This is a genomic window from Streptomyces sp. WAC 04229, from assembly GCF_003947455.1.
In the GTDB taxonomy this organism is placed as follows: Bacteria; Actinomycetota; Actinomycetes; order Streptomycetales; family Streptomycetaceae; genus Streptomyces.
Genome location: NZ_QHJH01000037.1, coordinates 1 through 51,429 on the forward strand (window position 1 = coordinate 1; position 51,429 = coordinate 51,429).

At 71.8% G+C, this 51,429-nt stretch carries 45 protein-coding genes, 1 tRNA gene and 2 rRNA genes; 17 read left to right on the forward strand and 31 right to left on the reverse strand.

Translation table 11 applies throughout. The features are described 5' to 3' along the window. Nucleotides 1–25 precede the first annotated feature (25 nt). Entirely contained in the window at nucleotides 26–526 is a 501-nt protein-coding gene (locus tag DMH12_RS13390) for a hypothetical protein (RefSeq protein WP_185832303.1), read from the reverse strand. Between the two features lie 107 nt (nucleotides 527–633). Further along, nucleotides 634–1,572 carry a tRNA (adenosine(37)-N6)-dimethylallyltransferase MiaA gene (miaA, locus tag DMH12_RS13395; protein WP_125491796.1) on the reverse strand — a complete coding sequence of 313 codons (939 nt, stop codon included), beginning with the start codon at nucleotides 1,570–1,572 and terminating at the stop codon, nucleotides 634–636. Between the two features lie 183 nt (nucleotides 1,573–1,755). Between miaA and DMH12_RS13400 the strand changes: the two genes are divergently transcribed. Together DMH12_RS13400 and DMH12_RS13405 are read left to right on the forward strand one after the other, a co-directional pair. Beyond that, entirely contained in the window at nucleotides 1,756–2,031 is a 276-nt protein-coding gene (locus DMH12_RS13400) for a hypothetical protein (RefSeq protein WP_125491797.1), read from the forward strand. A gap of 24 nt (nucleotides 2,032–2,055) precedes the next feature. Beyond that, nucleotides 2,056–2,346 carry an antitoxin gene (locus DMH12_RS13405; protein WP_125491798.1) on the forward strand — a complete coding sequence of 97 codons (291 nt, stop codon included), beginning with the start codon at nucleotides 2,056–2,058 and terminating at the stop codon, nucleotides 2,344–2,346. A 109-nt stretch (nucleotides 2,347–2,455) separates the two neighbouring features. On the opposite strand, the gene DMH12_RS13410 is transcribed toward DMH12_RS13405, so the two are convergent. The 4 genes from DMH12_RS13410 to DMH12_RS13425 all read right to left on the reverse strand — a co-directional run bounded on the left by DMH12_RS13410 (nucleotide 2,456) and on the right by DMH12_RS13425 (nucleotide 6,542). Next, entirely contained in the window at nucleotides 2,456–3,178 is a 723-nt protein-coding gene (locus tag DMH12_RS13410) for a class III extradiol dioxygenase subunit B-like domain-containing protein (RefSeq protein WP_125491799.1), read from the reverse strand. 49 nt (nucleotides 3,179–3,227) lie between these two features. Beyond that, a complete protein-coding gene (miaB, locus tag DMH12_RS13415) occupies nucleotides 3,228–4,745 on the reverse strand; it encodes a tRNA (N6-isopentenyl adenosine(37)-C2)-methylthiotransferase MiaB (RefSeq protein ID WP_122618519.1) in 1,518 nt (505 codons plus the stop codon). Between the two features lie 67 nt (nucleotides 4,746–4,812). Continuing rightward, a complete protein-coding gene (locus DMH12_RS13420; RefSeq protein ID WP_114529561.1) occupies nucleotides 4,813–5,472 on the reverse strand; it encodes a response regulator transcription factor in 660 nt (219 codons plus the stop codon). After that, nucleotides 5,472–6,542, reverse strand: coding sequence for a sensor histidine kinase (locus tag DMH12_RS13425; RefSeq protein ID WP_125491800.1), 1,071 nt, complete (start codon nucleotides 6,540–6,542; stop codon nucleotides 5,472–5,474). Before DMH12_RS13425 ends, DMH12_RS13420 begins: the two co-directional genes overlap by 1 nt. A gap of 102 nt (nucleotides 6,543–6,644) precedes the next feature. Here DMH12_RS13425 and DMH12_RS13430 point away from each other — a divergent pair, with 102 nt between their 5' ends. Both DMH12_RS13430 and DMH12_RS13435 read left to right on the forward strand, forming a co-directional pair. Next, on the forward strand, nucleotides 6,645–7,130 hold the full coding sequence (locus DMH12_RS13430; protein ID WP_125491801.1) for a cation:proton antiporter regulatory subunit: 486 nt from the start codon (nucleotides 6,645–6,647) through the stop codon (nucleotides 7,128–7,130). A 4-nt stretch (nucleotides 7,131–7,134) separates the two neighbouring features. After that, on the forward strand, nucleotides 7,135–8,373 hold the full coding sequence (locus DMH12_RS13435) for a cation:proton antiporter (protein ID WP_125491802.1): 1,239 nt from the start codon (nucleotides 7,135–7,137) through the stop codon (nucleotides 8,371–8,373). A 35-nt stretch (nucleotides 8,374–8,408) separates the two neighbouring features. On the opposite strand, the gene DMH12_RS13440 is transcribed toward DMH12_RS13435, so the two are convergent. Further along, the gene (locus DMH12_RS13440; RefSeq protein WP_125491803.1) at nucleotides 8,409–8,903 is read right to left on the reverse strand and encodes a MazG nucleotide pyrophosphohydrolase domain-containing protein; all 495 of its coding nucleotides are present in this window, start codon (nucleotides 8,901–8,903) and stop codon (nucleotides 8,409–8,411) included. Nucleotides 8,904–9,008: 105 nt separating this feature from the next. On the opposite strand from DMH12_RS13440, the gene DMH12_RS13445 reads away from it, so the two are divergent. Continuing rightward, on the forward strand, nucleotides 9,009–10,004 hold the full coding sequence (locus DMH12_RS13445; RefSeq protein WP_125491804.1) for a TAXI family TRAP transporter solute-binding subunit: 996 nt from the start codon (nucleotides 9,009–9,011) through the stop codon (nucleotides 10,002–10,004). A 12-nt stretch (nucleotides 10,005–10,016) separates the two neighbouring features. On the opposite strand, the gene DMH12_RS13450 is transcribed toward DMH12_RS13445, so the two are convergent. Then, the gene (locus tag DMH12_RS13450) at nucleotides 10,017–11,462 is read right to left on the reverse strand and encodes a HAMP domain-containing sensor histidine kinase (RefSeq protein WP_125491805.1); all 1,446 of its coding nucleotides are present in this window, start codon (nucleotides 11,460–11,462) and stop codon (nucleotides 10,017–10,019) included. Between the two features lie 9 nt (nucleotides 11,463–11,471). Then, on the reverse strand, nucleotides 11,472–12,158 hold the full coding sequence (locus DMH12_RS13455; RefSeq protein ID WP_125491806.1) for a response regulator transcription factor: 687 nt from the start codon (nucleotides 12,156–12,158) through the stop codon (nucleotides 11,472–11,474). Between the two features lie 296 nt (nucleotides 12,159–12,454). Here DMH12_RS13455 and DMH12_RS13460 point away from each other — a divergent pair, with 296 nt between their 5' ends. The 8 genes from DMH12_RS13460 (at nucleotide 12,455) to DMH12_RS13490 (ending at nucleotide 18,751) form a co-directional block, all read left to right on the forward strand. Beyond that, complete coding sequence (locus DMH12_RS13460) at nucleotides 12,455–13,231, forward strand: amino acid ABC transporter ATP-binding protein (RefSeq protein ID WP_125491807.1); 777 nt, start codon at nucleotides 12,455–12,457, stop codon at nucleotides 13,229–13,231. Nucleotides 13,232–13,290: 59 nt separating this feature from the next. Next, nucleotides 13,291–14,127, forward strand: coding sequence for a glutamate ABC transporter substrate-binding protein (locus DMH12_RS13465; RefSeq protein WP_122618526.1), 837 nt, complete (start codon nucleotides 13,291–13,293; stop codon nucleotides 14,125–14,127). A gap of 85 nt (nucleotides 14,128–14,212) precedes the next feature. Beyond that, entirely contained in the window at nucleotides 14,213–14,878 is a 666-nt protein-coding gene (locus tag DMH12_RS13470; RefSeq protein WP_125491808.1) for an amino acid ABC transporter permease, read from the forward strand. Continuing rightward, nucleotides 14,875–15,762, forward strand: coding sequence for an amino acid ABC transporter permease (locus DMH12_RS13475; protein WP_125491809.1), 888 nt, complete (start codon nucleotides 14,875–14,877; stop codon nucleotides 15,760–15,762). Before DMH12_RS13470 ends, DMH12_RS13475 begins: the two co-directional genes overlap by 4 nt. A gap of 184 nt (nucleotides 15,763–15,946) precedes the next feature. Beyond that, nucleotides 15,947–17,572, forward strand: coding sequence for an FAD-dependent monooxygenase (locus tag DMH12_RS13480; protein WP_125491833.1), 1,626 nt, complete (start codon nucleotides 15,947–15,949; stop codon nucleotides 17,570–17,572). An 85-nt stretch (nucleotides 17,573–17,657) separates the two neighbouring features. Next, nucleotides 17,658–17,729: a putative leader peptide gene (locus DMH12_RS40240; protein WP_309544753.1), complete on the forward strand. Its 72-nt coding sequence runs from the start codon at nucleotides 17,658–17,660 to the stop codon at nucleotides 17,727–17,729. An 87-nt stretch (nucleotides 17,730–17,816) separates the two neighbouring features. Further along, entirely contained in the window at nucleotides 17,817–18,356 is a 540-nt protein-coding gene (locus DMH12_RS13485) for a cysteine dioxygenase (RefSeq protein WP_260474206.1), read from the forward strand. Beyond that, complete coding sequence (locus DMH12_RS13490) at nucleotides 18,353–18,751, forward strand: rhodanese-like domain-containing protein (protein WP_125491811.1); 399 nt, start codon at nucleotides 18,353–18,355, stop codon at nucleotides 18,749–18,751. Before DMH12_RS13485 ends, DMH12_RS13490 begins: the two co-directional genes overlap by 4 nt. 189 nt (nucleotides 18,752–18,940) lie before the next feature. On the opposite strand, the gene recX is transcribed toward DMH12_RS13490, so the two are convergent. The 4 genes from recX to DMH12_RS13510 form a co-directional block, all read right to left on the reverse strand. Continuing rightward, nucleotides 18,941–19,717, reverse strand: a complete 777-nt coding sequence (gene recX, locus DMH12_RS13495) for a recombination regulator RecX (RefSeq protein ID WP_125491812.1) — start codon at nucleotides 19,715–19,717, stop codon at nucleotides 18,941–18,943. A gap of 3 nt (nucleotides 19,718–19,720) precedes the next feature. Then, complete coding sequence (recA, locus tag DMH12_RS13500; protein ID WP_125491813.1) at nucleotides 19,721–20,836, reverse strand: recombinase RecA; 1,116 nt, start codon at nucleotides 20,834–20,836, stop codon at nucleotides 19,721–19,723. A gap of 270 nt (nucleotides 20,837–21,106) precedes the next feature. Next, a complete protein-coding gene (locus DMH12_RS13505; protein ID WP_185832300.1) occupies nucleotides 21,107–22,396 on the reverse strand; it encodes an AI-2E family transporter in 1,290 nt (429 codons plus the stop codon). Nucleotides 22,397–22,456: 60 nt separating this feature from the next. Beyond that, nucleotides 22,457–22,651 carry a DUF3046 domain-containing protein gene (locus tag DMH12_RS13510; protein ID WP_125491814.1) on the reverse strand — a complete coding sequence of 65 codons (195 nt, stop codon included), beginning with the start codon at nucleotides 22,649–22,651 and terminating at the stop codon, nucleotides 22,457–22,459. Nucleotides 22,652–22,732: 81 nt separating this feature from the next. Between DMH12_RS13510 and DMH12_RS13515 the strand changes: the two genes are divergently transcribed. After that, nucleotides 22,733–23,686 carry a hypothetical protein gene (locus tag DMH12_RS13515; RefSeq protein WP_185832301.1) on the forward strand — a complete coding sequence of 318 codons (954 nt, stop codon included), beginning with the start codon at nucleotides 22,733–22,735 and terminating at the stop codon, nucleotides 23,684–23,686. Nucleotides 23,687–23,692: 6 nt separating this feature from the next. Here DMH12_RS13515 and DMH12_RS13520 read toward each other — a convergent pair whose 3' ends face one another. Genes DMH12_RS13520 through DMH12_RS13530 form a run of 3 tightly spaced genes read right to left on the reverse strand, consistent with a single transcriptional unit; the run spans nucleotide 23,693 to nucleotide 25,625 of the window. Then, nucleotides 23,693–24,001, reverse strand: coding sequence for an AzlD domain-containing protein (locus tag DMH12_RS13520; RefSeq protein WP_125491816.1), 309 nt, complete (start codon nucleotides 23,999–24,001; stop codon nucleotides 23,693–23,695). Continuing rightward, nucleotides 23,998–24,762: an AzlC family ABC transporter permease gene (locus tag DMH12_RS13525; RefSeq protein WP_125491817.1), complete on the reverse strand. Its 765-nt coding sequence runs from the start codon at nucleotides 24,760–24,762 to the stop codon at nucleotides 23,998–24,000. The genes DMH12_RS13520 and DMH12_RS13525 overlap by 4 nt, the downstream gene beginning before the upstream one ends. Continuing rightward, nucleotides 24,759–25,625, reverse strand: coding sequence for an AraC family transcriptional regulator (locus DMH12_RS13530; RefSeq protein WP_125491818.1), 867 nt, complete (start codon nucleotides 25,623–25,625; stop codon nucleotides 24,759–24,761). The genes DMH12_RS13525 and DMH12_RS13530 overlap by 4 nt, the downstream gene beginning before the upstream one ends. Before the next feature lie 116 nt (nucleotides 25,626–25,741). Between DMH12_RS13530 and DMH12_RS13535 the strand changes: the two genes are divergently transcribed. Next, the gene (locus DMH12_RS13535) at nucleotides 25,742–30,754 is read left to right on the forward strand and encodes an ATP-dependent helicase (protein ID WP_125491819.1); all 5,013 of its coding nucleotides are present in this window, start codon (nucleotides 25,742–25,744) and stop codon (nucleotides 30,752–30,754) included. Between the two features lie 18 nt (nucleotides 30,755–30,772). After that, nucleotides 30,773–31,642 (forward strand): Fpg/Nei family DNA glycosylase, encoded by an 870-nt coding sequence (locus DMH12_RS13540; RefSeq protein ID WP_125491820.1) that lies wholly within the window; start codon nucleotides 30,773–30,775, stop codon nucleotides 31,640–31,642. On the opposite strand, the gene DMH12_RS13545 is transcribed toward DMH12_RS13540, so the two are convergent. From DMH12_RS13545 to DMH12_RS13595, 11 genes are all read right to left on the reverse strand, one after another. Further along, nucleotides 31,572–32,057: an SRPBCC domain-containing protein gene (locus DMH12_RS13545; protein WP_125491821.1), complete on the reverse strand. Its 486-nt coding sequence runs from the start codon at nucleotides 32,055–32,057 to the stop codon at nucleotides 31,572–31,574. The genes DMH12_RS13540 and DMH12_RS13545 overlap by 71 nt on opposite strands. 37 nt (nucleotides 32,058–32,094) lie before the next feature. Further along, the gene (locus DMH12_RS13550) at nucleotides 32,095–32,406 is read right to left on the reverse strand and encodes a hypothetical protein (RefSeq protein WP_260474207.1); all 312 of its coding nucleotides are present in this window, start codon (nucleotides 32,404–32,406) and stop codon (nucleotides 32,095–32,097) included. Between the two features lie 6 nt (nucleotides 32,407–32,412). Next, nucleotides 32,413–32,883 (reverse strand): Dps family protein, encoded by a 471-nt coding sequence (locus DMH12_RS13555; RefSeq protein ID WP_125491822.1) that lies wholly within the window; start codon nucleotides 32,881–32,883, stop codon nucleotides 32,413–32,415. 172 nt (nucleotides 32,884–33,055) lie between these two features. After that, nucleotides 33,056–33,436, reverse strand: coding sequence for a helix-turn-helix domain-containing protein (locus DMH12_RS13560; RefSeq protein WP_007387871.1), 381 nt, complete (start codon nucleotides 33,434–33,436; stop codon nucleotides 33,056–33,058). Between the two features lie 109 nt (nucleotides 33,437–33,545). After that, a complete protein-coding gene (locus DMH12_RS13565; protein ID WP_125491823.1) occupies nucleotides 33,546–34,091 on the reverse strand; it encodes a CinA family protein in 546 nt (181 codons plus the stop codon). After that, the gene (gene pgsA / locus DMH12_RS13570) at nucleotides 34,088–34,861 is read right to left on the reverse strand and encodes a CDP-diacylglycerol--glycerol-3-phosphate 3-phosphatidyltransferase (protein ID WP_125491824.1); all 774 of its coding nucleotides are present in this window, start codon (nucleotides 34,859–34,861) and stop codon (nucleotides 34,088–34,090) included. The genes DMH12_RS13565 and pgsA overlap by 4 nt, the downstream gene beginning before the upstream one ends. Beyond that, nucleotides 34,858–36,339: a 30S ribosomal protein S12 methylthiotransferase RimO gene (gene rimO / locus DMH12_RS13575; protein ID WP_125491825.1), complete on the reverse strand. Its 1,482-nt coding sequence runs from the start codon at nucleotides 36,337–36,339 to the stop codon at nucleotides 34,858–34,860. Before rimO ends, pgsA begins: the two co-directional genes overlap by 4 nt. A gap of 91 nt (nucleotides 36,340–36,430) precedes the next feature. After that, entirely contained in the window at nucleotides 36,431–37,294 is an 864-nt protein-coding gene (locus tag DMH12_RS13580; RefSeq protein ID WP_125491826.1) for a helix-turn-helix domain-containing protein, read from the reverse strand. Between the two features lie 260 nt (nucleotides 37,295–37,554). After that, nucleotides 37,555–40,302, reverse strand: a complete 2,748-nt coding sequence (locus tag DMH12_RS13585) for a DNA translocase FtsK (protein ID WP_185832302.1) — start codon at nucleotides 40,300–40,302, stop codon at nucleotides 37,555–37,557. Between the two features lie 185 nt (nucleotides 40,303–40,487). Continuing rightward, nucleotides 40,488–41,162: a two-component system response regulator gene (locus DMH12_RS13590; RefSeq protein WP_125491828.1), complete on the reverse strand. Its 675-nt coding sequence runs from the start codon at nucleotides 41,160–41,162 to the stop codon at nucleotides 40,488–40,490. 366 nt (nucleotides 41,163–41,528) lie between these two features. Then, entirely contained in the window at nucleotides 41,529–47,000 is a 5,472-nt protein-coding gene (locus tag DMH12_RS13595) for a HAMP domain-containing protein (RefSeq protein ID WP_125491829.1), read from the reverse strand. Between the two features lie 392 nt (nucleotides 47,001–47,392). Here DMH12_RS13595 and DMH12_RS13605 point away from each other — a divergent pair, with 392 nt between their 5' ends. After that, a complete protein-coding gene (locus DMH12_RS13605; RefSeq protein ID WP_125491831.1) occupies nucleotides 47,393–50,143 on the forward strand; it encodes a SpoIIE family protein phosphatase in 2,751 nt (916 codons plus the stop codon). 46 nt (nucleotides 50,144–50,189) lie between these two features. On the opposite strand, the gene DMH12_RS13610 is transcribed toward DMH12_RS13605, so the two are convergent. From DMH12_RS13610 to DMH12_RS13625, 4 genes are all read right to left on the reverse strand, one after another. After that, nucleotides 50,190–50,265, reverse strand: a tRNA-Thr gene (locus tag DMH12_RS13610). A 75-nt stretch (nucleotides 50,266–50,340) separates the two neighbouring features. Then, nucleotides 50,341–51,006 (reverse strand): DegT/DnrJ/EryC1/StrS family aminotransferase, encoded by a 666-nt coding sequence (locus DMH12_RS13615; protein ID WP_185832304.1) that lies wholly within the window; start codon nucleotides 51,004–51,006, stop codon nucleotides 50,341–50,343. Nucleotides 51,007–51,120: 114 nt separating this feature from the next. Then, nucleotides 51,121–51,237: ribosomal RNA gene (gene rrf, locus DMH12_RS13620) — 5S ribosomal RNA — on the reverse strand. Nucleotides 51,238–51,324: 87 nt separating this feature from the next. Then, nucleotides 51,325–51,429, reverse strand: a 23S ribosomal RNA gene (locus DMH12_RS13625); the annotation flags it as partial.

The following is a 51,429-nucleotide window of genomic DNA, read 5'->3' on the forward strand; positions in this document are numbered from 1 at the left end:
GCGGGAGGGCGTGCGGGCGGGGGTCTCAGCCCCGCAGACGGGCCACCCGCCACACGGCCAGGACGACGATCGCGGCCACCGCCAGGGCGTAGACGGTGATCATCCGCCAGTCGGCACGGCGTCCGGATCCGCGCTGCGGGAGGCCGGGCCAGGTGTAGCCGACGCGGCGGGCGGCCATCATGCCCCAGCCGGCCGCGCACGAGCAGATCAGCAGACCCAGCATGGCGATCACGGCGCCGCTGTCGCCGAAGTCGAAGGCGAGCGGGAAGGCGAACATCAGGGAGCCGAGGGCGGCCAGGCAGACGATGGGCGCGAGCTGCCAGAGCCGCAGTCGCCGCTGGGGCCGCAGCTCGACCTCGACCTCGTCCCCGTACATCTCGTCGGGCTCGGGGCCGTCGGCCGCCACGCCCTGCGGGGTCTCGTCGGGGCCGTCGGGGCTCAGGGCGGGTCCGTCCGGCTCCGGGCCACCGGGGCCGACGATGCCGTGCTCGGTGCTCGGTGCGGTGTCGCGAGGGCCGGCCTCCATCGCCACGCGCCCTCCCAACTAGGACTCACTCGGTCGATCGAAGCTCGATGATGGCACGCCGTCGGAGGCCGGGATGACGGCCGGGGCGTCCCGATGCCATCACGTGATCAGGCTGTAACCGGTCGTTCGACCAACGACAGGGCGAGCCGCGGAAGTTCCGTGCGATCCGCCACACCCCCACTCAACCAGTGCACCCGCGGGTCGCGCCTGAACCATGAATCCTGACGGCGCGCGAAGCGCTTGGTGGCACGGACGGTCTCTGCGCGCGCCTCGTCGAGCGTGCAGTCACCGGCGAGCGCCGTGAGCACCTGCTGGTAGCCGAGCGCGCGCGACGCCGTACGCCCCTCGCGCAACCCGCGCGCCTCGAGTGCGCGCACTTCCTCGACCAGTCCCGCCTCCCACATCCGGTCGACGCGGCGGGCGATGCGCTCGTCCAGTTCGGGGCGTGCCACGTCGACGCCGATCTGCACGGTGTCGTAGACGAAGTCGTGACCGGGGAGGTTGGCGGTGAAGGGGCGGCCGGTGATCTCGATCACCTCGAGCGCCCGCACGATCCGGCGGCCGTTGCCGGGGAGGATGGCCCGCGCGGCCTCCGGGTCGGCAGCGGCGAGCCGGGTGTGCAGCACCCCCGAGCCCTGCTCGGCGAGTTCCTGCTCCAGCCGGGCCCTGACCTCGGGGTCGGTGCCGGGGAACTCCAGGTTGTCGACGGCGCCGCGGACGTAGAGGCCGGAGCCGCCGACGAGGACGGGCCAGCGCCCCTCGGCGAGCAGGGCGTCGATCCGCTCCCGGGCCAGCCGCTGGTACTCGGCGACGGACGCCGCGACCGTCACGTCCCAGATGTCGAGGAGATGGTGCGGGACGCCGCCGCGTTCCCCGGGTGTCAGTTTGGCGGTGCCGATGTCCATCCCCCGGTAGAGCTGCATGGAGTCGGCGTTGACGACCTCGCCGCCCAGCCGCTGGGCCAGGAAGACGCCCAGATCGGACTTTCCGGCCGCGGTGGGTCCGACTACGGCGATGACACGGGGGGCGGAGGGTGCGCTGCTCACCGCACCAGTCTCGCAAACCCCGCGCCTCGCCCTCGAACGAGTTACGTGACGGTGCGCGGCCGAGGTCGTTGCCCGTTGCGAGGTTCCCGCTCCCCGGACGGCCGGGGCGATGGCCCCGGCCACGCAGTCGGACGCACCGGATGCCGCGGGATTTCGCCCGCACGAGTAACGTATGGAGTTGAAATGGGCGTTTTTGCACGGCTTCTCCGGAAGTCGAAGAACACCGAGGAGGCGTCGGCCGCCGAGACCGGGGCCGACGGCACGGAGACCGAGCGGGCCGCGGAGGAGACCCCGGCGGAGGCCGCGGAGACGGCCGAGTCCGGCCCTCGGAACACCGCGGAGACCGACGAGGCCGCCACGGCCCCCGAGGCCGCCGACTCGGACGGTGTCGGCATTCCCAAGCAGCAGTCCGCCGGGGAGGCCGTCGACAACGAGGCCGACAAGGGCGCCCGCACCTGACCGCCCCGTGAGGGAAGGCGAACCATGGGTCTCCTGGACAACTTGAAGGCCAGACTCGGACCGGCGAAGGGCAAGGTCTCCGACCTCGCGCAGCAGCACGAGGACAAGATCGATCGCGGCCTCGACAAGATGGCGCGGACCGTCGACGAGAAGACCAAGGGCAAGTACAGCGACCGGATCCAGACCGGCACGGGCAAGGCCAAGGGTGCCGTGGAGCGTCTCGCCCACAAGGACGAGGGAACGGGCGGAGGCGGCGGTACGCCGGGCAGCACCCCGGGCGGTCCGCCGCCGGCCGGACCACCTCCGGCCTCCTGACCGGTCACACCGGCGGGTCACCCCCGCGTCGGCGGACGGTCACGGAGCGGATCAGCGCGTCGGCTGAGCGGCTCCGTGGCCGTCCGCCGACGCGCTGCCTCTACTACGACTACGACCACGCGGCCGTGACATACCCCACCCCGTACGGAGCGTCCTCGTACAGCAGCGTGCCCGACAGGCCCGTTCCCCCGGCCGCGCCCGCGAGGACCTGCCAGGGAGCACGGCCGGACACCTTCAGCTCACGGGCGAGGCCCACGTCCAGCCCGGCGAGGGCGGTCGCGTCGGCCGCGCCCAGTGCGCGCCCCGCCGCCGCGTCGAAGGGCGCCGCCCGCTCGTCGAGGTAGCCGGGCGCCTTGAGCGTGCGGCACGCGCTGGCGTCGCCCAGCACCAGCAGCGCCATCCGCCCGGCCCGCCCGGCGAGGTCCCGGCCGACGGCGGCGCACCGCTCGGCGGGAAGGTCCTCCCCCACTCCGACGCCTTCGACGGGCGCGTGGGACCAGCCGGTACGCGCGAGCAGCCAGGCCCCGACGGCGAAGCCGTACGGCAATTCGACCCCGGTCGCCGGCGTGGCCGCCCCGGTGTCCGGGCCCAGCCGCACGTCCAGGTCCACGCCGAAGCCGCGGAACGAGCCCGGCGTCCCCTGCGGGTAGATCTCCGGCCCGGCCGAGTCCGCGGGTCCGACCACCACGAGCCGGTCGGGCCGGGCGGCGGCGAGCACGCCCAGCGCGTCCGTGCACGCCGCGCGGGCGGCGTCCAGCTCGGGTGCGGCGCCCGCGGCGACCTCCGGGACGAGGAGCGGCGGGCAGGGGCAGACGGCGGCGGCGACAAGCATGATCGGCAGCGTAACCCCGCGCCCCGCCCGGGGTCGCACTCCCTCGCGGTCAGTCGCAGCCGCAGCCGCTCGCCACCGCCGGCTGGGGCTCGGGCACGCCGATCTTGGGCAGGCCGAGCATCACGCCCGCGGGCTTGGCCTGGTCGGCCGCGTTGCGCTTCTCCCAGGCGTCGCCCGCGCGGGTGCGGCGCACGTCGAGGACCGCGCCCTCGGCGAGGAGGTGGTGGGGTGCGGCGTAGGTGATCTCGACCGTCACCACGTCGCCCGGCCGGACCTCCTGGCCGGGCTTGGTGAAGTGCACCAGGCGGTTGTCGGGGGCGCGGCCGGAGAGGCGGTGGGTGGTGCCGTCCTTCCGGCCCTCGCCCTCGGCGACCATCAGCTCCAGGGTGCGGCCGACCTGCTTCTTGTTCTCCTCCCAGGAGATCTCCTCCTGGAGGGCGACGAGGCGCTCGTAGCGCTCCTGGACGACCGCCTTGGGGATCTGGCCGTCCATCTCGGCGGCCGGGGTGCCGGGCCGCTTGGAGTACTGGAAGGTGTACGCCTGGGCGAACCGGGCCTCGCGCACCACGTGCAGGGTCTGCTCGAAGTCCTCCTCGGTCTCGCCGGGGAAGCCCACGATGATGTCGGTGGTGATCGCCGCGTGCGGGATGGCGGCCCGTACCTTCTCGATGATCCCCAGGTAGCGCTCCTGCCGGTAGGAGCGGCGCATCGCCTTCAGCACCGGGTCGGAGCCGGACTGGAGCGGCATGTGCAGCTGCGGCATGGCGTTCGGCGTCTCGGCCATGGCGGCGATGACGTCGTCGGTGAAGTCGCGCGGGTGCGGTGAGGTGAAGCGGACGCGCTCCAGGCCGTCGATGCTCCCGCAGGCGCGCAGCAGCTTGCTGAACGCCTCGCGGTCGCCGATGTCGGAGCCGTAGGCGTTGACGTTCTGCCCGAGGAGGGTGATCTCCGAGACGCCCTCGGCGACCAGGGCCTCGACCTCGGCGAGGATGTCGCCGGGACGGCGGTCCTTCTCCTTGCCGCGCAGCGCCGGGACGATGCAGAAGGTACAGGTGTTGTTGCAGCCGACGGAGATGGAGACCCAGGCCGCGTAGGCGCTCTCGCGCCGGGTCGGCAGCGTGGACGGGAACGCCTCCAGGGACTCGGCGATCTCGACCTGCGCCTCCTCCTGCACGCGGGCGCGCTCCAGCAGGACCGGGAGCTTGCCGATGTTGTGCGTGCCGAAGACGACGTCCACCCAGGGGGCGCGCTTGACGATGGTGTCGCGGTCCTTCTGCGCGAGGCAGCCGCCGACCGCGATCTGCATCCCGGGGCGGCTCGCCTTCTTCGGGGCCAGGTGGCCGAGGTTGCCGTACAGCTTGTTGTCGGCGTTCTCCCGGACGGCGCAGGTGTTGAAGACGACGACGTCCGCGTCGCCGTCGGCGCCCTCGGCGGCGCGCACGTACCCCGCGTCCTCCAGCAGGCCGGACAATCGCTCGGAGTCGTGGACGTTCATCTGGCACCCGTAGGTGCGTACTTCGTAGGTGCGCGTGCCGCCCACTGTCTGGCTCCGGTCGATGCTGCTCATGGCAATAAGGGTAGGCGGTCGGCGGCGATGGCCCGGGCCGCCTGTGGACAACGCGGATCGGGGCTGGTCAGGGCTCGATCAGGCCCGCGCGGATCGCGTACCGGGTCAGCTCCAGGCGGTCGCGGACGCCCAGTTTCTGCAGCAGGTTGGCGCGGTGGCGTTCGACGGTCTTGGCGCTGATGAAGAGCAGTTCGCCGATCTCCTTGGAGGTGTGTCCCTCGGCGACGAGTTTGAGGATCTCCTCCTCGCGTTCCGTGATGGGCCGCTCCGGCAGGCCGCCGCCCCGGTCCATGCGGTCCAGGTAGGACCGGACGAGGGCCCGTTCGGCGCCGGGGTAGATGAACGGTTCGTCGCGCACGGCGGCCCGGCACGCCTCGACCAGGTCGCGGTCGGCGACGGACTTGAGGACGTATCCGCAGGCGCCGGCCTTGAGGGCCTCGAAGAAGTACTGCTCGTTGTCGTACATGGTCAGGATCAGGATGCGCAGCCCGGGCAGCCGTCGGGAGAGCTCGCGGGCCGCCTGGAGGCCGGTCATGCGGGGCATCGCGACGTCCAGGACGGCCAGGTCGACCTCGGTGGCCCGGGCCGCCGCGACCGCCTCGGCACCGTCACCGGCCTCGGCGACCACCGTGAGGTCGGGTTCGCCGTCCAGGATGAGGCGTACCCCGCGGCGTACGAGGGTGTGGTCGTCGGCGAGCAGGACGCGGATCGGGGGCCGTGCGGACATCAGGGGCTGTCTCCGGTTCGGTCTGCGGAACGCGCCCCGGGCGGGGCGGGGACGCGCAGGCGTACGTCGGTGCCCCCTCCGGGGGCGGGTTCGAAGTGGATCTCGGCTCCTATCAGCAGGGCACGCTCACGCATGCCCCGGATCCCGGCGCCCTCGACGGCCGTGCCGAGACCGGCGCCGTTGTCGCGGACGAGTAGTTCCACACCGTCGGCCAGCGGACGCAGGCTGAGCGCGGCGTGGTCGGCGGCGGCGTGCCGGGCGGTGTTGGTCAGGCCCTCCTGGGCGACCCGGTAGAGCACCAGTTCCGCCTCCGGGGCGAGCGGGGGCAGGTCGCCGGGGACGTGGTGCTCGACGGTCAGCTCGTGGTGGGTGAACTCGGCGGCGAGGGAGCGCAGCGCGCTGGGCAGGCCCAGTTCCTCCAGGACGCCGGGGCGCAGCCGGCGGGCGATGCGACGGATCTCGTCGAGGCCGGACCGGGTGGCCTCCTGCGCCAGCGACACCTCTTCGCGCAGCTCGCCGGGGACCCGGTCGGCGACCCGCTTGAGCTGGAGGAGGACGGCCGTGAGGGTCTGGCCGACCTCGTCGTGCAGTTCGCGGGCGATGCGGTGGCGTTCGCGTTCCTGGGCCTGGAGCGCACGCCCGGCGCCGGCCGCCCGTTCGGCCTGGAGCCGGTCCAGCATCGTGTTGTACGTGGCGATCAGTTCGGCCGCCTCGGCCGGTCCGGCGACCGCCGGGCGGGCGCCGTGCACCAGCAGGTCGGCGGTGGCCATGGCGTGGCCGAGCCGGTGCAGGGGGTTCAGGCCGATGCGCAGGACGACCGCGTTTCCGGCGAGCAGTGCCGCGAGGCCCGCGAGCAGGATCAGTGCCTCGCCGGGCAGGACCGGCGTCGAGACGGTGAGCGGTCCCAGGAGCAGGGCGGTGGCGACGAACAGGCCCGCGGCGTTGAGCGAGAAGATCCGCCAGAAGAGCGACACGGTCCTCTTTCCGCTCCTCCCGGCTTCCGCGCACGACACCGCCGCGGCCAGTCTCCGCGCCCGCGACCGGCCGCGTATATCCGTCACGACACCCATATCGCCACGGTACGTGCGGATGACAGCATGGCGGGGCCGTGAGCACGTCACGTACGTGCGGGAAGTGCGGCCAAGGAAGCAAGACGAATGAGGGGACAGCTCGTGTCAGCACCACGCCTGAGGGCGACGCCGCTGCCGGGTATCGGGGTCCAGTACGACCTGGAGACGCGCGCACACCGCCATCTGTCGGTGGTGGCACACCGCGACGGCGCCCGCACGGTGAACGTGTACCGGGACGACGATCCCGACTCGTGCGCCCACTCGCTGCGCCTGACCGGCCCCGAGGCGGGTGCCCTGATCGACGCGCTGAAGCCCTCGCACCACAGCGCCAGCCTGCTCTACACCACGGATCTGGGTCTGGTCGCCGAGCGGATCGAGGTGTCCGCCACCTCCCGCTGGAACGGGCGGCTCCTGGGCGAGACGTGCATGCGGACCGAGACCGGCGCGTCGATCGTGGCGGTGCTGCGGAGGGCCGAGGCGATCCCCTCGCCGGCGCCGGACTTCCGGCTCGTGGGTGGTGACACCTTGATCGTCATCGGCACCCGTGAGGGCGTCGACGCCGCCGCGGCGATACTCGGGCAGGAGTGAGCCGGTGCACTCCGCGGTCCTCCTGATCGAGTTCGGTTCCATCATCCTTGGGCTGGGGTTGCTCGGCCGGTTCGCCGGGCGCTACCGGCTCTCCCCCATCCCGCTGTACCTGCTGGCCGGTCTGGCCTTCGGCGAGGGCGGGCTGCTCCCGCTCGGCGCGAGCGAGGAGTTCGTCGCCACCGGCGCCGAGATCGGTGTCATCCTCCTGCTGCTGATGCTGGGCCTGGAGTACACGGCCAGCGACCTCGTCACGAACCTCAAGTCCCACTACCCGGCCGGCCTCGTCGACTGCGCGCTCAACGCGGTGCCGGGGGCGGTGGCCGCGCTGCTGCTGGGCTGGGGTCCGGTGGCGGCCGTCGTCCTCGCCGGCGTCACGTGGATCTCGTCGTCCGGTGTCATCGCGAAGGTGCTGGGCGATCTCGGCCGGGTCGGCAACCGCGAGACGCCGGTGATCCTCAGCGTGCTGGTCCTGGAGGACCTGGCGATGGCGGTGTACCTGCCGATCGTCACCGCGCTGGTCGCCGGCGCCGGGCTGATGACCGGCAGCATCACGCTGGCGGTCGCGCTGGCCGCGGCGGGGCTGGTGCTCTTCGTGGCGGTCCGCTACGGCCGGCTCATCTCGCGGTTCGTCTCCAGCGACGACCCGGAGAAGCTGCTGCTGGTGGTGCTCGGCCTGACGATCCTGGTCGCGGGTGTGGCGCAGCAGCTCCAGGTGTCGGCCGCGGTGGGCGCCTTCCTGGTGGGCATCGCGCTGTCCGGGGAGGTCGCGGAGGGCGCGCACACGCTTCTGAGCCCGCTGCGGGACCTGTTCGCCGCCGTGTTCTTCGTCTTCTTCGGCCTGCACACGGACCCGGCCAGCATTCCGCCGGTCCTGCTGCCGGCCCTCGCGCTGGCCCTGCTCACGGCGGTGACGAAGATCGCCACCGGGTACTGGGCGGCACGGCGCGCCGGGATCTCCGTCAAGGGCCGCTGGCGTGCGGGCGGGGCGCTGGTGGCGCGCGGCGAGTTCTCGATCGTCATCGCGGGTCTCGCGGTCTCGGCCGGAATCGAGCCGTCCCTGGGCCCGCTGGCCACGGCCTACGTCCTCATCCTGGTCGTCCTCGGCCCCCTCACCGCCCGCTTCACCGAGCCGCTGGGGATGCGCCTGTTCGGCCGCCGCGACCGTCCCGGCCACCCCGGCGGCGGCGCCCCCGACGGGGCGTCCCGGACGGCTACGGGGGCGGAGGCGACGGTCGGCGACTGACGGCGGGCTCAGCCGCGCGGGGCTCCGCGCGGGCGTCAGCCGCGCGGCGCCTCCGTCACGTCCGTTGTCTGCGGCGTCCCCGCCACGTCCGGGGTGCCCGCCCCGTCCGGGGTGCCCGCCGCGTCCGACGTCCGTGGCCTCCACCCCTGGCGGCGCAGGACGGCGGAGACGTCCGGTGCCTCGTAGTGGTCGCCCTTGAGGACCTTGCCGTCGGCGCGGCGGCTGACGCTGCCGTCGGGGCCGAGCTTGGTCATGTTGGAGCGGTGGATCTCGGCGATCACCTCGTCCAGGTCGATGCCGTGGACGAGGGCCGTGCCGTAGGCGACGTAGACGACGTCGGCCAGTTCGTGAGCGAGCCGGTCGAGGGGTCCCGTCACCGACACCTCCGCGACCTCGGCGGCCTCCTCGGCGAGCAGCTCGCCTCTGTGCGCCGCCAGGCCGGGCGAGACCTCGGTCGGGGCGCTGCGGGCGTCCAGCCCGAAGGCGAGGTGGAAGGCATGGACCAGGTCGGCGGGCGAGGTGTTGCTCATGCCGACGACTCTAGCGACCGCCACCGACAACGGTGCCGCGCTCTCGGGGCCGCGGTGTGAGTTCGGCCCTGGTCAGTGCCGGTGCGGGCTGGCAGGATCGGCCCCATGTCCACGCTGCTCTCCCGTATCGGCGGGCGCCGGGCCGCCCAGGGCGCGGTCGTCGGTGCCGTCGTGCTCGGGCTGCTGCTGTGGTGGCTGCTGCCGCTGGGTGAGAAGCCGCCGGGCGGCAGCATCACGTTCAGCACGGGCACCCGCGCGGGCGTCTACCAGAAGTACGGCGAGCTGCTGCGCTCCGAGCTGCGCAAGGACATGCCGGGTCTGGACGTGCGGCTGATGACCAGCGCGGGCTCGCAGGAGAACGTCGAGCGGGTCGCGTCCGGAGAGGCCGACTTCACGATCGCCGCGGCCGACGCGGTGGAGACGTACAAGCTGGCCGGCCGCCCCGGGGCGGAGGCGCTGCGGGGGGTCACCCGCCTCTACGACGACTACGTGCAGCTCGTGGTGCCCACCGACTCGGACATCCAGTCGGTCGCCGACCTGCGGGGCAAGCGGGTCGCGATAGGGCTGCCCAACTCGGGCGTACGGCTGATCGCCACCCGGCTCCTGAAGGCCGTCGGCATCGATCCGGAGACGGACATCACGCCACGCGCGGACGGCATCGACACCGGCCCCGGGCGGCTCGGCGGCGAACTGGACGCGTTCTTCTGGTCGGGCGGCGTGCCGACCGACGGGCTCAGGCAGATCGCGGAGACGTCCGCCTTCCGGTTCGTGCCGATCGGCGACGACCTCGTCACCGAGCTGCACGAGTCGGGCGGCGCGACCCGCTACTACCGCACCACCAACATGCCGGAGTCGGCCTACCCCACCGTGCAGAACGGCGCCGTGGTGCCCACCATGGCGGTGTCCAACCTGCTGGTGACCCGCGCGGACGTCGATCCGCGGCTCACCGAGTGGCTGACCCGGACCGTGCTGGACAGCCGCGACGGCATCGGGGCCCACGTCCACTCCGCGCAGCTGGTGGATCTGCGCACGGCTATCTACACCGACCCGCTGGAGCTGCACGAGGGCGCCCGGCGCTACTACCGGTCGGTCAAGCCGTAGGCGCCCTGCCGCCTATCGGCCACCGGAGCCGTAGGGGCGCTCGGGCTCCTTGGGCACCGTGCCCGTCCTCGGCACCGTGACGGTGACCTCCAGGCCGTGCGGCGCGTGGTGGCCGAAGGAGATCGAGCCGTCGCCCGCCGCGAGCAGCGCCCGGCAGATGGACAGTCCGAGCCCCGACCCCTTGATGTTCTGGTGCCGGCCGCTGCGCCAGAAGCGGTCGCCCACGCGCGCGAGCTCCTCGTCGGTGAGCCCGGGGCCGTTGTCGGTGACGACGACGGTGGCGGCGTCCCCGGTGGAGGCGACCTCGACCCGGACGGTCTCCTCCGGCGGCGTGAACTTCACCGCGTTGTCGATGACCGCGTCCAGGGCGCTGGAGAGGGCCACCGGGTCGGCCCAGCCCGTGGTCGGCGGACACTCCCCCACCAGCCGTACGCCCTTGGCCTCGGCCGTCGGCGCCCAGGCCGCCACCCGCTCGGCGGCCAGCGCGCCGACGTCGGTGACCTTCAGGTCGGCCTGGCTGTGCTCGGCCAGCGCCAGGTCGAGCAGGTCGTCCAGGACCCGGGCCAGGCGTTTGCCCTCGGTCTGGACGGAGGCGATCTCCTCGTTGCCCTCCGGCAGTTCCAGGGCGAGCAGTTCGATGCGCAGCAGCAGGGCCGCGAGCGGGTTGCGCAACTGGTGCGAGGCGTCGGCGACGAAGGCGCGCTGCTGCTCCAGCACGTCCTCCACGTGGTCGGCCATCTCGTTGAACGACCCGGCGAGGCGTCTCAGCTCCGGCGGCCCGCCGGCCGGCGCGACCCGGGACTTGAGCCGCCCGGTGGCGATGTCGTGGGTGGTGGCGTCGAGGACCCGCACGGGCTTGAGCACCCAGCCGGTCAGCCGGAGCGCGGCGCCGACGGCGAGCAGCATCGCGGCGATCTCACCGGCGCCGATCACCAGCCAGCCGCGCAGGGTGCTCGACCGCATCGAGTCGGTCGGCGACTCCGTCACGACGACCGCGACCACGTCGCCGTCCCGGATGACGGGCGAGGCCACCACGAGTTGTCCGTCCTGCCACGGCCACACCTGTCGCGGGTCGTGACTGCGCCGGCTCAGCAGCGCCTCGTCGAAGGAGTCGCGTACCTCGCCGGTCTGCGGCAGGAACCAGGTGGTCGGGGCGTTGGCCATCGGGATGTGGTTGCGGTAGAAGACGCCCGCCTTGATGCCGTAGACCTCGTAGTAGCTGGTCAGCTCGGCCTGGAGGGTCTCCAGGCGTTCGTCCGTGCTGGTCGGGCGGGAGCCGCCCGGCGCGTCCTCGGTGACGAACTGGGCGAGCGCGGCGAAGCGTGCGGTGTCGTCTATGCGGTCGATGACGACCTTCTGCTGCTCCGCGCGTGCGACGCTCACTCCGAGCGGAACGCCGAGCGCGAGCAGTACGGCCGCCATCAGGACGATGAGCAGCGGGAGCAGGCGTGTGCTCACCCGGCCCCGCTATCCGGTGGGCGCGACGAGGCGGTAGCCGACGCCGCGGACGGTCTCGATGAGCGCGGGCATGCGCAGCTTGGCGCGCAGGGAGGCGACGTGCACCTCCAGGGTGCGGCCGGTCCCCTCCCAGCTGGTCCGCCAGACCTCGCTGATGATCTGCTCCCGGCGGAACACCACGCCGGGTCGCTGGGCGAGCAGCGCGAGGAGGTCGAACTCCTTGCGGGTGAGCTGGACGACCGCTCCGTCCACGCTCACCTGACGTGTCGGCAGCTCGATGCGCAGCGCGCCGAGGCGCACCACCGTCTCGGTGCTCCCGGTGGCGTCCTCCTGGGCGGTGCGCCGGCTGACGGCGTGGATCCGGGCGAGCAGCTCCCCGGTGTCGTACGGCTTGACCACGTAGTCGTCGGCGCCGAGATTGAGGCCGTGGATGCGGGAGCGGACGTCGGAGCGGGCGGTGACCATGATGACCGGCGTGCTGGTGCGCTTGCGGATCTTGCCGCAGACCTCGTAGCCGTCCTGGTCGGGCAGGCCGAGGTCGAGCAGGACGACGCCGAAGCCGTCGACCTCCGGGACGAGCGCCTGGAGCGCCTCCTCGCCACTGCGCGCGTGGGTGACGTCGAAGCCGTGCCGTGCCAGGATCGCGGACAGGGCGGCGGCCACGTGGTTGTCGTCCTCGACGAGCAGCAGTCTCATCCGGGCTCCCTTCGGTTCATCGGCCGTACGCTCAGGACGCGTAGAAAGTGCGAAAGACGCGTGCACGCGCGTGCGCGCCTTGTGCAGTGACGCTGATGCGGAGGGACCGCGTCAAGAGGTCTCCGGTCGCGGCCGCTCGAAGTTATCCGGCCGATATGCGCCCTGCTCACAAGTGCTACGACTCGTGTCTGATTGCTATCGGATCGTGATGCTCAGATCTCCCTCAGATGTAGAGACGAAGAGTGTCCCCGGTCACTACTGTCCTCCGAAACCGAGGAGGACGGAGCCCGAGAGCGATGACCGAAGTATCGGTGGCCAAGGAAGACAAGGCCGCGACCGACGAACTGGTCGTCCTGAAGAGTGTCAACAAGCACTTCGGCGCGTTGCACGTGCTCCAGGACATCGACCTGACGATCACCCGCGGCGAAGTCGTCGTGGTCATCGGACCCTCCGGGTCCGGCAAGTCCACCCTGTGCCGCACCATCAACCGTCTGGAGACCATCGACTCCGGGTCGATCGCGATCGACGGCAGGCCGCTTCCCGCGGAGGGCAAGGAACTGGCCAGGCTCCGTGCCGACGTCGGCATGGTCTTCCAGTCCTTCAACCTCTTCGCGCACAAGACGGTGCTGGAGAACGTGACCCTGGGCCAGGTCAAGGTCCGCAAGGTCGACGCGAAGAAGGCCGAGGAGAAGGCCCGCGCGCTGCTCGACCGGGTCGGCGTGGGCGCCCAGGCGGACAAGTACCCCGCTCAGCTCTCCGGCGGTCAGCAGCAGCGCGTCGCCATCGCGCGGGCGCTGGCCATGGACCCGAAGGTCATGCTCTTCGACGAGCCGACGTCGGCTCTCGACCCCGAGATGATCAACGAGGTCCTGGAGGTCATGAAGCAGCTCGCGCGTGACGGCATGACCATGGTCGTGGTCACGCACGAGATGGGCTTCGCCCGCTCGGCGGCCAACCGCGTGGTGTTCATGGCCGACGGCCGCATCGTCGAAGAGGCGACGCCGGACCAGTTCTTCAGCAACCCGCGCAGCGACCGTGCCAAGGACTTCCTGTCGAAGATCCTGCACCACTGAGACCTCGTCTCCCGCGCCTGATCGTCAGATCGCCCGATCACAGCCAAAGGATGTTCACCATGAAGCTTCGCAAGGTCTCCGCCGCCTCGGCCGCCGTGCTCGCCCTCGCCCTGACCGCCACCGCGTGTGGCGGCGACGACAAGGACAGCGGCTCCTCCGGCGGTGATGGCAAGAAGATCACCATCGGCATCAAGTTCGACCAGCCCGGCCTCGGCCAGAAGACCCCGGACGGCTACGCCGGCTTCGACGTGGACGTCGCCACGTACGTCGCCAAGAAGCTCGGCTACACCGAGGACCAGATCGAGTGGAAGGAGTCGAAGAGCGCCGACCGCGAGACCATGCTGCAGCGCGGTGACGTCGACTTCATCGCCGCCACGTACTCGATCACCCCGGAGCGCCAGGAGAAGGTCGACTTCGCCGGGCCGTACCTGCTCGCCCACCAGGACGTGCTGATCCGCGCCGACGACGACAAGATCAAGTCGCCGGAGGACCTGAACGACGCGAAGCTCTGCTCGGTCACCGGGTCGACCTCGGCGCAGAACGTCAAGGACAAGCTGGCGCCCAAGGCCCAGCTCCAGCCGTACCCGACGTACTCGGCCTGCCTGCCCGGCCTGCAGAACGGCGCCATCGACGCGCTGACCACCGACGACTCCATCCTCGCCGGTTACGCCGCCCAGTCGCAGTTCAAGGGCAAGTTCAAGCTCGGCGGCTTCAAGCTGACGAACGAGAACTACGGCATCGGCGTCAAGAAGGGCAGCGACCTAAAGGACAAGATCAACACGGCCCTCGAAGAGATGGTCTCCGACAAGTCCTGGGACAAGGCCGTCGAGGACAACTTCGGCCCGGCGAACTACAAGAACGAGCCGGCGCCGAAGATCGGCGACATCAAGAGCTGAGGCCAGCGCCTGACGGGGTGCGCCGCCCCGAGGAGGGGCGGCGCACCGGGGGCGGGCATCCCTACACGCGGAAGCGCGGGAGATCGTGTTCGACTTTGTTAAGGATTACGACCTACTGGGAGCCTTCTGGACGACGGTGCAGCTCGCTGTGCTCTCGGCCGTCGGCTCCCTGATCTGGGGCACCGCACTGGCCGCCATGCGTGTCGGGCCGGTGCCACTGATGCGCGGCTTCGGGACCGCGTACGTGAACACCGTGCGGAACATCCCGCTGACCGTCATCATCCTGTTCACGTCGCTGGGCCTGAACCAGACGCTGAGTATCTCCCTCGGCGCGGACGACGTCGAGACGATCAACTTCCGGCTCGCCGTGCTCGGCCTGATCCTCTACACCTCGTCCTTCGTGTGCGAGGCCCTGCGCTCCGGCATCAACACGGTGCCGGTCGGACAGGCGGAGGCGGCACGGGCGATCGGGCTCAGCTTCGGACAGGTGCTGCGCCACGTGGTGCTGCCCCAGGCCTTCCGTTCCTCCGTCGTCCCCATGGCGAACGTACTGATCGCTCTCATCAAGAACACCACGGTGGCTGCCGCCATCGGTGTCGCCGAGGCGGCGCTCCTCATGAAGGAGATGATCGAGAACGAGGCACAGCTGCTGCTGATCTCCGCGGTCATCGCCTTCGGTTTCGTGGTCCTGACCCTGCCGACCGGCCTGTTCCTCGGTTGGCTGGGCAAGAAGGTGGCGGTGAAGCGATGAGTTCCGTTCTCTACGACGCGCAGGGCCCTCGTGCCAAGCGGCGCAACATCGTCTTCACCGCGGTCTTCATCGTGGCCCTCGCGGCCCTGCTGTGGTGGGTGTTCAGCACCCTCAACGACAAGGGCCAGCTGGAATGGGCCCTGTGGAAGCCGTTCTTCTCCGGCACCGAGGCCTGGTCCACGTACATCTGGCCGGGCCTGGAGAACACCCTCAAGGCCGCTGCCCTCGCAGTGATCATCGCCCTCCCGCTCGGCGCGGTCCTCGGTATCGCCCGGCTGTCGGACCACGTGTGGGTACGGATCCCGGCGACGGTCGTGGTCGAGTTCTTCCGGTCCATCCCCGTACTGGTCCTGATGATCTTCGGCCTCGCCCTGTTCGCCGAGTACACCAACGTAAGCTCGGACGACCGTCCGCTGTACGCCGTTGTCACGGGCCTGGTGCTGTACAACGCCTCCGTCCTCGCGGAGATCGTCCGGGCGGGCATCCTGGCTCTGCCCAAGGGCCAGTCCGAGGCCGCGATGGCGATCGGCCTGCGCAAGGGCCAGCTGATGCGGACCATCCTGCTGCCGCAGGCGGTCACCACGATGCTGCCGGCGATCGTCAGCCAGCTCGTCGTCATCCTGAAGGACACCGCGCTCGGCGGCGCGGTCCTCACCTTCCCCGAGCTGCTCGCCTCGGCCAACACGATGAGCGGCTACTACGGCGCCAACGTGATCGCGAGCTTCACCGTGGTCGCGGTCATCTACATCGCGCTCAACTTCATCCTCACGAGCTTCGCGAGCTGGCTGGAACGCCGACTGCGGCGGGCCAAGAAGTCCACCGGTGCCGTGCTCAAGGCGGACGACACGGAGGCCGTGGGAACCGGAACCGGCCGCACGACCTGACGCGCGAGGCGGTTGATCACTTCGTACGACCATCACGGAGGCAGTGGCATGATCGCCACTGCCTCCGTCACTTGACGCAAGCAGCGGCAATAGGTTGCATACGTTCTGTGACCGTGCACCCTGCTCCAACGTCCTGTTCACCTACGTCCCCCGGGACACCGCCACGGGCAGGGGGCGCCGCACCGTGGACCCGGTGATCATCACCGGAGCGGGGCCCGTCGGGCTCACGCTCGCCCTGGCGCTGGCGCGGCAGGAGGTGCCCTGTGTCGTCCTCGACGAAGGGCCCGGCAAGGACGAACCCCGCCCCGCCCGCACCGTCGTGCTCCGCCCGGAAGCCGTCGAGCTCATCGAGCGGCTGACCGGCGCATCCCTGACGGGGCTGGGTTCCCGTTGGGCCGGATGGCGGTCCGTGCGGCGCAAGCAGGTGATCCGCGAGGTCGAGTTCGGGGACGCGGAGCCGCCGCCGCTGCACCTCGCCCAGCACGAGTTGACCGAGGCCCTGCGCACGGCACTCGCCCGCGAGTCGTTGGCCAAGGTCGCGGTGGACAGCCGTCTGGACAGCGTCGAGCAGGAGAAGTCGGGCGTCACGGCGCACACCCGCGGCCCCGCCGGCACCTGGTGGCGCGGCAGCTACCTGGTCGGCTGCGACGGCCCCCGCTCGACCGTCCGCAAGCTCCAGGACATCCGCTTCCCCGGCCGTACGGCGGTGGAACGATACGCCGTCGCCGCGCTGCGCACCGAACTCCCCTGGGCCGACCAGGCATTGCTGCACCGGATGCCGCCGTGGCGGACGTCCGGTCCGTCGGCCGGTGAGGTCGTGGCCCGCCCCCTGCCGGACGGCGTCTGGCGTCTGGACTGGCTGCTGCCGCCCGGCAAGGACCTGGTCACGCCCGAGCTGCTGGTGAACCGCGTCCGCGAGACCCTGACCGGCTGGTCCGACGGCGCGCCCGCGGCGTACGAGCTGCTCGACACCGGCGTCCACACCGTCCACCACAGGCTGGCCCGGCGCTGGCGGGTGGGCCGCGTGCTGCTCGCCGGGGACGCCGCCCACCTGCTGGGTGCCCTGGGCACACAGGGCCTGGAGGAAGGGTTGCTGGACGCCGACAACCTCGCCTGGAAACTCGCCCTGGCCTGGCATCACGGGCCGCGCGAGGCGCTGCTCGACAGCTACCAGACCGAGCGGCGCGCGGCGATCGCCGCGCGGCTGCGCGCCGCCGACCAGGTGCTCCCGCTGCTGCGCGGGGGTGGCGGACTGCGTGCGTACGTCCCCGGGTCCTCCCGCGGACACGACACGCTGCTCGCCGACGGTCACCTGGGGCGCGGCGCGCTGGGCGCGCCGGGAACGTACGCCGACTCGCCCCTCGCCCCCGCGGACCTGGCCGGAGCGGCGGAGGTCGGCACGGCGCCCGGGTCGCCCGTCGCCGATGTGCGGGTCACGGCGGAGGACGGCACCTTCGTACAGCTGCGCGACCGGCTCGGGCGCGGGGCGCTCCTGGTGGTGCTGATCGCGCCGGGCACGGGGGTGTGGGAGCGCAGGCACTGGGTGACGGCCGGGATCATGCCCCGGCTGGCGGCGGCGGTGACGGCGCTGCCCCACCGGGCCGAGCTGCTGGTCGCCGAGAGCTATCCCGGTGCCGCCGCGCACACGGTGCTGCTGGTGCGGCCGGACGGTCACCTGGTCACGGCGCTGACCGGGGTGCGCCCGGCCGATCTGTACGCGGCCGCGGAGGCGACGCTGGGCGGGCCGACGGTCACGGCGGGTGCCGCGGCGGAGGAGGAGGGAGCGGGAGCTTCGACCGGTTCCCGCTGACCGGGCGGTCGTTTGTCCGCATGTTGACGGTGAGTTGACCGGTCCGCACCGTCATGGTCTACTCCGGACCGTGACCGACACCCGTGTGCGCCTGTGGCGGAGGGTCCATATGGACCTCGTCCGCTACGCGGGCTGCGTGTGTCGGCCGTCCTGCTGAATTCGCTCCCCTCTTCTTCGCGCGCCGCCGCCGTCGCCTGCCGACGGCTCGCCGCGCGCTCCCTCGCGAACTCCCAGGACGGTATCCGTGTCTGTCTCCTCCCCCGCCGCGGCCTCCCGCGCCGCGGCTCCGGCCGCTCCCACGCAGGCCGAACTCCTCGACTTCGCCCGGCGCACCGCCGCCGACGCCGCACTGATCGCCTCCCTGCCGCTCGACCCCGAGGGCCGCACCTGGGTGCGGCTGGAAGGGCCCGGTGGCAGCGAGGCGTGGCTGATCGGCTGGCCGCCCGGCACGGGCACCGGCTGGCACGACCACGCCGAGTCCGTGGGCGCCTTCGTGACCGCCGCGGGCGAGCTCAAGGAGAACGCGCTCGCCGCCCGCCTGCCCACCGACGGCTGGAAGACCCTGGAACTCGCCGACGACGTGGACCGGGAACGCCGGCTCCCGGCCGGCAAGGGGCGTGCCTTCGGCCGGCACCACGTGCACGAGGTGCTCAACGCGTCGCCCGACCGGCACGCGGTCTCCGTGCACGCCTACTACCCTCCCCTGCCGCAGATCCGCCGCTACAGCCGTGGTGGGCAGACCCTGCGCCTGGAGCAGGTCGAGCGCCCGGAGGACTGGCAGTGAGCGAGCCGACCGGGGTGGACGAGCTGCTGGAGCGGGTGCGCGCCGGGTACCGGCGGTTCGCTCCGCACGAGGCGTACGACGCCGCCGAGGCCGGTACGGCGCTGCTGGTGGACATCCGGTACGCCGCCCTGCGGGAGCGGGACGGCGTGATCCCCGGCGCTCTGGTGGTCGAGCGGAACGAGCTGGAGTGGCGGCTGGACCCGCGGGGCAGCCACCGGCTCCCCGAGGCCACGGACCACGACGTGCGGGTCGTCGTGGTGTGCAACGAGGGCTACGCCTCCAGCCTGGCGGCGGAGTCGCTGCACCGGCTCGGACTGCACCGGGCCACCGATCTGGTCGGCGGCTTCCAGGCCTGGCGCGCGGCGGGACTGCCGGTGACCGCCGCGGTTCAGTAGTCGACGGGGCGGTTCAGAGGCCGTGTCCGCGTTGCCCTGGGTGACGAGGCGGATCGGCGTGCGGGTCGGCCTTCTCCGCCGCCCTGCCTCGCAGCAGGGTGCGCCGGGCTGATCGGCGACGGCCCCGGCGTTGTCCGGCAGTGCGTCGGTGAAGCCGCCGACGGGCAGGTCGGCGGCGACCGTGACGCGTCAGAAGCCGTCCTCGCCGAGGAACTCCGTGTCCTCGCCCTCTTCCTCCAGTGCCTGGCGGACCACCCGAAGGGCCATGCCCTCCGGATAGCCCTTGCGGGCCAGCATGCCCGCGAGGCGGCGCAGCCTCTTGTCGCGGTCGAGCCCTCTGGTCGCCCGCAGCTTCCGTGCCACCAGCTCGCGTGCCGTCTCCTCCTCCTGTTCGGAGTCCAGCCGGGAGACCGCGGCGTCGATGAGTGTGCTGTCGACACCCTTCGTCCGCAGCTCCCTGGCGAGGGCGCGCCGGGCCAGACCGCGGCCGTGGTGCCGGGAGTCCACCCAGGCTTCCGCGAAGGCGCTGTCGTTGATCAGGCCGACCTCCTCGAACCTGGACAGCACCTCTTCGGCGGCCTCGTCGGGGATCTCCCGCTTGCGCAGGGCGTCGGCGAGCTGGCTGCGGGTACGCGGGGTCCCGGTCAGCAGGCGCAGACAGATCGCCCGTGCCTGCTCGACCGGGTCCCGCGGAGGCTCCCCCTTCTCGGCCCTCGACGAGGAAGTGGCACCTCCGTCCTCGGTGAACGGCTCCGCACGCCCGCGCCGCCGCCGCGTGCCGCCCGTCGCACGGGCCCGTCCGCCTCTCCGGCGCGCCTCGCCGTCATCTTGGCGCGCCCGGCCGCCGTCGGGTGGGCCGACGGCGGTCTGTTCCGTCTCGTACGGGGCCGCGGTCGCCCCGTACGCGCCGTCGCTCGTCCCGGCGGGGCCGTTGGCGTACTCGGCCCAGTCGGTTCGTCGTGTCACGGGTCAGCTCTTGGCTGCCGCGGCCTTGGACTTGGTGGCCTTGGCGGTCGCAGGGGCGGGCACCGCCGGTGCGGCGTCGGACGGGGCGGCGTCCGTACCCGGCTCGGCGGCAGGCTCCTCGGGACGCACGCCGACGCCGAGCTTCTCCTTGATCTTTTTCTCGATCTCGTTGGCAAGGTCGGGGTTGTCCTTGAGGAAGTTGCGCGCGTTCTCCTTGCCCTGGCCGAGCTGGTCGCCCTCGTACGTGTACCAGGCGCCGGCCTTGCGGACGAAGCCGTGCTCCACACCCATGTCGATCAGGCCGCCCTCGCGGCTGATGCCCTGGCCGTAGAGGATGTCGAACTCGGCCTGCTTGAAGGGCGGCGCGACCTTGTTCTTGACGACCTTGCAGCGGGTGCGGTTGCCGACGGCGTCCGTGCCGTCCTTCAGCGTCTCGATGCGGCGGATGTCGATGCGCACGGAGGCGTAGAACTTCAGGGCCCGGCCACCGGTCGTGGTCTCCGGGGAGCCGAACATGACGCCGATCTTCTCGCGGAGCTGGTTGATGAAGATCGCGGTGGTCTTGGACTGGTTGAGCGCGCTGGTGATCTTCCGCAGGGCCTGGCTCATCAGCCGGGCCTGCAGACCGACGTGGCTGTCGCCCATCTCGCCCTCGATCTCCGCGCGCGGGACGAGCGCGGCGACGGAGTCGATGACGATGAGGTCGAGGGCGCCGGAGCGGACCAGCATGTCCACGATCTCCAGGGCCTGCTCGCCGTTGTCCGGCTGGGAGAGGATCAGGTTGTCGATGTCGACGCCGAGCTTCTTCGCGTACTCGGGGTCGAGGGCGTGCTCCGCGTCCACGAACGCGACCTGGCCGCCCGCCTTCTGCGCGTTCGCCACCGCGTGCAGGGTCAGGGTCGTCTTGCCCGAGGACTCGGGGCCGTAGACCTCCACGACCCGGCCGCGCGGGAGGCCGCCGACACCGAGGGCCACGTCGAGCGCGGTCGATCCGGTGGGGATGACCTCGATGGGCTCGTTCGGCCGCTCGCCCATGCGCATGACCGCGCCCTTGCCGAATTGCCGTTCAATCTGTGCGAGCGCGGCGTCCAGAGCCTTCTCGCGGTCGGTTCCTGCCATGGGTTCCACCCGGTTTGCTTGATTCGATCGCTTCACGTCGAAGACGCTAATGCCTGCCACTGACAATGCCCCGCGCCGCGGGTCCGGCCTGTGGATAACTCGGGCGCTTCTCCGTCCAAACCATGTCGAATCACCCGTCATGAGCCTCGCCGGAGCCTCCATGAGAATGGATGTTCGATTTTTGTGTCAAGCGCACCACGCGGCCCTTCCGAGCGTACGTCCGCCGCACCGGCGGGGGCCCGAACCGGCCGCGCACACCGAGGCGGAGGCTCAGGCGGAGGGGCCGCTCCCGGTCCCCTCCCGTCCCGGTCCCGGGCGTCCCAGTTCCCGCCGCCGGGTCCACAGCTTGCGCATGCGCGTGGTGCCGCCGGGCCCGGACGGACGGTTCCGGCGCCCGTGGACGCGGGGGTCGTCGGTGACGTCGTAGCGCTTGACGTACGCGCCGAGGAACGCCTGGAGCGTGGCGATCGCCGGGATGGCGATCAGCGCGCCGACGGCGCCGAGCAGCGCGGTGCCCGCGACGACCGAGCCGAACGCGACCGCCGGGTGGATGTCCACGGTCTTGGAGGTCAGCTTCGGCTGCAGCACGTAGTTCTCGAACTGCTGGTAGATCACCACGAAGATCAGGACCCACAGCGCGTACCAGGGGTTGACCGTGAAGGCGATCAGCATGGGCAGCGCACCCGCGAGGTACGTGCCGATGGTGGGGATGAACTGCGACACCAGGCCCACCCAGACGGCGAGCGCGGGGGCGTAGGGCACCTCCAGGATTTCCAGCAGGACGTAGTGCGCCACACCGGAGATCAGCGCCATCAGGCCGCGTGAGTACAGGTACCCGCCGGTCTTGTCCACGGCGATCTCCCACGCGCGCAGGACCTCGGCCTGGCGGGCGGGCGGCAGGACGGAACAGAGGCCGCGGCGCAGCCGGGGGCCGTCGGCGGCGAAGTAGAACGAGAAGAGCAGGACCGTCAGCAACTGGAAGAGACCGCCCAGGACCTGGGTCGACACGTCCAGGACACCCGTGGCGCTGTTCTGCACGTAGTTGCGCAGCCAGTCGGAGCGCAGCAGGCCCTCCTGGATGTCGACCCGCCGCAGGTCGGTGTGGAAGTGGCCGTTGACCCAGCTGATCACGGAGTCGAGGTAGTCCGGGAAGTCCTCGACCATCTTGACGATCTGGCCCGCGAGCATGGACCCGAGCAGTGTGACGAACCCGGCGGCGGCGACCAGCACGGCGAGGAAGACGAGGAAGGTGGCGAACCCCCGGCGCAAGCCGCGTCCGGCCATCCAGCTCACCGCGGGTTCGATGGCGAGCGCCAGGAAGAACGCGATGAGGATGTTGATCAGCAGGCCGGTGAGCTGGTGGAAGGCCCAGCTGCCGAGCTGGAAGGCGGCGATGAGCGCGAGGGCCAGCACCATGGCGCGCGGCAGCCAGCGCGGCATGCGGGCGCCCGGCGCCGCGGGCCCCGCGGCGCCGTCGGCCGGAGGGCCGGAGGGCGGCGTCGGGCCGGGCGGGGGAGCGTGCTGCCGGGGCGTCTGCCCGGTCTCGTCAGTGGATGCCACGGAGCAAGTCTCGCCCACGCGAGGCACCCCGGACGACCGTCCGATGGTCTTCGCGCACCGTCAGCGCTGCTCCCGCGGCACGTCCATGACGGTGCAGACCACCCGCCACACCTCCTTGGCGTCCCAGCCCGCGTCCAGCGCCCCGTTCACCGTGCGCCCGCCCAGCTCCGCCATCACGTGATCGCGCGCGAAGGTGTCGGCGTACCCCGCACCGAAGTGATCCGCCATTCGCTCCCAGAAGACCGTCAACCGCATGACACCAGTATCCCGCCCCTGAGAGTGGGCCCCGAGCCGGGACGGGGTACGGGGACCGCTTTCCGGCCTACGGTCTGTGCCATGGCCGACTCCGGAGCTTCCGCACTCACCCCGACCCCGCGCGCGCCCGCGTCGCGCTCATCGCTCGCCCGCGCGGAGCAGTTCGTCTGGCTCACGGCGCGCGTACTGGAGCAGCGCCTCTTCGCGTACCACTTCCGGGGTGGCGACGCCGGTCCGGTGGAGACCGCACTGGACGCCTACCGCAACGCGGACGGCGGGTACGGCCACGGGCTGGAGCCCGACCTGCGCGGCCCGGCCAGCTCCCCGCCGCACACCGCGCGTGCGCTGCGTGTCCTGGACGCGCTCGGACGCTGTGGCGGACAGCGCGTGGAGCGGATGTGCCGCTATCTGACCACCGTGTCCACGCCGGACGGCGCCCTGCCCGCGGCCCCGCCCGGAGGGGACGGGTTTCCGGCCGCGCCGTCCAAGCCGGTCGTGGACCGCCCTCCGGGCGAGCTGCTCGCCACCGGTCCGGTGGTCGGCCTGCTGCACCGCAACGAGGTCTGGCACGCCTGGCTGTTCCGCGCCACGGACTTCTGCTGGCGGGCGGCCGAGTCGCTGCAGACTCCTCACCCGTACGAGGTCGAGGCCGCCGTGGCCTTCCTGGACACCGTCCCCGACCGCCCGCGCGCGGAGGCGGCGGCCGGCCGGCTGGGCCGCCTGGTGCGCGATCAGCGGCTCGCCGTGCTGGACCCGGACGATCTCGGCGCGCACCCGGTCTCCCCCGGCCGCGCTCCGCGCGAGCACCACTTCCCGCACGACTACGCGAGGCACCCGTACTCCCTCGCGCGCGCGTGGTTCACGGACGCCGAGATGACCCGCTCCCTCGACTTCCTCGCGGCGGAGCAGGAGGACGACGGCGGCTGGCCCCTCCGCCGGCCCCGCCGGGCGCCCGCCCCGGCGCTCGAGGCGCGCCCCGCGGTGACTCTGGATGCCTTGCGCACGCTCCGCGCGTACGGCCGTGCCCTCGGCTGACCCCGGTCAGCCGCCCAGGGCCCGTACGCCCGCGGTGACCACCACGGCGGCCGCGACCACGAGGAGGAACGGCGCACGCAGCACCAGTGCCACGGCGGCCGCGGCGACTCCCGCGGCCCGTGCGTCCAGGACGAGCGTCTGGCCGTCGGCGAAGGTCTGCTGGGCGGTGAGCGCCGCGAGGAGGGCGACGGGCAGCAGGGCGGCGAGTCTGCGGACCAGCGGCCGCTCCAGGGCTCCGGCGGGCACGAGCAGTCCGGCGAGCTTGACGACGTAGCAGCCCACCGCGGTCCCGATGATCGCGATCCAGACGCTCACCGCTCTCCCTCCCCCGCGGACGCCTCGCGGTCGTCACGGTTCTCGACGGCTTCTCCCGCGCGGCGTCCGCGCGCCCACAGGACGAGCGGCGCCGCCAGCGCGGCCACCAGGACGGGCACACCGGCCGGCAGCACCGGCAGCAGGCCGAGGCCCAGGAGTACGGCCAGGCCCGCGACGGTTCGCTCGGTGGTGCTCTTCAGCATCGGCGCGAGCAACGCCAGGAAGACCGCGGGTCCGGCCGCGTCGAGCCCCCAGGCGGCGGTGTCCCCGATGGCCTCCGCGCCCAGCGCGCCGAGCAGTGTGGTGACGTTCCACAGCAGGTAGAGGGTGAGTCCGGTGACGGTGAACCCGATCCGTACGCCGCGCCGCGTGGGCTGGGCCAGGGCCACGGCGGTCGTCTCGTCGATGACCCATTGCGCCGCGAACGGCCGCACCGCGCGCGGGAGGGCCAGCAACTGGGAGAGGCGCAGCCCGTAGAAGGCGTTGCGCACGCCCAGGAAGAAGGCACCCGCCGCCGCGGTGAGCGGGTTGCCGCCGGCCGCGAGCGCCCCGACGAGCGCGAACTGGGACGCTCCGGTGAACACGAGAAGGCTGAGCGCGCAGGTCTGGGCGAGGGTCAGTCCGCTGCCGGCCGAGGTCACCCCGAAGGCGAACCCGGACAGTCCGACGGCGACGCCGACTCCGAGGGCGTCCCGTACGACGGCGGCGTCGGGCTTGCCCTCGACGGCTCCGGTCTCGGGAAGGGCTGTCTGTTCTGTCACGCCTCGGACGGTAGGAGCAGGCGGCGCCGCGCGTCTTGTACGTTCTTGCGCTCCCGCTGGTAGGCGCCGGGCGGCACGCCCACGATCCGCGCGAAGTGCCGGTTCAGGTGCGGCTGGTCGGTGAACCCCACGGCGACGGCTGCCTCGGCCGGTGACGTCCCGGTGTCGAGCAGCCGCCGCGCGCGGCGCACCCGGGCGTCCGTCAGCCAGGTGTGGGGCGGCATGCCATAGGCGTCCCGGAAGGCCCGCAGCAGTGCGAACGGGCTGGTGCCGAGCTCCCCGGCCAGCCGCTCCAGGCTCGGCGGTTCGGCCATCCGCTCCTCCAGCACGGCACGCGCGCGTGCCGCGACCCCGCCCCCGGCCGTCGGCACCTCCCGGCGGGGCAGCGGCCCGCCGTTCAGCCGCAGCAATCGCGTCACGGCCACCCTGAGCAGGGTGTCGGCGGCGAGCGCGTTCCCCTCGTCGGCGGCCCGCAGCACGCGGTGCACCAGCTCGACGGCGTACGGGTCGTCGAGGACCGGCCGGACGAAACCGGGCGTCCCGCGCAGCGTCGTCGTCTCCGCCGCGATCCCGGCCACCAGCTCCGGCGCCGGGTAGACCGCGCCGTAGCGCCACCCCTCCGGCACCCCGGCCCGTCCCGTGTGCGGGGTGTCCGGGTTGACCAGGGCCAGAGAGCCCGCCCCGGCGTACTGGTCGCCTCCGCCGTGGTGGAAGACCTCCACACCGTCGGCTATGGCCGCGATGACGAAGTGCTCGTGCGTGTGGCGTACGAAGGTCTTCCGTATGTACTGGGCCCGCAGCAGGTCGACGTCGGGGAGCTCCGCGTACTGCCAGTGCCGTGCCCGCTCGCCCTTTCCCGCCATGCCCCCATTCTCCGTCACCGGGCCGCGGCCTCCGCCGGCGGCCCCGCGCCTGCCCCGCCACCCGGCCGTCCGCCCGGCTCGGGCCGATTGTCAGTGGCGGGGTGCACGATGGATCCATGGTCAGCTCCGCGCACCGAGCCCTGGACGGCTTCTCCCCCGCGACCCGCGGTTGGTTCACGGGTGCCTTCTCCGCGCCCACCGCCGCACAGGCGGGAGCGTGGCAGGCGATCTCCGCGGGCTCGGACGTCCTGGTGGTCGCCCCCACCGGCTCCGGCAAGACGCTGGCCGCGTTCCTCGCCGCCCTGGACCAGCTCGCCTCGACGCCCCCGCCCGCCGACCCCAGGAAACGCTGCCGCGTCCTGTACGTCTCCCCGCTCAAGGCGCTGGCCGTCGACGTCGAGCGCAATCTCCGCAGTCCGCTGACCGGCATCCGCCAGGAGTCCGTCCGCCTCGGCCTGCCCGAGCCCGAGATCAGGGTCGGCATCCGCTCGGGCGACACCCCGGCCGCAGAGCGCCGCGCCCTGTCCACCCGGCCGCCGGACATCCTGATCACCACCCCGGAGTCCCTGTTCCTGATGCTGACGTCGGCCACGCGCGAGGCGCTGACCGGCATCGAGACGGTGATCCTGGACGAGGTGCACGCGGTCGCGGGGACCAAGCGCGGCGCGCATCTGGCGCTCACCCTGGAGCGGCTGGACGAGCTGCTCCCGAAACCGGCCCGCCGCATCGGTCTGTCGGCGACGGTCCGCCCCGTGGACGAGGTCGCCCGGTTCCTCGCCCCGCGCGGCCGGGTGGAGATCGTCCAGCCGGACTCGGGCAAGGAGTTCGACCTCTCCGTCGTCGTCCCGGTCGAGGACCTGGGCGAGCTGGGCGGCTCCCCGGCCGCCGACAAGGACGAGGGCGCCGAGCGGCCGTCGATCTGGCCGCACGTGGAGGAGCGGATCACCGACCTGGTCCAGTCGCACCGCTCCACGATCGTCTTCGCGAACTCCCGGCGCCTCGCCGAGCGCCTGTGCAACAGGCTCAACGAGATCGCGTACGAGCGCGCGACCGGCGAGCCCCTTGACGAGCACCACTCCCCCGCCGACCTGATGGGCGGCTCGGGAGCCGCCCAGGGCGCCCCGGCCGTCATCGCCCGCGCGCACCACGGCTCGGTCTCCAAGGAGCAGCGCGCACTCGTCGAGGAGGACCTCAAAGCCGGCCGGCTGCCCGCCGTGGTGGCCACCTCCAGTCTGGAGCTGGGCATCGACATGGGCGCGGTCGACCTCGTCGTCCAGGTCGAGTCGCCGCCCTCCGTCGCCTCCGGACTCCAGCGCGTCGGCCGCGCGGGACACCAGGTCGGCGCGGTCTCCACCGGCGTGGTCTTCCCCAAGTACCGCGGCGACCTCGTGCAGTCGGCCGTGGTGACCGAGCGGATGCGCAGCGGCGAGATCGAGGCCCTCAGGATTCCGGCCAACCCGCTGGACGTCCTCGCCCAGCAGCTCGTGGCGATGACCGCGCTCGACACCTGGCAGGTCGACGACCTCCTCACCACCGTCCGCCGCGCCGCCCCGTTCGCCTCGCTCCCGGAGTCGGCCTTCACCGCCGTCCTGGACATGCTCGCGGGCCGCTATCCCTCCGACGCCTTCGCCGAGCTGCGCCCGCGCGTGGTGTGGGACCGGGTCGCCGGCACGGTCACCGGCCGCCCGGGCGCGCAGCGCCTCGCCGTCACGTCCGGGGGCACGATCCCCGACCGGGGGCTCTTCGGGGTCTTCCTGGCGGGCGCCGACCCCAAGAAGGGCGGCGGCCGGGTCGGCGAGCTGGACGAGGAGATGGTCTACGAGTCCCGCGTGGGCGACGTCTTCACGCTCGGCACCAGTTCCTGGCGGATCGAGGACATCACACGCGACCGGGTCCTGGTCTCGCCCGCCCCGGGCGTCCCGGGCCGGCTGCCGTTCTGGAAGGGCGACCAGCTGGGACGCCCGCTGGAGCTGGGACGCGCGCTGGGCGCCTTCCTGCGCGAGGTCGGCTCCCTCTCCAAGGAGGACGCGCGGCTGCGCCTGGTCACCGCCGGCCTGGACGCCTGGGCCGCGGACAACGTCCTCGCCTACCTCGACGAACAGCGCGAGGCCTGCGGTCACGTCCCGGACGACCGCACCATCGTCGTGGAGCGTTTCCGCGACGAGCTGGGCGACTGGCGCGTCGTGGTGCACTCCCCCTTCGGCGCCCAGGTGCACGCCCCCTGGGCCCTCGCCCTCGGTGCCCGCCTGACCGAGCGGTACGGCATGGACGCCCAGGTGATGCACGCCGACGACGGCATCGTCCTGCGCCTGCCGGACGCCGACCTGATGAGCCTGGACCTCCTCGACCAGGAGCCTTCGAAGCCGGGCCTGGAGTACGACGCGGAGCAGGCGCCCGTGGGCGCGGCCGACGTCGTCTTCGACAGGGGCGAGGTGGACCGGGTCGTCACGGACCAGGTGGGCGGCTCGGCGCTGTTCGCCTCCCGCTTCCGCGAGTGCGCCGCCCGCGCGCTGCTGCTGCCGCGCCGCAGCCCCGGCAGGCGGACCCCGCTGTGGCAGCAGCGCCAGCGCGCCGCCCAATTGCTGGAGGTGGCGAGCGAGTACGGCTCGTTCCCGATCGTCCTGGAAGCGGTCCGCGAGTGCCTCCAGGACGTCTTCGACGTACCCGGACTGGTCGAGCTGATGGGCGACCTGGAGGCCCGCAAGGTGCGCCTGGTCGAGGTCACCACCCCGGAGGCGTCCCCCTTCGCCCGGTCCCTGCTCTTCGGCTACGTCGCCCAGTTCCTGTACGAGGGCGACTCACCGCTCGCCGAGCGCCGGGCCGCGGCGCTCTCGCTGGACTCGCGGCTGCTGGCGGAGCTGCTCGGCCAGGCGGAGCTGCGGGAGCTGCTCGACGCGGAGGTGCTCACCGAGCTGGAGCGGGAGCTGCAGTGGCTCACCGAGGACCGGCGCGTCAAGGACGCGGAGGGCGTCGCGGACCTGCTACGGCTGCTGGGGCCGCTCACCGACGCCGAGCTGGCCGAGCGGGGCGCCGAGCCGCACTGGGCGCCGGAGCTGGCCGGGGCCCGTCGCGCGATCAGCGTGCGGATCGCGGGCGCAGACCACTGGGCGGCGATCGAGGACGCGGGCCGGCTGCGCGACGCGCTGGGCACGGCGCTGCCCGTCGGGGTGCCCGAGGCCTTCACCGAGCCGGTCAAGGACCCCCTGGGCGACCTCCTCGCGCGGCACGCGCGTACCCACGGCCCCTTCACGTCGGTCACCGCGGCGGCCCGCTTCGGACTGGGCGTGGCGGTCACCGAGGGCGCGCTGCAGCGGCTCGCCGGGGCGGGCCGGGTCGTGCAGGGCGAGTTCCATCCGGCCGGCATCGGCCAGGAGTGGTGCGACGCGACCGTGCTGCGCAGGCTGCGCCGCCGTTCCCTGGCCGCGCTCCGGCACGAGCTGGAGCCGGTGCCGCCGGCCGCGCTCGGACAGTTCCTCCCCCAGTGGCAGCACATCGGCAAGGGGCACGCGCTGCGCGGCATCGACGGCCTGGTGCGCGCGGTCGAGCAGCTGCAGGGCGCCTCCGTGCCCGCGTCCGCCCTGGAGAAGCTGGTCCTGCCCTCCCGCGTGGCGAACTACACCCCCGCGATGCTGGACGAGCTGACGGCCGCCGGTGAGGTGGTGTGGGCCGGCGCCGGTTCGCTCCCCGGCAAGGACGGCTGGGTCTCGCTGTACCTCGCGGACGCCGCGCCACTGCTGCTGCCGCCTGCGCATCCGCTGGAGACGACAGCCCTGCACGAGTCCGTGCTGACCGCCCTGTCGGGCGGGTACGGCCTGTTCTTCCGCCAGATCGGCGACCAGGTCCGCGCGACCACCCATCCGGACGTCACCGATCCGCAGCTCGCCGACGCCCTGTGGGACCTGGCGTGGTCCGGACGGCTGACGAACGACACCCTCGCACCCCTGCGCTCGCTGCTCGGCTCCGGTCGCACCGCGGGCTCCACCGCCCACCGCGCCAAGCGAGCGGTGCTCCGGGGCCGGTACGGCTCGCTGACCGCCACCGCCCGCCCGGCCTCCCGCACCGGTCCGCCGACCGTCGCGGGCCGCTGGTCCCTGCTGCCGGCCCGCGAGGCGGACGGCACCGTGCGTGCCCACTCCCTGGCCCGCACGCTCCTGGACCGGCACGGCGTGGTGACCCGCGGCGCCGTCGCGGCGGAGGGCGTCGAAGGCGGCTTCTCGGCGGTGTACCGGATTCTGGCCGCCTTCGAGGAGAGCGGCCAGGCCCGGCGCGGCTACGTCGTGGAGGGCCTCGGCGCGGCGCAGTTCGCCATGGAGGGCGCCGTGGACCGGCTGCGCGCGGTGGCGAACGCCCGCGAGCGCGGCGACGGCTCACCCGGGCCGACGGCGCCCGCTCCGGCCGACGTCCCGCCCTTCGCCGACTTCCCCGACTTCGCCCCCTCCGGCGACCGCGCCTCCGACGGTCGGGGCGAGCCCGGCGCCCTCAGCCCCGACGACGACGTCTTCGCGGACCCCGACCGGCTGGGCCGCTCACCCTCCCGGGGCGACTACATCTCGCCCCGCGACTACGCCGAGCCGGGCGCCGGCGGCCCGCGCGGGGGCGGCGCACAGGGCGGCTCCGGCGGCCCGCGCGGCCCGTACGGCGCCGGCCCGAGCGGCACCGTCCCGTACGGAACAGGCCCGTACGACAACGCCTCGTACGACACCGCCTTCCCCGGCCGTCGCGACCGCCCCGCCCCCGGACCGCGGGCCGTCGTCCTGGCAGCCGCCGATCCGGCGAACGCGTACGGCGCCGCCCTCACCTGGCCCGAGCCACCGGTCGGCGCCACGCACAAGCCCGGCCGCAAGGCGGGCTCCCTGGTGGTGCTCGTCGAGGGCGAACCGGCGCTGTACATGGAGCGCGGCGGCAAGACGCTCCTGCTCTGGCCCTCCGAGCCGGACGCCCCGCCCGCCGACGACGCGCGTCTGCACGCGGCCGCGGCGGCGCTGGCCGGCGCCGCCCGTGCCGGTTCCCTGGGCACGGTCACGGTGGAGCGGGTCAACGGGGAGGCTGCCCTGACATCGCCCTTCGGCCCGCTCCTGGAGGAGGCGGGGTTCATCGCCACCCCGCGCGGTCTGCGGATCAGAGCGTGAGCCTGCCACCCTTGTCCCATGCCCGAAGGTGACACGGTCTGGCAGGCGGCGCGACGGCTGCACGACGCCCTCGCGGGCAAGGTGCTGACCCGCAGCGACTTCCGCGTGCCCCGGTACGCGCTGGTCGACCTCACCGGCCGTGCGGTCCTCGACGTCACCCCGCGCGGCAAGCACCTGCTCACTCACGTAGAGGGCGGCCTGACGATCCATTCGCACCTGCGGATGGACGGTGCCTGGAAGATCTTCGCGCCCGGTCAGCGCTGGAGCGGCGGCCCGGCGCACCAGATCCGCGTCATCCTCGGCACCAGCGACCGCACGGCCGTCGGCTACCGCCTGCCGGTGCTGGACATCCTGCGCACCGCCGACGACCAGCGCGCGGTCGGCCATCTCGGCCCGGACCTGCTGGGCCCCGACTGGGACCCCGATCAGGCGATGGCCAACCTGAGCGCGGACCGTGGCCGCCCCCTCGGCGAGGCCCTCCTCGACCAGCGCAATCTCGCGGGCGTGGGCAATGTCTTCAAGAGCGAGATCTGCTTCCTGCTGGGCGTCACGCCCTGGCTCCCGGTCGGCGATCTGCCCCCCGACCGCGCCGGGTACCTGCCCGCGCTGGCGCAGAAGCTCCTGGAGGCCAATCGCGACCGCCCGGTCCGCCGCACGACGGGTCTGCGCGGCCACGACCTCTTCGTGTACGGCCGCGCGTCACGCCCCTGCCTGCGCTGCGGCACGCCGGTCCGGGTGGCCGACCAGGGCGACGGCTCGAGCGAACGCCCCACGTACTGGTGTCCGGCCTGCCAGAGCGGGCCCGCGCCCCGGCCGCTCAGCCGGCGAGGAGGCCGTCCATCTGGCCGACCGCCTCCCGCAGCCCCTCCTCCATCCCCATGGTCATGAGCTGGTCCATCTGCTCCCGGGTGTCGAAGACCGCACGCATCTCCATGCGGGTGCCGCCGTCGCGCTCGGTGAGCGTGACCCGGTTCGTGGTCGTCGGCATCGCGGCGTTCGGAACCCCGTCCGCGTCGGCGAACCCGTCGGTGAACTCCAGCGAGGCCGGCGCGTCGACCGTGGCCACCCGCCACCAGCCGCGGTACTTGTCGCCCTCCGGGCCGGTCATGAAGTACGTGACGTCCCCGCCCGGGGTCAGGTCGTGCTCCTCGACCGTCGCCGGGTACGTCGGCGGGCCCCACCAGCGCTCCAGTAGCCGGGGGTCGGCCCACAGCTCCCACACCCGCGCCGCGGGGGCGGCGAAGTCGGCGATCAGGGTGAGGGTCAGGTTGTCGAGATCCTTGTCCAGGCTGGTGACACTCATCGGCTCTGTGTCCTTCCGTCGGTTCGGGGTGACCCGCTCATGGCCCGCGCACGCCCTCGTCCGGCCCGAACGCCCCGCCCGACCCGGACCCCTCGCCCGGCCCGGACGCCCCGGGACCACGCACCGTGGCACGCAGCGCCCGCCGCCACCGCCCCGCCTCCAGCGCACCCGCGGCCCGGCGTCGCGGCGCGCAGTGCACCGGCAGAACGCTCAGCCCCCAGCCGCCGACCGCGACCGCCCCCTCGAGCACTCCCGCACCCGGCTCCAGCGCCAGCCGCAGCACGGCCCACCACCACAGCCCGCCGAGGCCCAGCGCGGCCGCCCGACGAGCAGCACGCGCCGGCGCCATCGCGCGTCAGCCGTTTTCGGCCTGGAACATCCAGTGCTGTTTCTCGAGATCGGCCGTGATCTGGATGAAGATGTCCTGGCTCACGGGATCCGGGTCGCCGGTCGCCGTGATCCGCTCGCGCATCCGCCCGATCACCGCGCCGAGGGCGTCCACCATGGTCTGCACGGCGGTGGTGTCGTCGACCCAGCCCTCAGGGGTCACGTCGATGCCGCTGCCGACGGCCACCGTCGCGGCCCGCCCGTCCGGGGACACACCCAGCGCGGAGGCGCGCTCGGCCACGGTGTCCGAATGGGTGCGGGCGGTGCCGACGAGCTCGTCGAGCTGGAGATGTACGGAGCGGAACCGGGGGCCGACCACGTTCCAGTGGATCTGCTTCGCCACCAGGCCCAGGTCCACGAGATCGACGAGGGCGCCCTGCAGCGCCTCGGAGACGGTCTTCAGGTCCGCGTCGGACAACGGACTCTTCACGACGTACATCCACACCTCCGGCGGTTCGCCCCCCGGCCATCTCCCTCCACGATGACCGCACCGCCACGGACCGGCAACCGGCGGCCACCTGCCCCGGCAACGCGAAAAACCCCGGCCGCACCCCTCCGGTCTCCCGGAGAGGCCCCGGCCGGGGTCTCACACGCACATGTTCCGCGGGTGCTCAGGCGGCGACGACGTCCACTGCCTCGGCGGGTGCCTTGATGGTCACCCGTTCCGGTGGCACGCCGGTCACCGAGACGGAACCCAGCATCGGGCGCACCGGTGCCGGCACGGTCTCGCTGGGCGTCGCCGCAGCGGACTGGGCCAGCTCGGCGAGGGCGAGTTCGTCACTCACTTCCCGCATGAGCTCGGACATCCGTACGTCCAGCGCGTCGCAGATGGCGGAGAGCAGCTCGGAAGAAGCCTCCTTCTGCCCCCGCTCCACCTCGGAGAGATAGCCGAGTGAGACTCGGGCGGACGAGGAGACTTCGCGCAGAGTACGGCCCTGGCGTTGGCGCTGCCGACGCAGCACGTCACCCAGCAGGCGACGGAGCAGAATCATCGGTGGCTCCCTCCTCGGACCGTGTAACCGCATCCTTCACGCCCCACCGTACCGCCTCGCGCCGCGGCCGTGCGGGGAGCGATGTCGTGTTCACTCAGGGCTGCAAACATCAAAACCCCCCGTTCCGTTCCGTATCCTGTGCCCGCTCATTCCCAGTCTGTTCGCCCGCAAGCTCCCTCAGAAGGAGTGCGAGTACGCTCCGTACACTCTCCATACGAATTTCCGCACGGCCGCCGTTCAACCGCAGCGCCTCCACTTTTCCGCCACTGGCGGAACCGTCAGCGGCTCCCGAAGGCCCGTCGACGGCCACGAAGACCGTCCCCACGGGCTGCCCGTCCTGCGCGTCCGGGCCGGCTACGCCGGTCGTGGCGATGCCCCAGTCGGCGCCGAGAACTTTCCGGGCTCCCGCCGCCATCTGGGCCGCGACCTGCGCGTCCACTGCCCCGCGGGACGCGAGCAGTGAGGCGTCGACGCGGAGGATCTCCCGCTTCAGCTCCGTCGCGTAGGCGGTGACGGATCCCCGGAAGGCCTTGGACGCCCCGGGCACCGACGTAAGCTCGGACGCCACCATTCCGCCGGTCAGGGACTCGGCGACCGCGAGGGTCTCTCCCCTCACGGTGAGTAGTCGCACCACGTCGGCGGCAGTGGAACTCAAGCTTCCGTCCCCTTCAACGCCGCCCGGCGCTCGGCGATTCCCCGGCGGCGCAGCACAATGGCCTGCTTCACATAGTCCAACCCGGTCACGACGGTCAGAACGACCGCCGCGGCCATCACCCAGAACCTCAGGGTGGCCAAGGGCCCCGTCAGTGCCAGGACGTACATCCCCACGGCGATGCCCTGGGTGAGCGTCTTGAGCTTGCCGCCGCGGCTGGCCGGGATGACGCCGTACCGGATGACCACGAAACGCAGCACGGTGATCCCGAGTTCCCGGCCGAGGATCACGGCCGTGACCCACCACGGCAGATCGCCGAGCGCGGACAGGCAGATGAGCGCCGCTCCCATGATCGCCTTGTCGGCGATGGGGTCGGCGATCTTCCCGAAGTCGGTGACGAGGTTGTAGGCCCGTGCCAGATGGCCGTCGAAGAGGTCGGTGATCATGGCGACGGCGAAGGCGGCCCAGGCGAAGGAGCGCCAGGCCGGGTCGTACCCGCCGTTGCCGAGCATCAGGGCGACGAAGGCCGGGACCAGCAGCAGCCGGAGCATCGTCAGGAGGTTGGCGACGTTCCAGACGCTCGCCTGGTTGACGGCCGCCGCCACGACCTTGCCGCCCCGCAGCGCGGCACTCCCGTCGGTCGCTCCCCGCTCCGGGGTGGCTCCCGGGGTCGTCCGCCCGGCCGGCTCCTGCGTGGCTCCGGAAGGGGCGCGCGGGCCGGTCCTGCGCGCGCCGGAGGGGCCACCCGCCGCGGACGCCGGGACTCCGGTCATCTGCCGGCCTCCTCGCTACATTCGGACGAGCCCGGCAGCGGTTCGGCCACCAGGTCGACACCCTCCGTACCGACCACCTTCGCGTCGACCATACGACCGACACTCAGGCCTTCGCCGCTCGTGAGGAGCACCTGGCCGTCCGTCTCGGGCGCCTGGTGCTCCGCGCGGCCACGGACGCCGTCTCCGTCGTCGGCGGACTCCACGGACTCGACGAGTACCCGCACCGTCGCACCGACGCGCTCCTCGGCCCGCTGCGAGACGAGTTCCTCGGCCAGGCGGGATACACGCGCCAGCCGCTCCGCGACGACGTCCTCGTCCAGCTTGTGCTCGTAGGTGGCCGCCTCGGTGCCCTCCTCGTCGGAGTAGCCGAAGACGCCGATGGCGTCGAGCCGCGCGTGGTTCAGGAAGCGCTCCAGCTCGGCGAGGTCGGAGGCGGACTCGCCGGGGAAGCCCACGATGAAGTTGGAGCGCACGCCCGCCTCGGGGGCCTTGCTCCGGATGGTGTCCAGCAGTTCCAGGAAGCGGTCGGTGTCGCCGAAGCGGCGCATCGCGCGCAGCACGTTCGGCGCGGAGTGCTGGAAGGAGAGGTCGAAGTAGGGCACGACCTTCGGGGTGGAGGTCAGTACGTCGATGAGGCCGGGGCGCATCTCGGCCGGCTGGAGGTAGCTGACGCGCACGCGCTCGATGCCGTCGACGTCGGCGAGGTTGGGCAGCAGGGACTCCAGCAGGCGGATGTCGCCGAGGTCCTTGCCGTAGGAGGTGTTGTTCTCGGAGACCAGCATGATCTCCTTGACGCCCTGCTCGGCCAGCCACCGCGTCTCGTTCAGCACGTCGCTCGGGCGGCGGGAGATGAAGGAGCCGCGGAAGGACGGGATGGCGCAGAAGGAGCAGCGCCGGTCGCAGCCGGAGGCGAGCTTCACCGAGGCGACCGGGGAGCCGTCCAGACGCCGGCGCAGGGGTGCGCGCGGTCCGGAGGCGGGGGCGACGCCCTCGGGGAGATCGGTCGGACCGTGCCCCGGCAGGGCGACGGCGGCACCGGCCTCCTGGCGCTCGGCGGGGCTGATCGGGAGCAGCTTGCGCCGGTCGCGGGGGGTGTGCGCGGCGTGGATGCCGCCGCCCAGGATGGTCTGGAGCCGGTCGGAGATGTCGGCGTAGTCGTCGAAGCCGAGCACGCCGTCGGCCTCGGGGAGGGCTTCGGCGAGGTCCTTGCCGTACCGCTCGGCCATGCAGCCCACCGCCACGACGGCCTGCGTTCTTCCGTGCCCCTTGAGGTCGTTGGCCTCCAGGAGGGCGTCCACGGAGTCCTTCTTGGCGGCCTCGACGAAGCCGCAGGTGTTCACGACGGCGACGTCCGCTTCCCCGGCGTCCTCGACGAGCTTCCAGCCGTCCGCCTCCAGACGGCCTGCGAGCTCCTCCGAGTCCACCTCGTTACGGGCGCAGCCAAGGGTGACGAGTGCGACGGTACGGCTTTCAGGCATGGGCTCAAGACTACTTCGTCCCGCAGACAGCCCATGTCGACGGGGTTGGCCGATCCCGGCCAACCCCGTACCGACTCGTTCTCCGGGGCCCCTATCCGACCTGCGGGTCGCCCTTCGTGTAGGTCAGGCGCTCCACGGAGCCCGGCCGGAAGTCGTCCTCGATCTTCTTGCCGTTGACGAACAGCTCGATGACGCCGGCGTCGCCGAGGACGAGGTTGACCTTCTCGTTGTCCTGGAAGGTCTTGGAGTCGCCCTCTTCGAGGAGTCCGTCGAAGAGGAGCCGGCCGTTGTGGTCCTTCGCGGAGATCCAGCTGCGTCCCCCGGGGGCGCTGACCTTGACGGTCACCTTGTCGCGGGGCGCGGCGGCGATGGCGCTGTCGGAGGGGTCCGGCTCGGGTTCGGCCGGCTTCTTCGGTTTGGCGCTGGCCGAGGCGGAGCCGCCGGTCGAGGGCTGGGCACCCTCGGCGACGCTCGCCTCGTTGCCACCGTCGTCGCCGCCCTTGACGAACGTGAACCCGACGAAGCCGATCACCGCGACGATCGCGGCGACCATGGCGGCGGTCCAGTTGGGTCCGCGGCGCTCCGGACGGATACGTTCCGCCTCGAAGAGGGGGGCGGCGGGGGTCGGCGCCGGGCGGCCGCCGTGCGCGTCGTCGAACTGCGCGAGCAGTTCGGCCGGGTCGAGCCCGACGGCCTTGGCCAGGGTGCGGATGTGCCCGCGCGCGTAGACGTCGCCGCCGCAGGGCGCGAAGTCGTCCGCCTCGATGGCGTGCACGATGGCGATCCGGACGCGGGTGGCGGTGGTGATGTCGTCGACGGTCAACCCGGCGGCGATCCGCGCCTGCTGGAGGGCACGGCCGACGGAGGGGCGGGTTTCCTCGGAGACGTGTTCAGTAACGTCTGGGGAAACGTCTTCGATCGGACGCTCGTCTTCAGGGGAGTTGCCGTTGGACACGGGGGCGCCTTTCGAGCGTTTAGCCGCCTGTGCTGGACTTCAGTCTAGGGGGGTGGCGAACGGGTCGGGCAACCGGGCGGTACGACCTTTTACGCCATCCGAATGGCCCGGCATCCCGATGGTGGACTACCTGTTGTCACTTCCCTCAAGTTGACGTACGTCATGGGGAAACGGTTGCTCAATGATCCCTAACGGGTGAGTCACGATCGGCCACCCGGCCGTCCCGGCCCCTCGTCGGCGGACCCTTGGCCCACGATTTCCTACCCTTCAGACTCCCCCCGGATCACGGCGAGCACTCCGTCCAGCTCATCAGGCTTCACAAGAACGTCACGAGCCTTTGAGCCTTCACTCGGTCCGACGATGCTCCGCGACTCCATCAGGTCCATCAGCCGCCCCGCCTTGGCGAAGCCGACACGCAGCTTGCGCTGGAGCATGGAGGTCGACCCGAACTGGGTGGAGACGACCAGCTCGGCCGCCTGGCACAGCAGGTCGAGGTCGTCGCCGATGTCCTCGTCGATCTCCTTCTTCTGCTTGGTCCCCACGGTGACGTCGTCCCGGAAGACGGGCGCCATCTGGTCCTTGCAGTGCTGGACGACGGCCGCGACCTCCTCCTCGGTCACGAACGCGCCCTGCATACGGGTCGGCTTGCTCGCGCCCATCGGCAGGAAGAGGCCGTCGCCCTTGCCGATCAGCTTCTCGGCGCCGGGCTGGTCGAGGATGACCCGCGAGTCGGCGAGCGAGGAGGTGGCGAAGGCGAGCCGGGATGGCACGTTGGCCTTGATCAGCCCGGTGACGACGTCCACGGAGGGCCGCTGGGTGGCGAGCACCAGGTGGATGCCGGCCGCCCGCGCGAGCTGCGTGATCCGCACGATCGCGTCCTCGACGTCGCGCGGCGCCACCATCATCAGGTCGGCCAGCTCGTCCACGATCACCAGCAGGTACGGATAGGGCTGGAGTTCACGCTCGCTGCCCTCGGGCGGCTTGGCCCTGCCCTCGCGCACCGCGCGGTTGAAGTCGTCGATGTGCCGGAAGCCGTAGGCGGCGAGGTCGTCGTAGCGCAGGTCCATCTCGCGCACGACCCACTGGAGGGCCTCGGCGGCACGCTTCGGGTTGGTGATGATCGGCGTGATCAGGTGCGGGATGCCCTCGTACGCGGTCAGCTCGACGCGCTTGGGGTCGACCAGGATCATGCGGACGTCCTCGGGGGTCGCCCGCATCATGATCGAGGTGATCAGGCAGTTGATGCAGGAGGACTTGCCGGAGCCGGTGGCGCCCGCGACGAGCATGTGCGGCATCTTCGCCAGCGAGTGCATGACGTAGCCGCCCTCGACGTCCTTGCCGAAGGCGACCAGCATCGGGTCGTCGTCCTCGGCGGACTCGGCGAGGCGCAGTACGTCGCCGAGGTTGACCATCTCCCGGTCGGTGTTGGGGATCTCGATGCCGACCGCGGACTTGCCGGGGATCGGGCTGATGATCCGCACGTCGGGGCTGGCGACGGCGTACGCGATGTTCTTGGTCAGCGCGGTGATCCGCTCGACCTTGACTGCGGGGCCCAGCTCGACCTCGTAGCGGGTCACCGTCGGCCCGCGGGTGAAGCCGGTGACCCGGGCGTCGACCTTGAACTCGGTGAAGACGGTGGTCAGGGAGTCCACTATGGCGTCGTTGGCGGCGCTGCGCGCTTTGCCGGGGCCACCGCGCGTGAGGGAGTCCAGGGACGGCAGGGAGTACGTGATGTCGCCGGAGAGCTGGAGCTGCTCGGCGCGCGGCGGCAGGTCCCGCTCCTGCGGCAACGGCGTCTTGGTGAGGTCGGGGACGGCGCCCGGCGTCGCCGGCTCGGTGGACTTGGCGGGGTCCTTCTTGAGCTTGCCCGGCTGCGGGCGCGCGGCCGGCACGGGCGTCGGAGTCGGCGTCGTCGACTCACGGTCCCCGGGGCTGACGCCCTGGGTGAGGTCGGCGACCAGCGGCGACGGCGGCATCCCGTGCAGGACGGCGCCGTCGAGAGCGGCGGCGGCGGCCGCGGCGACGTCCACGGCGTCCATGGGCCGGTTCATCTCGGGCTGCGGCACGGCGGACCGGCGGGGCCTGCCGCGGCGCCTGCTCAGCGCCTCCTGCTCGGCCGAGTCCGGGTCGTACGGCTCCGCGGGCGCTCCCCCGCGCCTGCGGGTCCGCTCGGGCAGCGCCTCGCGCCACTGGTCGTCGTACCGCTCGTCGTCGTCGGTGTACGCGTCCGCGTCGGGGTCGTCGACCACGCCGAGCCGCACGCCGAGCTGGCGCAGCCGCTGCGGGATGGCGTTCACCGGCGTGGCGGTGACGACCAGCAGCCCGAAGACGGTGAGCAGCGCGAGCAGCGGCACGGCCAGGACGTCCGTCATCGTGTACGACAGCGGGGTGGCCGCGCCCCAGCCGATGAGGCCGCCGGCGTCCCTTATGGCCTGCATGCCCTCGCCGCGGGCCGGTGAGCCGCACGCGATGTGCACCTGGCCGAGCACGCCGACGACGAGCGCGGACAGGCCGATCACGATCCGCCCGTTGGCCTCGGGCTTCTCGGGGTGCCGGATCAGGCGCACGGCGATGGCGCCGAGCAGGATCGGCACGAGCAGGTCCAGCCGGCCGAAGGCCCCGGTCACCAGGATCTCGACGAGGTCACCGACCGGGCCCTTGAGGTCGGCCCAGGTGCCCGCGGCGACGATCAGGGCGACGGCGAGCAGCAGCAGCGCGGACCCGTCCTTGCGGTGGGCGGGGTCGAGGTTCTTGGCGCCCTGCCCTATGCCGCGGAAGACGGCGCCGACCCCATGCGCCAGGCCGAGCCAGAGCGCGCGCGCCAAGCGGTAGACACCGCTGGTGGGGCTCGGGGCCGGTTTGGGCGCGGGCTTCTTCGCGACGGCCTTCTTGGCGGGCGCCTTCTTCGGGGGCGCCTTCTTGGCAGCGGCCTTCTTGACCGGCCCCTTCGCGGGAGCGGCCGCCTTCTTCGCGGGCTGCTTCTTGGCTGCGGAGGGACGTGAGGCCATAGGTGTGAGGTTACCGGGGGAGGCGGCGGTCGACACGTGCGCCTACCGCTTCACCCGTTCGTGTCGCCCGGAGCGAGTTGCGGAACTGACGCCTCCGCCACCGCTCCTGACAAGTCCTCACAGACCCGGACCGGGGGACTCGCGAGGTGCCCGGCGGACGACCCGCAGCGGGCCCACGGCGGGCCTCAGTTGACGGCGGGCTGACCGCCGGACGTACCGGGCTCCAGGGCGTCCAGAGCCCTCCGCAGTCCGGTGAGCTTGCGTTCCAGATGCGCCGCGGTGGCCACCGCGGCCGCGTCCGTGGACTCGTCGCCCAACTGCTTGGACAGCGCCTCCGCCTGCTCCTCCACTGCCGCCAGCCGGGCCGACAGCTCGGCGAGCAGCCCCGCGGGCTCCTTGGCCTCACCGGCCGCGACCTTGTCGCCGCCCTCCAACTGGAGCCGGAGCAGGGCCGCCTGCTCACGCAGCTGGCAGTTCTTCATGTACAGCTCGACGAAGACCGAGACCTTCGCGCGCAGCACCCACGGGTCGAACGGCTTCGAGATGTAGTCCACCGCGCCCGCCGCGTAACCGCGGAAGGTGTGGTGCGGACCGTGGTTGATCGCGGTGAGGAAGATGATCGGGATGTCCCGGGTCCGCTCCCGGCGCTTGATGTGCGCGGCGGTCTCGAAACCGTCCATGCCCGGCATCTGGACATCCAGCAGAATGACCGCGAAGTCGTCCGTGAGCAGCGCTTTGAGCGCTTCCTCCCCGGACGATGCCCGCACCAGCGTCTGATCGAGCGCCGAGAGGATCGCCTCCAGCGCCAGCAGATTCTCCGGCCGGTCATCGACCAGGAGGATCTTGGCCTTCTGCACCATGGCCCGCCCTCCTCGCCCCGGCGTGGGGCCTCCCCTGTCCGCAGGACTTGGCGCGGCACCGGCGGGTGCCACCCCGGGGGACGACTCCCTTGCGTCGCCCGTCCTTGTGCCGGTCATCGTAGCCGCACCCCGCCTGTCGCCACACCCTGTCACCGTGATGTCACTGTGCACGTAGCAGAAACGCAGCGGGAGACCAGAAGGTTCCCCGAATCCCGCACTTCTACACGGCTCCGGGCACGCTGAGTCAGCGACTGAGCGCGGGTCCCGGAGGTTCCCGCCGTTCACGCACACCCCACGTTCGCACACTGCCCGGACGTGGCGCACGGAAGGTGCCCCTCCGTACCACCGGCACGGTGCCCGAACGTACTACTCCTCGCGCATCCACTGCTGCATCACCGTCAACAGGTGATCGGGGTCTACCGGCTTCGTCACATAGTCGGAGGCGCCCGACTCGATCGCCTTCTCCCGGTCGCCCTTCATCGCCTTGGCGGTCAGCGCGATGATCGGCAGCCCGGCGAACTGCGGCATCCGACGGATCGCCGTGGTCGTCGCATACCCGTCCATCTCGGGCATCATGATGTCCATCAGGACCACCGCGACGTCCTCGTGCTGTTCCAGCACCTCGATGCCCTCGCGTCCGTTCTCCGCGTAGAGCACGGACAGCCCGTGCTGCTCCAGGACGCTGGTCAGCGCGAACACGTTGCGGATGTCGTCGTCGACGATCAGCACCTTCTGCCCGCCGAACCGGATCCCGCGGATGGACTGCGTCGTCTCCTGCTCGGGGCCCGGCTGCCGCTCCCGCACCGCGGGCAGTTCCTCGGTCTCGGCCGAGCGTCGACGACGCCGGAACAGCGCCCCGGCACCGTTCTGCGCGTCCTGGTACGACCGCCCCTGGGCCGGCGTCTCGGCCTCCGTCTCCGGCAGCTCGTCCGTCCCCCCGGAGCCCGCCGGCAGCTCGCCTCCCCCGGCGGGCGGCAGGGGCTGCGGGTAGCCGTGCGAGGGCAGCTCGCTCGGGCGCAGCGGCAGGTAGAGGGTGAACGTCGAGCCACGGCCCGTCTCGCTCTGCGCGTGGATCTCACCGCCCAGCAACTGCGCGATCTCCCGCGAGATGGACAGCCCGAGGCCCGTGCCGCCGTACTTGCGGCTGGTGGTGCCGTCGGCCTGCTTGAACGCCTCGAAGATCACCCTCATCTTGCTGGCCGCGATCCCGATCCCGGTGTCGCTCACGGAGAACGCGATCAGCTCGGCGTCCGGGTCGGTCATCGAACCCGCCTCCAGCAACTGCTCCCGGATGCCCTGCGGAACGTCGTCCCGGGCCGGCCTGATGACCAGTTCGACCGCCCCCGAGTCGGTGAACTTCACCGCGTTGGACAGCAGGTTGCGCAGCACCTGGAGCAGCCGCTGCTCGTCGGTGTGCAGCGTCGCGGGCAGCTCGGGCGACACCCGCACCGACAGGTCCAGGCCCTTCTCCGCGGTCAGCGGCCGGAAGGTGGCCTCCACGTAGTCGACCAGCTGGACGAGCGCGATGCGCGTCGGCGAGACGTCCATCTTGCCCGCCTCGACCTTCGACAGGTCGAGGATGTCGTTGATGAGCTGGAGCAGGTCGGAACCGGCCCCGTGGATCGTCTCGGCGAACTCGACCTGCTTGGGCGACAGGTTCGCGTCGGCGTTGTCGGCGAGCAGCTTGGCCAGGATCAGCAGCGAGTTGAGCGGCGTACGCAGCTCGTGCGACATGTTGGCGAGGAACTCGCTCTTGTAGCGCATCGAGACCGCCAGTTGCTCGGCGCGCTCCTCCAGGACCTGCCGCGCCTCCTCGATCTCGGTGTTCTTCACCTCGATGTCGCGGTTCTGCTGCGCCAGCAGCTCGGCCTTCTCCTCCAGTTCGGCGTTGGACGACTGCAGCGCCTTCTGCCGCTGCTCCAACTCCTCGGACCGCTCCCGCAGTTGCTCGGTCAGCTCCTGCGACTGGCTCAGCAGCACCTCCGTCTTGGTGTTGACGGAGATGGTGTTGACGCTGGTCGCGATCATCTCGGCGATCTGGTTCAGGAAATCCTTCTGGATCTGCGTGAACGGCGTGAAGGACGCCAGCTCGATCACGCCGAGCACCTGCCCCTCGAACAGCACCGGCAGGACGATCACCTGGGCGGGCGGGGCCTCCCCGAGCCCGGAGGAGATCTTCAGGTAGCCGCTCGGCGCGTTCTCCACGAGGATCGTGCGCTTCTCCTCGGCGGCCGTGCCGACCAGCGCCTCCCCCGGCCTGAAGGACGTGGGCATCGACCCCATCGAGTAGCCGTACGACCCCAGCATGCGCAGTTCGTACTGGTCCTCCTGGGCGCCCGCCGGATCCTGGCCGTCGACCACCAGGGGCATCGCGAGGAAGAAGGCCCCGTGCTGCGCGGAGACCACGGGGGTCAGCTCACTCATGATCAGCGAGGCGACGTCCTGGAGGTCCCGGCGGCCCTGCATCAGTCCCGAGATGCGGGCCAGGTTGCCCTTGAGCCAGTCCTGCTCCTTGTTGGCGATCGTGGTGTCGCGGAGGTTGGCGATCATCTTGTTGATGTAGTCCTGAAGCTCGGAGATCTCGCCGGAGGCGTCCACGTCGATCTTCAGGTTCAGGTCGCCGCGCGTCACCGCGGTCGCCACGCGCGCGATGGCGCGCACCTGACGGGTCAGGTTCCCGGCCATCTCGTTCACCGACTCCGTCAGGTCCCGCCAGGTGCCGTCGACGTCCCGCACGCGCGCCTGACCGCCCAGCTGCCCCTCGGTGCCCACCTCGCGGGCCACGCGGGTGACCTCCTCGGCGAAGGAGGACAGCTGGTCGACCATCGTGTTGATGGTCGTCTTCAGCTCCAGGATCTCCCCGCGCGCGTCGATGTCGATCTTCTTGGTCAGGTCGCCCTTGGCGATGGCGGTGGTGACCATGGCGATGTTGCGCACCTGACCGGTCAGGTTGGACGCCATCTGGTTCACCGACTCGGTGAGGTCCTTCCACGTACCCGACACGCCCGGCACGTGCGCCTGCCCGCCGAGGATGCCGTCCGTGCCCACCTCACGGGCCACCTTGGTGACCTGCTCGGCGAACGAACTCAGCGTCTTGACCATGGTGTTGAACGTCTCGGCCAGCTGGTGGACCTCACCGCGCGCCTCGATCGTCACCGTCCGCGTCAGGTCGCCGTTGGCGACGGCGGCGGCCACCTGGGAGATGTTCCGCACCTGGACGGTGAGGTTCTTCGCCATCAGGTTGACGTTGTCGCTGAGGTCCTTCCAGATGCCCACGACACCCGGCACGTGCGCCTGCCCGCCGAGGATGCCCTCCGTGCCCACCTCACGGGCCACGCGCGTGACCTGCTCCGCGAAGGACGACAACTGGTCGACCATCGTGTTGACGGTGGTGACGAGTTCGAGGATCTCGCCCTTGGCGTCGACGGTGATCTTCTTCGACAGGTCGCCCTTGGCCACGGCCGTGGTGACCTCGGCGATGTTGCGGACCTGCATGGTCAGGTTGTTGGCCATGCCGTTCACCGACTGCGTGAGGTCCTTCCAGGTGCCGGAGACACCCTGCACCTCCGCCTGGCCGCCGAGGATGCCCTCGGTGCCCACCTCGCGCGCGACGCGCGTGACCTCCTGGGCGAACGACGACAGCTGGTCCACCATCGTGTTCAGCGTGTTCTTCAGCTCCAGGATCTCCCCGCGCGCGTCCACGGTGATCTTCTGGGACAGGTCACCGCGCGCCACCGCCGTGGCGACCTGCGCGATGTTGCGGACCTGCGCGGTGAGGTTGCCGGCCATGCCGTTCACCGAGTCGGTCAGGTCGCGCCACACGCCGGCCACCCCGGGCACCTGGGCCTGACCGCCGAGGCGGCCCTCCGTACCCACCTCGCGGGCCACGCGCGTGACCTGCTCCGCGAACGACGACAGCTGGTCCACCATCGTGTTGATGGTGTTCTTCAGCTCCAGGATCTCCCCGCGCGCGTCCACGGTGATCTTCTGGGACAGGTCACCGCGCGCCACCGCCGTGGTCACCTGCGCGATGTTGCGCACCTGGGAGGTCAGGTTCCCCGCCATCGAGTTGACGGAGTCCGTCAGCTCCTTCCAGGTCCCCGACACACCGTCGACCCGGGCCTGACCGCCGAGGCGGCCCTCCGTGCCCACGTCCCGGGCCATCCGGGTCACCTGGTCGGCGAAGCTGGAGAGCTGGTCGACCATGGTGTTGACGGTGTTCTTCAGCTGCAGCATCTCGCCGGAGACGTCCACGGTGACCTTCTGCGACAGGTCGCCGTTGGCCACCGCCGTCGTCACCTGGGCGATGTTGCGCACCTGGCCGGTGAGGTTGCGGAACGCGGTGTTGACGGAGTCCGTCAGGTCCTTCCACGTCCCCGCCGCGCCCGGCACCTGCGCCTGACCGCCCAGCTCGCCCTCGACCCCGACCTCGCGGGCCACCCGGGTCACCTCGGCGCCGAAGCTCGAGAGCTGGTCCACCATCGTGTTGACGGTGTTCTTCAGCTCCAGCATCTCGCCGGCCACGTCCACGGTGACCTTCTGCGACAGGTCACCGCTGGCCACCGCCGTCGTCACCGCGGCGATGTCGCGCACCTGAGTGGTCAGGTTCCGGAAGACGGTGTTGACGGAGTCCGTCAGGTCCTTCCAGATCCCGGCCGCGCCCGGCACGTTCGCCTGGCCGCCCAGCTGGCCCTCGCCACCGGTCTCGTTGGCCACGCGCGTGACCTCGTCCGCGAAGATCCGCAGCGTCTCGGTCATCTGGTTGATCGTCTCGGCGAGCTGCGCGACCTCGCCCCGGGCCGGCACCGTCACCTTCTTCGACAGGTCGCCGTTGGCGACCGCCGTCGTCACGTGCGAGATCTCACGCACCTGGGCCGTCAGGTTCCCGGCCATGGTGTTGACGGAGTCGGTCAGCTCCTTCCACACCCCGGCCACGCCCGGCACCTGGGCCTGCCCGCCCAGGGCACCCTCGGTGCCCACCTCACGGGCCACCCGCGTCACCTCGGAGGAGAACGCCGAGAGCTGGTCCACCATCGTGTTGACGGTGTTCTTCAGCTCCAGCATCTCGCCGGCCACGTGCACCGTGACCTTCCGCGACAGGTCGCCCTTGGCCACCGCCGTCGTGACCAGCGCGATGTCCCGCACCTGAGCGGTGAGCCGGTACGCCATGGTGTTGACGGAGTCCGTGAGGTCCTTCCACGAACCGGACATACCGCGCACCCGGGCCTGGCCGCCCAGCTTGCCCTCGGTACCGACCTCGCTGGCCACCCGCGTGACCTCGTCCGTGAAGGTCGACAACTGGTCGACCAGGTTGTTCACGGTCCGCCCGACCTTGAGGAACTCACCGCGCAGCGGCTGCCCGGCCCCTTCCTCCACCTGCGTCCGCAGCTCCATGCGCGGCGACAGATCACCGTCGGCCACCGCCGACAGCACCCGGCTGACCTCGGAGACGGGCCGCACGAGATCGTCGACCAGCGCGTTCGAGTTGTCGATCGCGGTCGCCCACGCACCGTCGCAGGCCCCGGTCTCCAGCCGCTCGGTGAGTTTTCCCTCACGTCCGACCACACGCCGCACCCGCGCCAGCTCACCCGTGAGGTGCAGATTGCGGTCGGCCACCTCGTTGAAGACCGCCGCGATCTCGGACATCACGCCGTCGCCGGAGACCGTCAGCCGTTTGCGGAAGTTTCCCTCACGCATGGAGACGAGCGCCGCGAGCAGACGATTCAACGCGGCCGTGTCCACCGTCGTAGTGCCGCCCCGCGATTTGCCCTTGTCGCTCAGGGACTGTCCGCCTTTCGCGCGCGTCTTCGTGGCCCGCGTCGCTGCGCCAGACTCCACTGTGTCCCTCCCGCAGGGGTCGACCAATACTGCTGTGCCCGGCCGCCCACGCTCGGCGGACCGGTTACTGCCGCTTGCTTCCCATGATGCCGAGCGATCCGGCCCGGCTCACCGGACCCGCTCCAGAGGCTGCTGCCCATCCCGCGCGGCGCGCATTCACCTGCCCGGACCTCACAAGAAGCCTGCCCAGTGTTTCACCCCGGCCGAACCAGGCCATAACAGTTCGGCAGCTTCGCACATCGTCCGCACACCCTCTGGGCGGAAACACTGCAGACCGGCATCCGCATGGGCGGCGAAGGTAAGTAACCTTGCATGCGGCTGTCCAGCCAACCCGGTGCGTCCGGTCTGGGCGGTGGCACGGAGACGAAGCGGGCATCGGAGGGGCGGCCGGAATGACCACCGGACTGATCCCGGGGGAACAGCCCCCGGATCCCGGGCCGACGGGTGGACTGCCGCAGCAGCGGCACGACCGGGTCGGCCATGAGGCCGTGCACGGGGAGAGAGGGTCGAGGAGTTCTGTGATCACCGCGCGCGCGGCCGCCAGCTTCGAGCCCGTCGGACGGTCCGTGGCGAGTGCCCGGTCCTTCGTCCGCGACACACTGCAGGGCTGGGGCCATGCCGACATCGTCGACGACGCCGTGGTGCTGACCAGCGAACTGGTGACCAATGCGGTGGTGCACGCCGGAACCACCGCGGACGTCGAGTGCATGCGCAGCGACGACGGTGTACGGATCGAGGTCGCCGACCACTATCCGGAGCGCGAGGTCCCGCTCCAGGGCTCCCCCGCCAACATGGGCAGCCCCGACCGCGAGGGCGGCCGCGGCCTCCAGCTGTGCGCGGCCCTGGCCGACCGCTGGGGCGTCGAGTACACGCCCACCCACAAGAACGTCTGGTTCCACCTCCACCTGCCCGAGCGCCCGGTCGGCACCCGCGCCGCCGGCCCCTCGCTCCCCGCCGACCTGCTGCCGCTCGCCGACGGCCGGGTCCGCGTCGCAGTCGTCCAGATCGACCGCACCGGCTCCGTCACGTCCTGGAACGAGGACGCCGAGGAACTCTTCGGCTACGCCGCCGAGCAGGTCACCGGCAAGCCGCTCACCGACTTCGCCGCCTGGCCGCACACTCCGGGCACCAGCACCGGCATCGCCGAGGCGCTCCAGCTCTCCCGCTGGGAGGGCAGCTACGGCATAAGGGGCGCCAACGGCCGCGTCACCCCCGTGTACGCCTCCCACCTGCGCGTCCGCGACGCCGGCGGCGAGCCGTCCACGGTCTGCCTCCTCGTCCGGGACCACGAACGCGCGGTCCTGCAGACCCCGATGCGCGTACCGGCCGCCGACTCCTCGTCCTCCGAGGGGCAGAGCACCGACCCCTTCGAGGTGTTCATCGGCTCCCCCGCCCCGGACGACCTCGACGGCCTCCTCCAGCGCACGGTCGAACGCGCCCGCGACATGCTCGACGCCGACGCCGCCTTCCTGCTGCTGGCCACCGACGACGAGACGGAGCTGGAGGTCCGCGCCTCCACCGGCCTGCCCTCCGCCCGCCAGCGCTTCGCCCGCGTCCCCGTGGAAGCCGGCCCCGGCCGCTACGGCTCCGCGCGCATGCCCGCCGTCCACGACGACCTCGCGGCCGTCCCCGGCGCCGTCCCGCTGCTGAACGGCACCGGCATGCGCTCGGTCGTCACCGTCCCCCTCAAGGTCGAGGGCCGCCTCACCGGCTCCCTCGGAGTCGCCGCCGAGGCCGCCGGCCGGTACTCCAACGAGGAGGCGCTGCGCCTCCAGTTCGCCGCCGACCGCATCGCCCTGGCCGTCGAGTCGGCCCGTCTGGGCGAGCTGGAGCGGCTGCGCCGCGGCTCGCTCAGCTTCCTCGTCGAGGCCTCCGACCTGCTCGCCGGCACCCTGGACCGGGACCAGACTCTGGCCCTGATGGCCCAGATGACGGTCCCCACCCTCGCCACCTGGTGCGCCGTCTACACCATCGCCGACCAGGCCTCCGACCCGTATCTCTCCTACGTCCTGCACGAGGACGAGGAACTCATCGACGGCATCAAGTCCCTGCTGTCGAAGATCGCGCCGCCCGACCCGGTCCCCACCCCGGGCGCCCGCGTCTGGACGACCCCCGCCGACATGGCCCACCAGGCCGCGCTGCGCACCTCCATGCGCGACCTCGGCCTGAGCGGCGGCCCGACACACCAGTTGAGCACCGGCATCGGTCCGACCCTCGCCACCGCCTCCGCGGTGGGCGGCGAGACCGTGGTCCTGCCGCTGGTCGCCCGCAACCGCGTCATCGGCATGCTCACCCTGGGCAAGCCCACCGACGACCACTTCCGCCAGGAGATCCTCGAACTCGCCGAGGACCTGTCCCGCCGAGCCGCCCTGGCCCTGGACAACGCCCGCCTGTACTCGGAGCGCACGGCCATCAGCCAGTCCCTCCAGCGCAGCCTCCTGCCACCCGAGCTGCCCCTCATCGACGGCGTCGAGGTCGAGGTCATCTACCGCGCGGCCGGCGAGGGCAACGAGGTCGGCGGAGACTTCTACGACCTCTTCCCGATCAGCGACGGCGCCTACGGCTTCGCCATCGGCGACGTCTGCGGTACGGGCCCGAACGCGGCCGCCGTCACAGGCCTGGCCCGGCACGCCCTGCGCCTGCTCGCCCGCGAGGGCCTCAGCGGCCCGGCGGTCCTGGAGCGCCTCAACTCGGCCATCCTCGACGAGGGCGCGCGCAGCCGCTTCCTCACGCTGTTGTACGGCGAGATGCGCCCGCAGGACGACGGCAGCGCGGAGTTGAAGGTGGTCTGCGCCGGCCACCCGCTCCCGCTCCGGCTGCGCCAGGACGGCTCGGTCGAACCCGCCGCCGAACCCCAGCCGCTCCTCGGCGTGATCGAGGACCTGGAGCTCTACGAGCAGACGGTCACCCTCGACCCGGGCGACGTCCTGCTCTGCGTCACGGACGGCGTCACCGAACGCCGCGAAGGCACCCGCATGCTGGGCGACGACGGCCTCGCCGACGTCCTCACGTCGTGCACGGGCCTGACGGCGGGTGCGGTGGCCGCGCGCATCATGCGCGCGGTGGAGCGCTTCGCCTCTGACGCCCCGTCCGACGACATGGCGATCCTCGCGATGCGCGTGCCGGAGCCGCACGCGGACTGACCAGGGCATGCGAAAGGCCCCGCCCGATTGGGCGGGGCCTTTGCAGTGGAGCCCCCAAACGGAATCGAACCGTTGACCTTCTCCTTACCATGGAGACGCTCTGCCGACTGAGCTATAGGGGCCTGTCGCTTTCGGGTTTCCCCGCGGCAACGGAATAGATCATACCCCGAACAAGCCGGTGCTCCCAACCACGGAGTTCATCCGAACGCGGGTTGCAGAAGCCCGCCCAGCGCGTTGCACGCGGACACGATCCGCTGCATGTCCCGCCTGCTCAACGATGCCTCGACCGGCAGCGCGAGGGTCTCGTCGACGGCCCGCTCGGTCTCGGGCAACGACAGGCATCGCCGGAATCCCGGCAGCCGGTGCACGGGGGTCTTCACCGGCACCTTGCAGTCGACTCCCCGTCCCCGCACGGCACGCGCGAACGCGTCCCGGTCCGGCCGTCCGTTCCCCGGCACTCGCACCACGTACTGCTGATAGGTGTGCCCGTCGCCCCAGTCGGGGGTCCGCACTCCCCTCAGCTTCCCGTCGAGGTAGGCCGCCCGCTCCCTGCGCCGCGCTATCTCGTCGTACGGCGCCTCGGACTCGCCCTGCTCCAGCACGAGCAGCCCGTGCCGCTGTCCGATCCCGTGCAGCAAATCCATGTCCGCCGGGTGGCCGAACCGGTGCACGGCGACGACGGCCGCGGTCCGTGACGTCAACGACGCCTCCACCGCGGCGGCGTCGAGGCAGTACGTCCCCGGATCTATGTCGGCGAACACCGGCAGCGCACCGGCGAGAGCCACGGCCTCGGCGACTTCCACGTTCCCGAAGGCAGGTACGACGACCTCGTCGCCGACGCCGATGCCGGCGGCCCTGAGCATTGCTGAGGTACCCATACGAACGATCGTCGTAGCGCAACGTGAACTTCAAGTGACGGAAAACAAAAAAGGGTTGGACCCAGAACCGAAGTTCTGGGTCCAACCCTTTCAATGATTGTTCGGCGGCGTCCTACTCTCCCACAGGGTCCCCCCTGCAGTACCATCGGCGCTGTAAGGCTTAGCTTCCGGGTTCGGAATGTAACCGGGCGTTTCCCCTACGCTATGACCACCGAAACACTATGAAACAGACAACCAACCCGGTGACCAACACAGGTCTGATTGTTCGTGGTTTCAGAACCAACACAGTGGACGCGAGCAACTGAGGACAAGCCCTCGGCCTATTAGTACCGGTCACCTCCACACCTTGCGGTGCTTCCAGATCCGGCCTATCAACCCAGTCGTCTACTGGGAGCCTTAACCCCTCAA

What these genes read in the sequence shown, in the direction of transcription:
- DMH12_RS13390 (WP_185832303.1), bottom strand. Translation starts at nt 526, where the DNA reads ATGGAGGCCGGCCCTCGCGACACCGCACCGAGCACCGAGCACGGCATC.
- DMH12_RS13400 (WP_125491797.1), top strand. Translation starts at nt 1,756, where the DNA reads ATGGGCGTTTTTGCACGGCTTCTCCGGAAGTCGAAGAACACCGAGGAG.
- DMH12_RS13405 (WP_125491798.1), top strand. Translation starts at nt 2,056, where the DNA reads ATGGGTCTCCTGGACAACTTGAAGGCCAGACTCGGACCGGCGAAGGGC.
- DMH12_RS13410 (WP_125491799.1), bottom strand. Translation starts at nt 3,178, where the DNA reads ATGCTTGTCGCCGCCGCCGTCTGCCCCTGCCCGCCGCTCCTCGTCCCG.
- miaB (WP_122618519.1), bottom strand. Translation starts at nt 4,745, where the DNA reads ATGAGCAGCATCGACCGGAGCCAGACAGTGGGCGGCACGCGCACCTAC.
- DMH12_RS13420 (WP_114529561.1), bottom strand. Translation starts at nt 5,472, where the DNA reads ATGTCCGCACGGCCCCCGATCCGCGTCCTGCTCGCCGACGACCACACC.
- DMH12_RS13425 (WP_125491800.1), bottom strand. Translation starts at nt 6,542, where the DNA reads ATGGGTGTCGTGACGGATATACGCGGCCGGTCGCGGGCGCGGAGACTG.
- DMH12_RS13440 (WP_125491803.1), bottom strand. Translation starts at nt 8,903, where the DNA reads ATGAGCAACACCTCGCCCGCCGACCTGGTCCATGCCTTCCACCTCGCC.
- DMH12_RS13445 (WP_125491804.1), top strand. Translation starts at nt 9,009, where the DNA reads ATGTCCACGCTGCTCTCCCGTATCGGCGGGCGCCGGGCCGCCCAGGGC.
- DMH12_RS13455 (WP_125491806.1), bottom strand. Translation starts at nt 12,158, where the DNA reads ATGAGACTGCTGCTCGTCGAGGACGACAACCACGTGGCCGCCGCCCTG.
- DMH12_RS13460 (WP_125491807.1), top strand. Translation starts at nt 12,455, where the DNA reads ATGACCGAAGTATCGGTGGCCAAGGAAGACAAGGCCGCGACCGACGAA.
- DMH12_RS13465 (WP_122618526.1), top strand. Translation starts at nt 13,291, where the DNA reads ATGAAGCTTCGCAAGGTCTCCGCCGCCTCGGCCGCCGTGCTCGCCCTC.
- DMH12_RS13475 (WP_125491809.1), top strand. Translation starts at nt 14,875, where the DNA reads ATGAGTTCCGTTCTCTACGACGCGCAGGGCCCTCGTGCCAAGCGGCGC.
- recA (WP_125491813.1), bottom strand. Translation starts at nt 20,836, where the DNA reads ATGGCAGGAACCGACCGCGAGAAGGCTCTGGACGCCGCGCTCGCACAG.
- DMH12_RS13510 (WP_125491814.1), bottom strand. Translation starts at nt 22,651, where the DNA reads ATGCGGTTGACGGTCTTCTGGGAGCGAATGGCGGATCACTTCGGTGCG.
- DMH12_RS13515 (WP_185832301.1), top strand. Translation starts at nt 22,733, where the DNA reads ATGGCCGACTCCGGAGCTTCCGCACTCACCCCGACCCCGCGCGCGCCC.
- DMH12_RS13530 (WP_125491818.1), bottom strand. Translation starts at nt 25,625, where the DNA reads ATGGCGGGAAAGGGCGAGCGGGCACGGCACTGGCAGTACGCGGAGCTC.
- DMH12_RS13535 (WP_125491819.1), top strand. Translation starts at nt 25,742, where the DNA reads ATGGTCAGCTCCGCGCACCGAGCCCTGGACGGCTTCTCCCCCGCGACC.
- DMH12_RS13540 (WP_125491820.1), top strand. Translation starts at nt 30,773, where the DNA reads ATGCCCGAAGGTGACACGGTCTGGCAGGCGGCGCGACGGCTGCACGAC.
- DMH12_RS13545 (WP_125491821.1), bottom strand. Translation starts at nt 32,057, where the DNA reads ATGAGTGTCACCAGCCTGGACAAGGATCTCGACAACCTGACCCTCACC.
- DMH12_RS13550 (WP_260474207.1), bottom strand. Translation starts at nt 32,406, where the DNA reads ATGGCGCCGGCGCGTGCTGCTCGTCGGGCGGCCGCGCTGGGCCTCGGC.
- DMH12_RS13555 (WP_125491822.1), bottom strand. Translation starts at nt 32,883, where the DNA reads ATGTACGTCGTGAAGAGTCCGTTGTCCGACGCGGACCTGAAGACCGTC.
- DMH12_RS13560 (WP_007387871.1), bottom strand. Translation starts at nt 33,436, where the DNA reads ATGATTCTGCTCCGTCGCCTGCTGGGTGACGTGCTGCGTCGGCAGCGC.
- pgsA (WP_125491824.1), bottom strand. Translation starts at nt 34,861, where the DNA reads ATGACCGGAGTCCCGGCGTCCGCGGCGGGTGGCCCCTCCGGCGCGCGC.
- rimO (WP_125491825.1), bottom strand. Translation starts at nt 36,339, where the DNA reads ATGCCTGAAAGCCGTACCGTCGCACTCGTCACCCTTGGCTGCGCCCGT.
- DMH12_RS13585 (WP_185832302.1), bottom strand. Translation starts at nt 40,302, where the DNA reads ATGGCCTCACGTCCCTCCGCAGCCAAGAAGCAGCCCGCGAAGAAGGCG.
- DMH12_RS13590 (WP_125491828.1), bottom strand. Translation starts at nt 41,162, where the DNA reads ATGGTGCAGAAGGCCAAGATCCTCCTGGTCGATGACCGGCCGGAGAAT.
- DMH12_RS13605 (WP_125491831.1), top strand. Translation starts at nt 47,393, where the DNA reads ATGACCACCGGACTGATCCCGGGGGAACAGCCCCCGGATCCCGGGCCG.
- DMH12_RS13615 (WP_185832304.1), bottom strand. Translation starts at nt 51,006, where the DNA reads ATGCTCAGGGCCGCCGGCATCGGCGTCGGCGACGAGGTCGTCGTACCT.